This window comes from Streptomyces sp. 2A115, from assembly GCF_052245575.1.
GTDB lineage: Bacteria > Actinomycetota > Actinomycetes > Streptomycetales > Streptomycetaceae > Streptomyces.
In genome coordinates, this window is the sequence record NZ_JBQQCG010000041.1 from 1 (window position 1) to 55,318 (window position 55,318).

The following is a 55,318-nucleotide window of genomic DNA, read 5'->3' on the forward strand; positions in this document are numbered from 1 at the left end:
GGCGAAGGAACGGACCCCGGCGACAACCGCGAAGCTCAGCGAGATAAGGGACGCCCTCCGGCTCGGTGAACTCGGGTAGGCGGAGAGGCGCCACTCACCATCGAGATCACGATCTACGGCTGGAGTATTAGCCGGGTCCGACACGGATCCCGCTCTCGACCTCCGGCACGCTTCCTGCACGCAGGACGGCGACCAGTGAGCGGGAACGCGCCGCGCCGATATGCAGACGCTTACGGAGCGTCTCCGCAGAGATCGGCCGCCGGTGAGTCTGCCAGTGCCTGGCGTCTTCCGCTCGAGCGCGCTCGAGGAGGTCGTCATCGCCGTCGGCCCAGGGACAGGGTTCGGCTGCCAGCACGCTACGCAGCCACACTCCGGTGGAGCCCGAGCTGTCGCGCACCGCTGTCGGTGCGACGCCGGCGACAGCACGAATCCCATTGATCGCCTGTAGCAGGCCGGGGCCGACCTCGGCCCAACCGATCAGCAGCAGCGGGCCCACGGCGCGGCTGGTGCCGCGGTGCGCCGACGGGGTGGGAATTGCTGTGGCTGTCGTGCGTGCGGCCGCCGGTGCCGGACTCTCGGATGGCCGCATCCGGCGGCCGGGCTGTGTCAGGCGGACTCCGGCACCCGGCGCCGGCCGGCGACGACCACGAGGCCGCCGACGACCGCGAGGCCCATCAGGACGATGCCGAAGATGGTCGCCCCGGAGGTCAGCCCCACGGCGTCGCTGAGATAGCCCGCCGACACCGGCAGGATGCCCGCCGGCACGTAACCGCCCACGTTGAGCGCCGCGTTGGCCTCGGCCAGCCGCTGCGGCGGCACACTCGAGTTGAGCAGGGACAGGCCGCCGAGCTGGCCCATGCCCTGGCCGGCGCCGGCCAGCAGCGCGGAGGCGATGAGCACCAGGACCGACGACATGTGCACGGCGATGATGAGCGTCACCATGCCGAGGGTGGTGCTGACCGCTCCGGCGGTCAGGATGGTGCGCCGGCCCAGTTTCTGGACCGCGAACTGCACGCCGGTGGCGGCGAGGAACATGACGAACGCCATGGCTCCGGCGACGATCCGGCTGGTGGTGCCGAGCAGGCCGGACAGCAGCGAGGGGCCGAGCGAGAGCACGAACGAGGTCGCGGTGATACCGGGCGCGAACACGGCGATGCCCAGGACGAGTTGCCTGCCGGCGCTGTGCGGTACACCGGGCACGCGCACCCAGGCGCCTTTCGCGGCCTTCGCGGGACGCCGTACGGGCATGCGCAGCACCACGAGGACCGCGGTGGCCAGCAGGATGATCTCGACGACGAAGACGGTGACGGTCGGCGCGGGCACGCTCTCGGAGAGGATGCCCGCGAGCAGCGGGCCAAGGCCGGCTCCGAAGACCATCGCGCAGGAGGCGAGCAGCGCGGCGAGCCGCTTGTGGCCTGGGCCCGCCACGTCCGTCACGGCAGCCATCCCCGCGGAGACGACGGCGCCGACGGCGATACCGGTGAACAGCCGGGCCACGACGAGCGCGACCACGGACGAGGCGGTCGCGAAGATGACACAGGCGGCCACGGCGAGCGCGAGCGCGGGCAGCAGGACGGGCTTGCGCCCGAGCCGGTCGGACACGACCCCGGAGACGAGCAGGGAGCCGAGCAGCCCGGCGATGTAGCAGGCGAAGATCACGGTCAGGGTGCCTTTGGAGAACCCGATGTCGCTCTGCCACAGCACATACAAGGGGGTCGCCGCGTTGGACAGGATGAAGACCGCGGTCACCGGCCACGCGGCCAGCCACACCCACCAGGTGGGAGCCGCGGAGGCGCTCACCTCCGGCCGTTCACCCGCCGCGGGCGGCTGCTGTTCGTCCACCGCCTCCGCTGGCACCGTTCGACTCTCCGACATGGCCGCTCCCTCCCGGACGCTCAGTACGAGTTAAGTCGAACTTAGCAGGTAGTACGATCGAAGTCGTACATAGGATTTTGGGTTATGAGGAGCCGCTTATGTCTTCGACGGTGAGTCCAATGCCGGTGATCAAGGTACTGCCGGAGCCCGCGGGACTGCCCGAACCGCTGCCCGAGCCGGCGGTCGAGGACCTGCGCCTGGAGACGGTGCTGGGCGCGCTGAGCGATCCGCTGCGCCTGCGCATCGTGCGCAAACTCCTCCTGGAATCGGAGCAGTTCGACCACACCTGCGGCTGGTTCGGCCTCGACCGCCCCAAGTCCTCCCTCACCCACCACTTCAAGGCCCTGCGCGAGGCGGGCATCACCCGCCAGCGCCAGTACGGCCTGGAACGCCGCAGCCACGTCCGGGTCAACGACCTCAACGCCCGCTTCCCCGGCCTCCTGGACCTGGTGACGGCCTGGACTCCGGACTCACACTGAGCTGACGCGGACGGGTGCGGTCCGGCCGACCGTGAAGCTCTGGAACCGTCGCCAGCAGCAGCAAACCGTCCACCGACAACGGCCACAGGGACGCGCTCACCTCATCCGCACCGCCCTGCAGGGCGAACTCCCGCTGATGCACATACGAGGCATACGCCGCCACCCCCGCAACCACCAACGCACAACCCCGCCGCAACCACGCATCAAGATCAGACGACCCACTCCCCGCCACCCGGCGCGGCCCCCGGCCCGGGACGGACTCCACACCCGAGGCGTTCATCGCACCCCCGCCCCCCCCACACCGCAGGACGGAACCGCCCCTCCACCACCAGCCGCCCAACAAGAACCCGCTGGTCAGCCCCGCAACCATCTGTGAATAGTCCCCCGGGGGCTCGAACCTGCGCAGTGCGGATCGAACAGAGCGGTGCGCTCACCGCGTCAGCCCACCGCGCGTTCTCGGGAGATGTGCCGACGTCGTCACGACGAACGCACTCCGCAGTTCACAGTGGGCGTGGCACGACCAGCCCTTAACTGCGGCTCTGGCCAGGACTCGGACCCGAGGCCAAGCCGCTGCAGCAAGTCATACGTCGCCGCCGCAAGGTGTGCCCGCCAGGCGACAACAGCGCCGGGTAGCGCAGCAGCCTCGCCTCGCAAGTCGCCGCGATCGCCAGGGCTCAATCCATCGTCGCTGCCACTCCGGCTCCCCCGTACGAGTGCGGTCAACTGCCTCGAGCGTCTCGCGCCGACGCGAAGTTCTCTCCGCAGGGTCTCTGCCGACGCGGGACGGTGGTGCAGCTCCCGATGCCGGACATCAAGCATCCGAGCCCGCACCAGCAACGGATCCTCACCCCGCTGCCGCCGCTCGCCCTTCACACATCTGTGTCCGTCTCCCTGGTCCACCGTGTCATCCAGCCGGTCAACCGGCCGGTGCACCAAAAGCTCCACCGACAGCAGCAACGCCACCGGAGGCCACCCCGCGACCAGCACCGGCTTCCACTCCAGGGCCGGGGCCGCCGCGATGTTCGCCGCCAGCGAGACCGCGATCCCCAGCAGAAACGCCGACCACACGGCACCGCGCGCCCGGCGTGTGTCGGCCCCGGAGGGCTTCAGCAGGCCCACCGTGGCCAGCAGCAGGAGGCCGTCCACGGACAGCGGCCACAACGAAGCGCTGACCGTGTCGGCTCCGCCCTGCAGCGCGAACTCCCGCTGGTGCACATACGAGGCATACGCGGCGACCCCGGCCACGACGAGAGCACACAGAGGCCGGATCCACGCGTCCAGATCGAAACCCCGGCTCCCGGCCGCCCCCTCCCGAGGCTCGCTGACATCACTCATCGAACCCACCGCCCGGCACCCCGCGCCAGTGCACAACGCGTGCACACTTGCGCGGGAACTCCCGGGAACTCGCAGGTAGAAGCGGGATGTTTCCCTGACACGGCAAAGGGCCCCGACCAGTCGGATCTGCTCGCGTGCGCCTGGCACAGCGTTCACCTCAATCAGTCGCGTACGTTGTCCTTTCCGCTGTCTCTTGCGTTGTCTTCCGCGTTGTCATCTGCGTTGTCTTTTCGGCGAGGTACGACGACTCGATCGCGTCCAGGTTTCCGCGCAGTTCCTTCGGGGTGCCGGTCATGGTGACGCGGCCTCGGTTCAGGACGTACACGCGGTCCGCGATGTCCAGCACCTTGCGCACGTGCTGTTCGACCAGCAACGCTCCCAGGCCGCGGTCCGCCGCCTCGCGTACCGCGTGCAGGAGCCGGTCGACCACGAGCGGGGCGAGACCGAGCGAGAGTTCGTCCGCGAGGAGCAGCTTGGGGGCACGGCACAGTGCGCGTGCCAGCGACAGCATCTGCTGCTCGCCGCCCGACAGCATGCCCGCGCCGGTCTTCAGGCGTTTCTCGAGCTCGGGGAAGAGTTCCAGTGCCTGCTGTGTCGTCACCCGGCCGACCCGCAAGTTGTCCGCGGTGTCGAGCCGGGTGAAGACCGCCCGCTCGCCGACGTACGCCAGACCCTGGCGGGCGCGGCGGTGCAGCGGTGCGCGGCCGGGCTCGCCCAGCCAGCGCACCTCTCCGTGCATCGGGGCCAGGCTGCCCGAGAGCGCCCGGAGGGTCGTCGTCTTGCCCGCGCCGTTGGGTCCGAGCAGGGCGACGACCTCGCCGGCGCGGACCTCGATGCCGAGGTCGCGCACGACGGGTTGGCTGCCGTATCCGGCGGACAGAGCGCGGGTCGCGATCAGGGGCACATCGGTGTCGTGCACGGGCTCTCTCCTCAGCCGGACGACGTGGCCGTCAGCACCTTGCGGACATCGACGAAGGTCGCTCCGGGCTTGGCCCACTCGATCTTCCCGTCGCGGATGGTCAGTTCGGTGGCGGTGGTGTTGTGGATGCGGTCGAGGCCCTTGATCGGCAAGGCCGTCGACGTCTTCCAGGTCAGCGGCGGGGTCAGGCCGCCGGTGTCGATGCCCGTCGTGGTGTCGAGCTCGTCCACCAGCGCCTTGGAGGAGATCGTCGGGAGGTTCTTGACCGCCTCGGTGAAGACCTTGAACGCCACCCAGGCCGTGCCGTTGGCGCCGTTGCTGGTGTCGATTTCCTTGATGCCCTTGGTGGCTTCGAGGAAGTCCTTCCAGGCGGCGTCGGAGGTCGGCGGGTAGTAGCCGGTGATCGCGGAGCCCTCCAGCGGACTGCCGCTCCCGCCGGTGCTCTCGGCCAGCTGCGGGGTGAGGTTGCCGACGACACTGCCGAGCTTCGTCTTCGCGCCGGACTGCACGTACGACGTCACGAACAGGTCGGAGTGCGTACCCAGGATGACGTCCACACAGTCGCTGTCCCGGGTCGCGGCGGCGACCTGGGGGGCGAGGTCGGTGGCCGTGACCGGCACCTTGAGGTCCTTGGGCGCCGACCCGCCGGCGGAGATCACACCGAGGGCGAGGAACTTCGCGACGGTCTCGGCGGCCGCGACGTCGTACCGTACGCCGGAGATCTTCTTGCAGCCCTGATCCACCAGCTGCTTGCCGTGTGCCGCGAACACCACCGGGGTGCCGCCGTTGACCGGGAACGACAGCGGATTGGAGAACTCCGCCGCCGAGACACCGGTCCCGCCGATGTACGGGATGCCGGCCTTCTGCAGGATGGGCATGTAGCGGTCACCGGCGAGGCTGTACGACCCCACCACCGCGATCACCTTCTCGGCGACCGCCTGCTGGGCGCACTTCTCGGCCTCGTCGGGTTCGTTCTTCTCGTTGCAGGTCAGCACCTTCAGCGGGCCGCCCTTGATCCCGCCGTTGGCGTTGATCCACTTCTCGTACGCCTGGGCGGTGAGCCGGACTCCGGGCTGGGCGCTGCCCTGGGTGTCCTCCGGTGCCCAGACCATCACCTTGACCGGTGCGCCCTTCAGGGAGGTGGCCTCTGTTTTGGAACTGCCGGCCGTCTCTCCCCCACACCCTGCGGCGAGCAGGACTCCGGTCACCGCGAGACAGCTCGCTGTGGCGGTTCTGCGTCGGCGTGAGTCGTTCATGGTTCCTCCGCGGGGCTCGTCGTCGAGATGGCGAACAGCATGGGGTGTGTTTTCGAGTTAGTGAAGTACTCTCGGCACAATTATTTAAATGAATGTGCTTTCTAGCCCCTACCTCCAGGAGGTTCCCCGATGGACGACATCCTGCGGTTCGCGCTGCTCGGCCTGGGGCTGGGCGCGCTCTACGCGCTCACCGCGCACGGCATCGTGCTGGTCTACCGGGGCTCCGGCGTCCTGAACTTCGCGCACGGCGCGATCGGCATGGCCGGCGCCTACGTCCAGTGGGAGCTCGCCGCCCAGCACGGCGTGCCGTACTGGCCCGCCACCGCGTGCGGCGTACTCACCTCCGCGGTACTGGGTGTGCTCACCCACCTGCTGGTGCTCCGTCCGCTGCGCAGGGCGTCCTCGCTGGCGCGTCTGGTCGGCACCCTGGCGGTCTTCATCGTGCTCACCGCGCTCGCCGTCAAGCGCTACGGCGACAGCCTGCAGTTGGTGCCGGGCAAGCTGCCCACCAAGCTGGTGACGATCGCCGGGGCGACGGTCTCCGAGGACCGCGTCTGGCTGCTCGGAATCGCGGTCGTCGTGACCGTGCTCCTCCATCTCCTCTACAAGCGCACCCTGTTCGGCCTGGGCACCACCGCGGTCGCGGAGAACGAGGGCGCCGCCGCCTCGCTCGGCTGGTCCCCGGACCTGATCGCCACCGGCAACTGGGCGCTGGGTTCGGCGCTCGCGGGGCTGACGGGCATCCTGATCGTGCCGGTCATCGGTCTGTCGGTGACCGGGCTGACCACCCTCCTGCTGAGCGCGCTGGCCGCCGCCCTGGTCGGCAGGTTCTCGTCGTTCCCCGTCACCCTGGCGGGCGGTCTGGTCATCGGGATCGTGCAGTCCGAACTGACCCGCTTCGGCTCCGACGTCACCGGGCTCGCCGCGTCGGTCCCCTTCCTGTTCATCGCCCTGGTGCTGGTCGCACGCGGCCGGGCACTACCGCTGCGGGGCACGTTCCTGGACCGGCTGCCCGCGCTGGGCACCGGGAAGGTGCGCCTCGTACCGCTGGCTCTCGCCGTCGTGACCGGTCTGTCGCTGGTGAGCCTGGCGACGCCGCTGTGGGCCGACGCGATCACCACCACCCTGGTGCTGTCGCTGATCATCCTGTCGATCGTCGTGGTCACCGGTTACGCGGGGCAGGTCTCGCTCGCGGCCTACGCGCTGGCCGGAACCGGCGCCTTCATCGCCGGACACGCGGCGGCCGACTGGGGATGGCCGTTCGAACTCGCCCTGCTGGCCGGGGTGTTGGGAACGGTGCCGATCGGTTTGCTCTTCGCGCTTCCGGCGGTCCGCACCCGTGGGGTCAATCTCGCGATCATCACGCTCGGCCTCGGCACCACGCTGGAGGCGATGGTCTTCCAGAACACCGATCTGTCGACGACCCCCGGCAGCGACGGCATCGCGGTGGGCAAGCAGACACTCTTCGGGATCAGCATCTCCGGAGTCGACCATCCGCAGCGGTACGCCGCTGTGGTGCTCGTAATGTTCCTCGCCGCCGCCCTCGTGGTCGCCAACGTGCGGCGCAGCCGAACCGGCCGCCGGCTGATCGCCGTACGGGCGAACGAGCGTGCCGCCGCCGCCCTCGGCATCGACGTCCGCGCGGCCAAGCTCTACGCCTTCGGCCTGTCGGCGGCCATCGCCGCACTCGCCGGAGTGCTCACCGGCTTCCGCTCGACCTCGGTCGTCCTGTCCGACTTCGCCAGCTTCGACTCCATCACCGCGCTCGGCCTCGCGGTCATCGGCGGTGTCGGATTCCTCGTCGGCCCGCTGTTCGCCGCCACCTTCGCCGCGGGCACGGTGGGTGCCCGGTTCGGGGACCTGGTGCTTCCCGGGCTGAGCGAGTGGATGCCGCTGATCGGCGGGATCATCCTGGTGCTGACACTGGTGGGCAACCAGGACGGCATAGGGAAGGGGCTCGGCAGGCAGTCGGCGGTCAGCCGACGCAGGCTGTTCCCGAAGCGCGGCTCGTCCGAGCGGCGGGCCGTAGACGGGGCCTTGCGGGAGGGCTTGCGGGAAGAGGAAACAGCAGCAGCGGACGTCCCTCGCGCCGCCCCGCTCCCCCTCCACGTGCGAGACCTCATCGTCCGCTACGGCGGTGTCGTCGCCGTCGACGGGCTCTCGCTGGACGTCGAGCCGGGCCGGGTCGTGGGCCTCATCGGTCCCAACGGCGCCGGCAAGACCTCCGCCATCGACGCGGTCACCGGCTTCACCCGGGCCGCATCGGGCAGTGTCCGCCTCGGCGACCGGGATGCGACCCGGCTGCCGGTCCACCGGCGGGCCGCCGCCGGGCTGAGCCGGTCCTTCCAGTCGCTGGAGTTGTTCGAGGACATGACCGTCCTGGACAACCTGTACGCGGCCTGCGACCGGCCCGGCCGGTGGGCGTACCTCACGGACCTGATCCGTCCCGGCAGCCGCCCACTCCCCGCCCATGTGCTCGTCGCCGTACGGGAGTTCGGTCTCCAGGACAGTCTGGACCGGCCGGTGGACGACCTGTCGTACGGACAGCGGCGGCTGCTGGCCATCGCCCGCGCGGTGGCGGCCTCGCCGTCCGTGCTGCTCCTCGACGAACCGGCCGCGGGTCTGTCGGACGACGAGACACGGGAACTGGCCCACTTGGTACGGCGGCTCGCCGAGGACTGGGGCATGGGCGTGCTGCTCGTCGAGCACGACGTCGACATGGTCATGAGCGTCTGCGACCAGGTCGTCGTCCTGGACTTCGGAAGCCTCATCTGCGCCGGTACGCCGGAGGAGGTGCGCCGCGATCCGGCGGTGCGGGCGGCCTACCTGGGCGACCTGGAGCCGGAGACGCTGTCCTGAGAGCGGTTCACGCGTCCCGGAGGTCGGCCACGTACGGCTGATGGGACAGCAGCCCGCCGTCCACGCGCAGGGTGTGCCCGGTGATGAAGGCCGACTCGTCGGACGCGAGGAAGACGACCGCGGAGGCGACGTCCTCCGGCCGCCCGAGGCGCGGCGTGAGGTGATGGCGGAGCATCGCCTCCCGGATCGCCCCGTGCGCCGAACCGGAGCTCGCCGGCGTGACGATGAACCCCGGCGCGATGGCGTTGCAGCGCACGCCCTGCTTGCCGTACTGGGTGGCGACGTACTGCGTGAGATTGATGAGGGCGGCCTTCGAGGCGCCGTACGCCGGGTTGCGCAGGTCGCCCGCGAGGCCGGACCCGGACGAGGTGTTGATGATCGAGCCGCCGCCTCGGGCGATCAGGTGCGGGACCGCGGCCTGGATGGCGACCATGGTCCCGCGGAGATTGATGCGCATCGTGTCGTCCCAGACCGCGGGATCGGCCTCCACGACGGCGAGGTCCTGACGGGCGGCCAGGTGCGTGGCCGCCGCGTTGTTGTGCAGGACGTCGAGGCCGCCGTACGTCTCGACCGCCGCGGCCACCATGGCCCGTACGCTCTCGATGTCGCCGAGGTCGACCGGGACCGCCGCCGCGGAGCCTCCGGCAGCACGGATCTCCTCCGTAACCGCCTTGGCGCCGTCGAGGTTCAGGTCAGCGACCACCGTGTGCGCGCCCTCTGCCGCCAGGCGGCGTGCAGTGGCCGCGCCGATGCCGGACGCGGCCCCGGTGACGACGGCGATCTTGTCTACGAGTCGCGCCATGGCCGAACCGCCTTTTCTATTCGGTGAGTTGCTCGGTGAGTTGACTGCCGACGACCGACACGAACGAGACGCATTCGCCGGGTCCGCCGCCGAGGTTGTGGGTGAGGGCGAGCGAGCGTCCTTCGGCCACGGACTTCACCGTCCGCTCGGCCGGTGCCTCGCCGCGCAGTTGCAGCCACGCCTCGAACATCATGCGCAGGCCCGAGGCGCCGATGGGGTGGCCGAAGGCCTTCAGGCCGCCGTCCGGGTTGACCGGCAGCGAGCCGTCCAGGTCGAACGCCCCGCTGGTGACGTCCTTCCAGGCCTGCCCCCGCTCGGAGAAGCCCAGGTCCTCCATCAGCACCAGCTCCGTGGGCGTGAAGCAGTCGTGGACCTCGGCGAGCGCGAGCTCGGCGCGCGGGTCGGTGATGCCCGCCTGCCGGTAGGCCTCCTGCGCGGACGCGACGACCTCGGGGAAGGTGGTGAAGTCGTACTCCGGGTCGTGGAGGCCGTCCGCCGGGCCGGCGACGAAGGACAGGGCCTTCACGAAGATCGGCTTGTCGGTGTACCGGTAGGCGTCCTCGGCTCGTACGACGATCGCCGCCGCCGAACCGTCCGAGACGCCCGAGCAGTCGAACACGCCGAGCATGCCCGCGACGATCGGTGCCGACCGGATGCGCTCCAGCGGCACCTCCTTGCGGAACTGGGCGCGCGGGTTGCGGGCCCCGTTGACGTGGTTCTTCCAGGCGATGCGGGTGATGACGTCCTTCATCTCCTCCGCTGCCAGGCCGTACTTGGCGGCGTATGCGGGGGCGAGAAGGGAGAAGTTGGCCGGGGCGGTGATCTCCCCGCGGCTGTCGTCGCCCGCGCCCGGAATGGCGGTACCGGACAGCCCGGACATGCCGGAGTCCTTGAGCTTCTCCACGCCGACGGCCATCGCCACGTCGTACGCGCCCGAGGCGACCGCGTAACAGGCGTTGCGCAAGGCCTCGGAGCCGGTGGCGCACATGTTCTCGACACGGGTGACCGGCTTGTTCGGCAGGTGGAGCGCCCGGCTCAGGGTCAGCCCGGACACGCCGGAGGCCTGGGTGCCGAACCAGTACGCGTCGATGTCGTCGAGAGTGATGCCGGCCGAGGTGACCGCCTCACCCACGGCGTCGATCAGCAGGTCGTCCGCCGAGCGGGTCCAGTGCTCGCCGAAGGGCGTGCAGCCCATGCCGACGATCGCGACCCGGTCCCGGATTCCGTGCGAGCCCATCAGTGTGTCCCCTCGGTCTCGCCCGTGCGCACCGGCCGGGCCTTCCAGAAGTAGTTGTGCACGCCCGACACCGTGACCGTGCGCCGGAACGTCATCTCCACCCGGGCGCCGATGACCGCGTCGGCCTCGGTCGCGTCGGTCAACTGACAGCGGAACCGGCCGCCGCCGTCGTAGTCGACGACCACGACGAGCATCGGCGGACTCGGCGTGTGGGCCAGGCGGTCGACGGTGAACGTGGCGACCGTGCCACGCACGTGCGCCATCGTTTCGTCGGTCATGGCGTCGACGCTCCGGCACGACACGCACACCCGGTCCGGCGGCAGATGCCGCGTCCCGCACTTCTCGCAACGGGAGGCGACGAAGCCGTACTTCCAGCCCGTGCGGCGGTGTGCGGGCGGGGCGTAAGGCGGCTCCGGGTCCGGCCGACGGGGTGGTTCCCGGTCGAGTAGACCGCGCCAGGACAGGTACGTGGCGTACGGCATCGGGGCGCTGCCCGCGGCGATCTGCGCGGCGACCGGGCGGGCCGCGCGGTGTGCGGGGAGCGCGTCGGTAGTGCGCAGCAGGAGAACTCCGGCGCCGTCGCCGAGCACCATGAGGGCGATGATCTCTCCCGGTCGGGCCCGGTCGAGGACATCGGCGAGGAGCAGGCCGGGCTGAGCGGTGCCGGCGTTGCCGATCGCTCCGGCCAGGTCCGCGGTCACCGCCTCGGGACGTACACCGGCTGTACGCCGTACCGCCGCGCACGCGCGCGCGTACAGGCCCGCGACCACGAAGTGGTCGATCGATCCGATGTCGACTGCCGCATGGTCGAGGGCCGCTGTGAGCGCCTTGTCCGCGAGCGACACGTAGATCTCCTCGGCGAAGCGCTCCTCCCAGACGCGGGAGGAGGCGGCGCCGGGCAGGCGCCAGCGGTCGAGGATCTCGTCGCTGACCGTGTCGTGGGCGAGCAACTCCGCGATGACCGGGGCGCCGTTGCGGTGTCCGCCGAAGACGAACGCCGCCGCGCCGTCGCCGCCCGCGACCTCATCGCTGCCACCGGGCAGGCCGGTGCGCAGGTCGGACAGGACAGTCAGCGTCGGGATCGGGGAGCGGGCCGCGGTCAGCAGCGCGCCGAGGCCCGAGCGGACCGAACCGGCCATGTCGGCGGCGAGCACATGCTCGTCGAGGCCGAGCGCGGCGTGGACGGCGGTGGCGTTCGTCTTGTCGAGGTAGGCGGGTGCCGCGGTGGCGAGGAAGAGCTGGCCGACGCGGGGGCGCAGGCCGTCGCGGGCCAGGGCGCCGCGGGCCGCCTCGACGGCCATGGACGTGGTGTCCTCGTCGTAGCCCGCGACCGCGCGGGTTCCCTTGCCTGCCTTGCCGCCCAGGGCGGCTGCGACATCCTTCCGCGCGAGGCGGTGGTACGGCACATAGGCGCCGTATGCGATCAGTCCGGCCATGTCAGCGTCCTCCATGAGCGTGGGTTGCGTCCGTCGGCCGTTCGAAGACCGCGGCCAGGCCCTGGCCCCCGCCGAGGCACATGGTCTCCAGGCCGTAGCGGGCCTGGCGGCGGTCCAGTTCGCGCAGCAGGGTGGCGAGGATGCGGCCGCCGGTCGCGCCGACGGGGTGGCCCAGCGAGATGCCGGAGCCGTTGACGTTGAACCGCTCGAAGTCGGTCTCGGTCAGGCCCCATTCGCGGGTGCAGGCCAGCACCTGGGCGGCGAAGGCCTCGTTGAGTTCGATCAGGTCGATGTCGGCGAGCTTCAGTCCGGCTCGCTCCAGGGCCCTGGCGGTGGCGGGTACCGGCCCGATGCCCATCGTCTCGGGTGGTACGCCCACGACGGCCCAGGAGACCAGGCGGCCCAGCGGGCGCAGGCCGAGCTCGGCGGCGCGCTCGGGGTGGGTCACGATGCAGAGGGCGGCGCCGTCGTTCTGGCCGCTGGCGTTGCCGGCCGTGACGGTGGCCTCCGGGTCCTGGCGGCCGAGCACCGGACGCAGCTTCGTGAGCTTCTCCAACGACGAGTCGGGGCGCGGGTGTTCATCGGTGTCGACGACCGTCTGTCCCTTCCGGGTGCGTACGGTGACCGGCACGATCTCGTCGGCGAACCGGCCATCCCGCTGGGCCGCGACGGCCTTCTCGTGCGAACGCAGGGCGAGTCGGTCCTGCTCCTCGCGGGGGATGGCGTACTCGCGGCGCAGGTTCTCGGCGGTCTCCAGCATGCCGCCCGGGACCGGGTGGTTGTTGCCGCCCGACATGACCCGGCCGCGGGCCAGCCGGTCGTGCAGCGTGGTGCCCGCGCCGCGTACACCCCAGCGGACGTCGGTGGTGTAGAACTCGGCCTGGCTCATCGACTCGACGCCACCGGCCAGTACGAGGTCGCTCGCACCGGTCTGCACCTGCATCGCGGCGGTGATGATCGCCTGGAGTCCGGAGCCGCAGCGGCGGTCGATCTGGAGTCCCGGGACCTCCACCGGCAGACCGGCGTCCAGGGCGGCTACCCGGCCGATGGCAGGTGCCTCTCCGTTGGGATAGCACTGGCCCAGCAGGACGTCGTCGACGGCGCCAGGGGGTATGCCGGTGCGTTCCAGTACGGCGCGTACGACCGTGGCGGCCAGCTCGGTCGCCGTCACCTCGCGGAAGACGCCGCCGTAGCCGCCGACGGGGGTACGCAGGGGTTCGCAGATCACCGCGTCACGCAGGAGGGCGGGCATCAGCACTGCCTTTCATGAGTGGTCACATGTACCGGCCGCCGGTCACCTCGACCACGGCTCCGGTGACGTAGCTCGCCAGGTCGGAGGCGAGGAACAGGACGACCTGGGCGACCTCGGCGGGCTCGCCGGCACGCCCCAGGGGGATCTCCGCGAGCTTCGCGTCCCAGGCGGCCTTGGGCATCGCCTCGGTCATGGCGGTGCGGATCAGGCCGGGCTGCACGGCGTTGACGCGGATGCCCGCCTTCGCGAGCTCCTTGGCGGAGGCCTTGGTGAGGCCGACGAGTCCGGCCTTGGCCGCGCTGTAGTTGGTCTGGCCGAAGTTGCCGACCTTGCCGGCGATGGAGGAGATGTTGACGATGCTGCCGCCGTGGCCGTGCGCGCGCATCGCCTCGGCGGCGTACCGGGTGCCGTTCCAGGCGCCGGTCAGGTGCACGTCGACAACCGCGCGGAAGTCGCGCAGGGCCATCTTGCGCAGGGTCGCGTCCCGGGTGATCCCGGCGTTGTTGACCATGACGCCGACCGGTCCGAAGGTGTCGGCGCAGTGGGCGACGAGGGCGGCGACCTCGTCCTCGTCGGTGACGTCGCAGCGCAGCGAGGTGGCGGTCACGCCGTTCTTGGCCAGGCGTTCGGCGGCTTCCGCCGCGGCGTCCTCGTTGATGTCGCCGAGGACGACGGACGCGCCCTCACCGCCGAGGACGCCGGCGATCTCGAAGCCGATGCCCTGTGCGCCGCCGGTGATCACCGCGTTGCGGCCGTCCAGCAGTCCCATGTCAGCCCGCCCTGGCTCGACGCTATTCCTCTCAAATAGATAACCTATTATGCTGAAACAATCAATACAGCGATGTGCTGGGGCCAGCGGGGCCGGACGAGGAGAGAAGCCAGGTGGACATCAGCTATCCCCCGGAGACCGAGACGTTCCGCACCGAGGTCAGGGCGTTCCTCGCCGAGACGCTGCCGTCGGACTGGAAGGGCATCGGCGCCCTCGACGAGGAGCCGGCGTGGGCCTTCGCCCGCGACTGGCGCCGTCGGCTCGCCGAGCGCCGGTACCTCTCCCTCACCTGGCCCGAGCAGTACGGCGGCCGGAGCCTGTCCAAGCTCCACCAGGTCGTCCTGATGGAGGAACTCGCCCTGGCTGGTGTGCCGTTCGGGCTGCCGCAGGACACTTTCGGCGTGAAGATGCTGGCGAACACGCTGCTGCGCTGGGGCACGGAAGAGCAGAAGAGCCACTTCCTCCCCCGCATCCTCAGCGGCGAGGACACCTGGTGCCAGGGCTACTCGGAGCCGGACGCGGGTTCGGACCTCGCCTCCTTGAGAACACGCGCGGTGCGCGACGGCGAGGAATGGGTGATCGACGGCCAGAAGGTGTGGACCTCGGGCGCTCATCACAGCGACTGGATCTTCGTCCTGGCCCGCACCAACCCCGACGCTCCCAAACACCGAGGCATCTCGTTCCTGCTCGTCCCGCTCGACCAGCCCGGCGTCGAGGTGCGGCCGTTCCGCATGATGAGCGGACAGCTGCACTTCAACGAGGTCTTCTTCAACGGCGCCCGCACCCGCGCCGATCTCGTCGTGGGCGGCGTCGACAACGGCTGGACGGTCGCCCAGAGCCTGCTGGGCGTGGAGCGCGGGGAGGAGGCTGCGACGAACCCCATCCTCTTCAAGGCGGAGGTCGAACGTCTCGTCGAGCTGGCACGTCTGTACGGCAAGGACCAGGACCCCGTCATCCGGCAGCGGATCGCCTGGTGCTGGTCCAAGGTCGAGATCATGCGCTACCTCGGCTACCGCATCCTCACCGGCTGGCTCAAGGGCGCCGACCCGGGCCCCGAGACCTCGATCGCTAAGCTGTACTGGAGCGAGTACCACACCGAGGTCACCGACCTGGCGATGGACATCATGGGCCTGCACTGCCAGGTACCGGTCGGCCGTCCGCCCCTGCGCACCTACCGCACCGACGACCCCGGCGCGGCGAACTCGTCGGCGTCCTGGTCGACGACGTACCTCATCGCCCGCTCGGGCACGATCTACGCGGGCACATCACAGGTGCAGCGGAACATCCTCGCGGAGAAAGTGCTGGGCCTGCCGCGTGAGCCGAGGGCCACGGCGGGTTAGGGCCTGCACGTCCCCGGCGAGGCGGGGCGAAGCGTCACGCTCGTTGGGTGCCCGGGCCGGGTGGGTCTGTCGTCGGAATCGTGGGCCAGAGCGATGGAGGGCGGTCGGTGATGCCGCAGGACGAGGCCGTGATCGGCTGTACGGGGAAGGTGCTCGTCGGAACCCGCGGGTCCGTGGGCCCCGGCGAGATCCTGGTGCCGGTCAGAGGCGGCTCCGAGACCTTTCTCGCCTGGTCGGAGGATCCACTGCCCAGGGGGCGACGGTGCTCCTGAACGGCCCGGACTCCTCCGACGGCCGCCGCCCCGAGGAGGGCAACGCGGGCGGCCTGATCCAGCTGCACTCGGGCAAGGACAAGAAGACCGACGACGGCCCGGTGGACGTCGGCTGGTCGGCTAGTCGGCGCTCTCGAAGGTCTTGAGCTCGGGGACCGGAAGTGGGCCGGTCCCCGGGCGCCAGCCCGCGTCGAGTTTGCGCAGGCCCACGCCGTCAGGTGCCCAGATGTGGCAACTGTTCAGCACTCCGGCGGTGGCCCGCGGGTTGTGGGTCGGATCGCCGCCGGCGCGACGCGACGCTCCCGACGAGATGGCGGCCTGTACGACCGCGGGGCCAAGAGCACGGGCCAGCTCGTACAGGTGCGTACAGCCGGACACCCCGCGGAACCGCCCCTGGATCGCCCGGTTGTATCCGGCGGCGATGCTCATCCCGACCAGGCCCTCGAAGACCGGGGCGATCAGCGGGCACTCGGCGTGCGGGAAGGCCCCCATGTCCGCCTCGGCGGCCACGACGACCATGTCGGCGAGACGGATCCGCACCACGAGCACCATCCGGTGTACGACCCCTCTCGGCGGCTCCTCCCAAGGCCGTTCGTCGCGCAGTTCCGCCTCCACCGAGATCTCGTCGCCGGGCTCCTCGTACGCGGAGACGGTGATCGTACGGCGGTGCAGCGGGAGTTCGGAGCGGGTCACGACGTCGCCTCCTCGAGCGTGGACGTGGCCTCGCCCAGACCCGCGAACTCCGGCGGCCGACGTTCGATGAAGCTGCGCACGCCCTCGCGGTAGTCCGGGGCGCGTTTCGCGGTGGCCAGGAGGGCGGCCGCCTGATCGCGGCTCTCGGTGAAGGTCCTCGCCTGGTCGTCGGCGAGCTGCCGCTTGATGAGGGACATCGCGTACGGGCTGGCCGACCGGGCCAGTTCGGTCGCGTACGCGAGCGCCGCCGGGAGCAGGTCCTCCGGCTCGACCAGGCGGTTGACCAGACCCATCGCCAGGGCCTCCGTCCCGGTGACCCGGCGCGAGGACAGCAGCAGATCGGCGGCGTTGCCGTAGCCGACCAACCGGGGCAGGATCCAGGACACGCCGTCCTCGGCCACCAGCCCGCGCGCACTGAAGGCGGCGGCGAACTTGGCGTGCGGCACGGCGAACCTGACGTCGCACATCAGCGCCTGGTTGAACCCGATGCCCGCACAGGCGCCGTTGACGGCCGCCACCACGGGCTTCGGGAAGGACATGGGGCGGGTGCGCGGGGGCAGCTGGTCCGTCGGCCACGGGCGGGCGCCCGACGACGCCCCGTCCAGCACACTCATGTCCATCCCCGGGCAGAAGCTGCGCCCCGCGCCGGTGAGCACCACGGCCCGTACCCGTGGATCCTTCTCCGCCCGGTCGAACAGCTCGTTGTAGAGCAGCTCCATCTCCAGCGTCCAGGCGTTGTGCCGCTCAGGCCGGTTCAGGGTGAACAGCATGACCCCGTCGTCGGTGAGCTCGGTGAGGATCACCGGGGTCGGGTTCTCGGTCATCGAGGTCACTCCCACGGGGTCCGTTGGCCAGGCTTGGCTTTATAGCTAGATGAATCATCTATATACCCAACAGCCGTCCGGGCGCCAGATCACGTCACGCAAAGAGAAGATCACCCACACCTTGACCTGGTACCCTCGATGCACTAAGACGATTCATTTAACTATACGAGGAGCCCACCGTGGCCGAGGCAGCCCGCACCGCAGAAACGGCGGCCGTGCCCGTCCCCGCCCGCAGCCGCGTCGGACGCCAGGTGCGGGTGCCGAAGACCGCCGAGCTGGTCGCCGCACACCTGCGCCGACAGATCGTACGGGGCGAGCTGAAGCCCGGCGACGCGCTGCCGCCGGAGTCGGGGCTGATGGAGCAGTTCGGCATCTCGCGGCCCACCCTGCGCGAGGCGTTCCGTGTACTGGAGTCGGAGTCCCTGATCACGGTGCGCCGCGGAGCCCACGGCGGCGCCCGGGTGAGCGCGCCGGACTCGGATGTCGCCGCCCGCTTCGCCGGCCTGATCCTCGAGTACCGCGGGGCCACCCTGGGCGACATCTACCGGGCTGCGGCCCTCATCGAGCCGCCCTGCGCCCGCCAGCTCGCCACCAAGCACACGGCGGGCGACATCAAGCAGCTGCGCGACGCGGTGGCGGCCGAGAAGGCCGTCCTGGACGACCCGCTCGCCCTGGTCGACGCGCAGGACGCCTTCCACGCCCTGCTGGTCGAACTCACCGGCAACCAGACCCTGATCCTGCTGTGCGGCATGCTGCGCAACATCATCGACCGGGCCAACGCCTCCTACACCGCGGGCGCGGCCGATGCCGAGGCTCAGAAGACGCAGGCCCTCAAGGGGCACCGGGCGCATGTGCGGATGGTCGGCCTGATCGAGTCCGGCAAGGCCGACGAGGCCGAGAAGCTGTGGCAGCGGCACATCTCCAGCGCCGACGACGTCGTGAACGCCGCGGGACCCAAGACGGTGCTCGAGCTCCTCGACTGACTGGCACCCCCGCGGCGAGCCAACCCTCACTCCCCCCTTGCGCTCAATAAACAGTTAGATAATTATAGAAGGCGTACTGAATAGATCCTGGGGTCCGGAGGCGACGGCCATGGCCGAACAGCGCAAGCGCATCTTCGACTGCGACCAGCACATGTACGAGGAGCGGGACTCCTTCACCCGCTACCTTCCGAAGGAGTTCCTCGGTGCGGCGGTCGCACCGGTGACCCTGCCGGACGGGCGGGAGGTGATCCTCGCCGGGGACCGGATCGTCGTATGTCTGGAGCCGGAGTTCGGGCAGGTCTACCGTCCCGGCTCGCTGAAGGAGATGCTCAAGGCGATGGCCTCGGGCAATCCTGAGGAGACGTACCAGTTCGAGCCGATGCACGAGTCGTACCAGAACCGCGAGGCCCGGCTGCGGGTCATGGACGAGCAGGGACTGGATCAGACGATCATTTATCCGGGCGGCTGGGCACTGGTCGCCGAGGAGTACGTGAAGGGCGTCGAGCCGCTCTACGCCAACTACCACTCCTTCAACCGGTACATGAAGGAGGTCTGGGGCTTCAACCACCAGGGCCGCATCTACGCCCCCGCCCTGCTCTCGCTGCGCGATCTGCCCAGCGCGGTCAAGGAGTTGGAGTACGTCCTGGAGCAGGGCGCCCGCTTCCTCCTGCTGCCCACCGGACCGGTCTACGGCCGCTCGCCGGGTGACCCGTACTTCGACCCGTTCTGGAAGCTGGTCAACGAGGCCAAGGCCAGCGTCTGCTACCACATCAGCGAGTTCTACTACAATTCGCAGGTGGCACCCTCCTGGGGCTACGACCCCCACCCCATCCACTTCCGGATGTCGGCCTGGCAGTGGCAGAACACCTACGGCCAGCGCCCCATCGAGGAGACGCTGTCCGCGCTGATCTTCGACAACCTCTTCGGCCGTTTCCCCGACATCAACGTCCTGGTGTCCGAGTTCGGCTCCGAGTGGGTGCCGCACTTCGTGCGTCACATGGACAAGAGCCGGGGCATGGGCCGCAACGGACCCTGGATCGGCGGGCAGTTGGACGAGCGTCCCAGCCAGGTCTTCCGCAAGCACGTCCGCGTGGTGCCCTATCCCGAGGACGACATCGTGAACGTCGTCAAGCGCCTCGGCTACCACGAGTCCATTGTCATGGGCTCCGACTTCCCGCACGCCGAGGGCCTGGCCAACCCTGCCGACTTCCGCAAGCTCATCGCGGAGCTCGACGAGTCAGCCCAGGACGACATCATGTACAACAACGCCCAGCAGCTGATCAGCCGCTGAGCGTCGCGGGAGAGAAGCTTGGAGCCCGGTACCGGCATTCGGTACCGGGCTCAGTTCGTGGGATCAGTCCGTTGGCTCAGTTCGTGAGATCCGCTGCCAGGTTCGCGATGTTGGTGAGCAGTGCCGTGCCGCGACGGGAGTGGTCGTAGCCCGCGAGGGGGTAGCCGTTGCTCAGGCAGGCGAAGGACAGGCCGGTCTCCGGGTCCATGAAGCCGAGTTGGTAGGCGGCTCCGGCGCTGCCGAAGAGGGCGGGCGAGCCGGTGGACGGCAGGTTGCTGCCCGCGTCGGGTCCGGCCACGGTGACGAACAGGCCCATGCTGGTACGGCGGTTGGAGCCGCCCCCGTAGATCTGCTCCCCGTACGGATGGTCCGTCAGCCGGATCCGGGTGCCCTCCGCCACGGCCTCCGGCTTCCACAGGCCCGAGTGTTCCAGCGCCTGGAAGTACAGGGCGACGTCGGCGGCCGTGGCGACCAGCGCGTGGCTGGGCTCGCCGGCCGCGAGCACCCGCGGGTCGGACAGATACCAGGGGCCCCAGGGATCGGCCTCCTGGTCGTCGCTCGTGCGGTCGGTGGCGGTCATCGGGGCGACGGTGCCGGGCTGCCGGTCGACCGGCACGCCGAGCTCCATCGAGGACAGGCCGAGCGGCAGAGTGATCCGCTCGTGCAGGTAGTCGGCGAAGGCCAGGCTCGTACGCCGTTCGACGATCTCGGCGATCAGCCAGGCCGCAGAGGTGAGGTGGAACTGGAAGCGGCTGCCCGGCGGGTAGTCGAGCCTCCACCGGCCGAAGGCGGCCAGACGCTGTTCGCGGTCGAGCATCTTCGGGTGTCCGAGCGGTGCGAAGGGGAAGCCGGCGGTGTGGGTGAGCACCTGCTCGACCGTCACCGTCTCCTTCCCGTTCGGCGCGAACTCCGGGATGATCGCGGCGACTTGCTCGCCCAGGTCCAGGAGTCCCTCGCCGATCAGCTTCCACACGACGCCGGCGACGATCGAGCGCCCGACGGACTGCAGGACGTATCGCGTGTCCGGTTCGGTGTCTCCCCACGTCTCGAAGGCCACCAGCCGCCCGCCTCGGGCCACGGCTACCTGCGCGGAGGGCAGCGGTCCGTGCTCGACCTCCAGGCGGATCCGGCGCAGGAGTACGTCCAGCCGGTGCGGGTCGACACCGGCGGTCTCCGGGCTGGCGAAAGCGTGGTCAAGCGTCATGTGTTCCTCCCTGGCTCGGCTCGCGCAGGTGGCGGCGTACGACCTTGCCGTTCGCGTTGCGCGGCAGGGCGTCCACGAACCACCAGCGGACGGGGACCTTGAAACCGGACAGCCTGGCGCGGGTGTGGCTTCTGAGCGCTTCCGGCTGCGGCGGGGCTTCGGAATCGGCCGGTACGACGAAGGCGACGACGGTCTGGCCGAGCCGCTCGTCGGGAGCGCCGGTGACGGCGACGTCCGCCACGCCGGGATGAGCGGACAGGACCGTCTCCACCTCGAGCGGGTGGACGTTCTCGCCACCACGGATGATCATGTCGGTGCGCCGGCCGAGGAGGTAGAGATAGCCGTCCTCCGCCACGCGGCCCAGGTCGCCGCTGTGCAGCCAGCCTTCGGTGTCGATCCGGAAGAAGTGGTCGGCGCGGGCGTGGATCTCGCCGATGCCGTCCGGGTCGACGCCGTGGACCCTGATCTCGACACCGGGGGCGGGCCGCCCCACCGACCGCAGCAGCTCGGTGCGCCCGGCGATCGCCTCCCGGTGGTCCTCGGGGGTGAGCACGCTGATCGGTGAGCCCTCGGTCTGGCCGAACATGTTGAGCATGCGGACGCCGGGCATCGCCTCGTACGTCCGGCGCAGGGTGCCGGGGCGGACGGGTGCGCCGCCGTACTGGAGGGTCCGCAGCGTTTCGTGGCGGGCCTGTCCGGCCGCCAGCAGGGTCTCCAGCATCGCCGGGACCATGCTGGTGTGCGTGGTGCCGAGGTCCCGCAGCAGGGCCCAGCCCTCGACGGTGAAGCGGGGCAGTCCGGTGATCAGGGCGCCCGCGGCGAGCGCGACGGCGATATTGCCCAGGCCGGCGATGTGGTGGAAGGGAGCACTGCCGCCGTAGAAGCTGTCGGGGTCGAGCCCGCACAGCCGCCTGTTCACGCGGGCTCGGGCGGCCAGCCGCCGCTGGCTCATGGGGACCGGTTTGGGCAGGCCCGTCGTCCCGGAGGTGTGCAGGACGGCAGCGAGGTCGTCGGGCATGGCGGTCAAGGCCCGTGCAGTGGTGGGCAGTTCGGGCACGATGCCGAGGCGTCGGCCGGACAGCTCGGCGACCTGCCTGCCGAGATCGGAGAACTCCGCCTGCGCCAGCAGGACTTCAGCCCGCGTCTCCTTGACCACAGCGGCGATCTCGTACGCCGTCATGCGGACGCCGAGCGGTGCGAGCGGGTGCCCGGACCCGGCGCCGCCGATCACCAGGGCGAGGGCGTCGGCGGAGGTGGCGACCAGTGCGGGCACCGGTTCGCCGGGCTCCAGGCCGAGGGTGTCCAACCAGTCGGCCGCGCCGGCCGCACGGTCGAGGAGTTCGCGTCCGGTCCAGGTCAGGTCGCCGAACCGGACGGCGGGGCGGGCATGGTCGTAGGCGCGGCTCACCGTGGCGGTCCAGGTGGCTGTCGTCCCGGCGTCCTGTGCGGCGCCCACCGGATCAGGGCTCCAAGCGGGCCGCCGCGGTGCCGGTGACCACCTCGGCGCCGTCCTGGTTGACGGTGCGCAGGGCGAAGTGGGCGACCGGGCCAGTCGGCGTGTCCTCGATCGATTCGACCGTGGCCGTGGCCGTCAGGGTGTCGCCGGGCCATACCTGGGCCTTGAAGCGCACGCCGTATCGCAGCAGCGCCTCGGGGCCGACCCAGTCGGTCAGGACCCGGCCGGTCATGCCCATCGTCAACATGCCGTGGGCGAACACGCCGGGATATCCCGCGGCCTCGACGGCGAACTTGTCGTCCGTGTGCAGCGGGTTGAAGTCGCCGGCGGCGCCGGCGTACTGCACGATGCGGGTGCGCTTCAGGTCGTCGACGAGGACGCTCTCGCGGGTTTCGCCGAGCTTGATGTCGTCCGTGCTCAGGCTCATCGGGTGTCCTTCGGGGTTGCCGGGCCCTCGGGCACGACGGCGACGGTCTTGGCGCTGACGACCGGTCCGCCGTCGGCGTCCCGGTACTCGGTGATGCGCTCACTGAAGAGCAGACGGCCGGTGCGGCCCTGCTTCTCCCAGCTGCGTCCGGTGGCGGTGTGCGCGTAGAGGGTCTCGCCGGCGCGCACCGGGCGGTGGTACTCGAAGTGCTGCTCGGCGTGCAGCCCACCGCCGCCCTCAGCCATGACACCGGCGTCGCGTCCCGACCCGAACCACTCCTCGTCCGGCTTGGGCCGCAGGTGGTACTCCGGGTCGTAATGGGCGCTCGCCATCGTGAAGGTGGGCGGTGCGAGCGCGGACTCGCCCTCGTACGCCGGGTTCTCGTCGCCGATGGCGCGGGCGAACATCATGATGTGCCCGGCCTCGACGGGGAACGGCTGCCCTGTCATCGTCGTGCTCCTCGGTCGATACGGCGAATACGGTCGGTCCAGCGGGTCAGCAGGTCAGCAGGTCAGTACGGCAGGAACGCGTCGCGGGTGGCCTCGTCCGGGTCGAAGTCCGGCGGCAGTCCCTCGAACTTCGGCTCCCGCTTCTCCACGAAGCTCGCCACGCCCTCGCGGAAGTCCGGTGAGCCCGCGAAGAACTCCATGGCGGAGTAGGAGCGGGCGAGGGCGTCGGTGAAGGGGCGGTCGAGGTCGCCGTACACCTGGTGACGTACGACGGCCATGGCGCGCGGGGAGCAGTTGCGGGCGATGTCCCGGGCGTAGGCGCGGGCGGCGTCGAGCAGGTCCTCGGGTTCCACGACACGGCTGACGAGGCCGAGGTCCTTCGCCTCGTCGGCGTCGAAGACCCGGCCGGACAGCAGCAGGTCGAGCGCGTTCTCCAGACCGATGACGCGCGGCAGGACGTACGGCAGGTTGTACTCGCCGGCCAGTCCGCGGCGTGTGAAGGCGGTGGTGAAACGGGCCCCACGGGCGGCGAAGCGGACGTCGCAGATGAGCGCCTGGACCAGGCCGATGCCCGCGCAGGCGCCGTTGACGGCGGCGATCATCGGCTTCGGCATGTCGCGCCTGCTGTACATGGGGACGCGGGCGTGGAGGCCCAGGGACTGGCCCGGCTGCGAGTTCTGCTCCAGCCGCTGCATGTCCATCCCGGGGCAGAACGCCCTGCCCGCCCCGGTGATGATCAACACCCGGACGGCGGGGTCCTGCGCGGCCTCGTCCAGAAGCGCGAAGAAGCGGCGCTCCATGGGAATGCTCCACGCGTTCTTGCGCTCGGGCCGGTTGAGGGTGACGGTGGCGACGCCGTCCTCGTCGACCTCGTACAGCACCAGGTCCAGGTCCTCGGGAGACAGCACGGGTTCCTCGGGCATCAGATCACTCCTCGTCCAGCGGTTCGATCGGGTCGCCGACGCCCGGCCGCTCCCCGGAGATGGTCACCACCACCTGCCCCCGCGCGCAGATACGTCCGTCGGTCATCACGTCGACGTCGGCGAAGTGCAGCCTGCGCCCCCGTCGCACACAACGCGCGTACGCGACGGCCTCACGGCCGCGGGCGGGCGCGAGGTACTGCACCGACATCGACACCGTGCTGAGCAGACTCCCCTTCGTGAAGTCGTGCCCGGCGATCACGGCGCCGGCACCGGCGGTGTCGATGAGCGCCGAGATCACTCCGCCGTGGAAGACGTCTTCGTGGGCGGAGAGGGACTCGGCGTAGGGGAGCGCGATCTCGACCCCGTCCGGGTCCCAGCGCGTCACACGGATACGGCAGCGGCGGTTGAAGGCGACCCCGCGCTCCCAGCGTGCCCGGAACCACGTCCGGCGTTCGCGCTGTTCCTGTTCGGTGAGGGTCCTCGCCGCGACGGTCATCAGCACGCCCTCCGGTCTCGGCCTGTCAGCCGATCCATATAGTTACATGAATTGGATAGTTGAAGCAATTATGCGGGGCGCGATCCGGAGCCTAGATGTATTATTTATATAACTGATTCTGTGCCCATGAACAGAGGGAGACCTCGATGCCGTCGACCGCCCTGGCCGGGATCCGCGTCCTCGACCTGTCCCGCATCCTCGCCGCGCCGCTGGCCACCCAGATGCTGGCCGATCTGGGCGCCGAGGTCATCAAGGTCGAGCGGCCCGGGGCGGGCGACGACTCACGGACGTACGGCCCGCCCTTCGCGCCCGGCCCCAAGGGCGAGAGGACCGACACCGCTGCCTTCTACCTCTCCTGCAACCGCAACAAACAGTCGGTCACCGTCAACCACTCCACCGCCGAGGGGCAGGCACTGATCCGTGCCCTCGCCGCCCGGTCGGACGTGCTGGTCGAGAACTTCCGGGCGGGCACACTGGCGAAGTACGGGCTCGGCCAGGAGAGTCTGCGGGAGCTCAACCCACGGCTGGTCTACCTCTCCGTGACGGGCTTCGGACAGACCGGCCCCTATGCCTCGCGCCCCGGCTATGACGGCATCTTCCAGGCCATGTCCGGGATGATGAGCGTCTCCGGGCACCCCGAGGAGCCGATGAAGGTCGGGGTCAGCATGGTCGACATCCTCACGGGCCTGTACGCCTCCACGGCCGTGCTGGCGGCACTGCGGCACCGGGACGCCACCGGCGAGGGCCAGTTCATCGACCTGTCCCTGCTGGACTGCGGGCTGGCCTCGCTCTCGCACTTCGCGATGAACTACCTGGTCTCCGGCGAGGTCCCGCAACGGCGCGGCAACGGCGGTTACGGCGGGATCCCCTCGCAGGCCTTCCACTGCAAGGACAAGCCGATCTTCCTCGTCGCCGGCAACGACAAGCAGTTCGCCGCGTTCTGCGCGGCGGCCGACCGCACCGACCTTCTCCAGGACCCCCGGTTCGCCACGACCTCCGCCAGGATCACCCACCGCGAGGACATCCTGCCTGTGCTGGAGGCGATCCTGCGCACCCGGACCCGGGACGAGTGGCTCGCCGTGCTCGACGAACACGACGTCCCGGCAGGCCCGTTCAACGAGATGCCCGAAGTCTTCGCCGACCCGCAGATCCAGCACCGGGGGATGCTGGTCGACGTCGAGGACCCGGTGTCGGGACAGCTGCCGTTGCTCGCCAATCCCATCCGGTTCACGGCGACGCCGGTCGAGGGGTACACCCCGCCGCCGGCGCTGGGTGAGCACACCGCCGAAGTCCTGGGCAGGCTGGCCGGAGTGACGGAGGACCAGCTGACAGCACTGCGAGCGCGGGGAGTGGTATGACGACGGCCTCACCCGCAGTCGTATGACGACGGGCCTCACCCGATCAGGGTCCTGCCTCCCTCCAGCATCAGCGTCGCGCCCGTCAGATAGGCCATGTCGTCGCTGACGAGAGCGGCCACCGCCCGGCCGATGTCCGCCTCCGGGTCGCCGAGCCGGCCCAGCGGGATCTCCCTGGCCAGCTCCGCCGCCTTCTGCGGGTGCGCGGCGAGATAGTCCTCCGCCGCCGGGCTCAGTGCGGCCGGACAGATGACGTTCACCCGGATCCCGTACGCACCCCACTCCCGCGCGGCGACCCGCGTCAGCCCCCGGACGGCTTCCTTGGCCATCGCGTACGCCGCGAAGGTCGCCTCGCCCTGCACCGCGGCCGAGGAACCGAGGTTCACCACGCTGCCACGGCTCTCCCTGAGGTGCGGCAGGGCGGCCCGCATCGCGTGGAAGGCGGCCAACGGGCCGCTGCGGTAGGCCAGTTCGACATCCTCGTACGACGTCTTCTCCAGCCGGCCCTGGACCGAGGACTGCGCGTTGTTGACGAGCACGTCGAGGCCGCCGAACTCCCGCACCGTCTCGGCCACCATGTGGTCGACGTCGTCCCGCTCCCCCACGTCGCCGACCACGGTGTGCGCCCGCCCGCCGCGCTCGGTGATCGCGTGCGCGGTGTCCTTGAGCTTGCTCCCGGTACGGCCCGTGATCACCACGGCCGCTCCCTCGGCCGCCAGCGCGAGCGCGATGCCGCGGCCGACTCCCTGCCCTCCGCCCGTGACCAGAGCCGTCTTCCCGGCCAGCCGTGTGCCTCGCTCCATCAGGTCATCTCCTTCCAGAAGGCCGTCCAGGACGGGAAGGCCTCGGGAAGCGCCGGCTCTCCGGATCCCTCCCAGCCGTTGAAGCCCACCGCCTGGGGGCGCTCGGTCACGTCGGCCGCGTACCAGTGCTGTTCACGGCGCCGGGAGAAGTACCACTCGCCATCCACGCGCGCGTAGTCGTCCCAGTAGCAGATCGCCATCACGATCCATCGGTCCCCCACTTCGTGCTCGGCCCTGCAGTAGACCGCACCGGTGGCCGTGTCCCGTCCGGTGAGTTCGATCCGGTGGCCACAGATCTGGTGGACCGACCGGTTGAAGCCACGGACCAAGGGCTCGATGTGCTCGCGCAGGACCTGCCGTCCTCGGCCGCGGCGTCCCATGTCCACGTCCGGCCGGAAGCAGCCGACCCACGCGTCGAGGTCGCGGCCGTCCACGGCCAGCGCGTAGCGGATGGGCAGTTGCTGGATGGCCAGTTGCGACTCGATGCGGTCGACGCGTTCCTCGATGGGAGTCATGGCCGCGGCTCCTTCGGCAGACCGAGGACCTGCTCCCCGATGATGTTGCGCTGGATCTCGCTCGACCCGCCGTAGATCGTCTCGGCGAGCGAGAGCAGGAAGGAGCGCTGTCGGGTGTCCAGGCCGTAGTCCTCGCCGACGATCTGCCCGGCGGGGCCCGCCAACTCCATGGCCAGATGGCCGAGTTGCTGGTGCCGTGTCGAGGCGTAGAGCTTCGCGGTCGTGGCCTGCGCGCCCGGCGTGCGGCCCGCCGTCAGTTCGGCGATGGTCCGGAGGTTGGTGGTGCGCATGATCCGTACGGAGATCCAGGCGTCCACGATCCGGCGGCGCAGCGTGGGGTCGTCGAGCGCGCCCCGCTCGCGGGCCACGTCGATCAGCGCCTCTGCCTCCCGCTCGAAGGCGAGCTGCTGGGGCAGGAGCGTGGTGCCGCGCTCGATGCCGAGCGTCGCCATCGCCGTGCGCCAGCCCTGGCCGACCTCGCCCACGACCATGTCCGCGCCGGTACGGGCGTCCGAGAGGAACACCTCGGCGAACTCGTCCTGGCCGGCGAGGTTGCGGATGGGACGGATCTCCACGCCGGGCTGGTTCGTGGGTACGAGCAGCAGGGTCAGGCCCTTGTGCCGTACGGATGCCGGGTCGGTGCGGGTGAGCACGTAGAGCCAGTCGGCGTGGACGCCGAAGGACGTCCAGACCTTCTGTCCGCTGACCACCCACTCTCCCCCACTCTCGACTTCGCTCGAGCGGGAGGTGCCCCCATCGTCTCGTTCCGCCCGCGTTCGGACGGACGCCAGGTCGGAGCCGGCGCCGGGTTCGCTGAAGCCCTGGCCCCACAGTTCCTCGACGGCGAGGATCGGCGGCAGGAAGCGCTTCTTCTGCGTCTCGCTGCCCATCTTGAGGAGCATCGGTCCGAGCAGGTCGAGGGCGTTGACAGTGGCGCGGTAGGGGGCGTTCACGCGCGCGTACTCGTACTCGAAGACGATCTCCTCCAGGAGTCCGAGTCCCCTGCCCCCGTACTCCCGCGGCCAGCCGACGCCCAGCCAGTTCCCGGCGGACAGCTCACGGTCCCAGGCGAGGCGGACCTCCCACGCCTCGCCGTCGGTCGGGCCGCCCACGCCCCGGTGCTCGGCGAACTCCCCCACGAGGTGGTCCGCCAGCCAGTCCCGCACTTCGTCGCGGAAGTCGCGTACCGCGGGCCCGAAGTCCAGCTCCATGTCTGCTTCTCCCTGAGGTCTCAGATGCCGAGCCGGGTGGCGAGCAGCTCCCGGTGGTACGACGGAGTGCCGAGCAGCACCTCGGAGCTCTTGGCCCGTTTGAGATAGAGGTGCGCGGGGTGCTCCCAGGTGAAGCCGATTCCGCCGTGGACCTGGATGTTGTCGCCGGCGACCTTGGTGAACGCCTCCGAGCAGAAGGCCTGCGCGAGGGCCGCCGCGATGGCGATCTCCGTCTCGTCGACCGCGTCCAGGGCCCACAGTCCGCCGTACGCGGCCGAGCGTGCGGATTCGATCTCCACGAGCATGTCGGCGCACTTGTGTTTGATCCCCTGGAACGAGCCGATGGGCCGGCCGTACTGCTCGCGGATCTTCGCGTACTCCACGGCGGCGTCCAGGGCGGCCGTGGCTGCCCCGACCTGTTCGGCGGCCAGCAGGACGGAGGCTGTGGCGAGGGTGCGTTCGAGGGCCGGCCATGCCGCGCCCTCGACGCCCAGCAGACGGGCGGGGGCGTCCGCGAACTGCACCCGGGCCTGCTTGCGGGTCTGGTCGAGGGTGGGGAGGGGGGTGCGGGTGAGGCCCGGCGCGTCGGCGGTCTCGGCCATCTCACCTGTCTCGCCCGTCTCGACCGCGAAGAGGCTGATGCCGGAGGGGGTGCGGGCGGCGACCAGGAGCAGGTCGGCGAGATGTCCGTCGGGGACGTACGTCTTCGCGCCGGTCAGCTGCCACCCGTCCGCCGTGTCGTGTGCGGTGAGCCGGATGCCGGGCTCGTCCCAGCGGCCGCTGTCCTCGGTGAGTGCCAGCGTCGCCACCGTCTCGCCGGACGCGATACCCGGCAGCAGGTCGCGTCGCGCCTGCTCGTCGTCGCAGCGCAGCAGCGCCTCGGCGGCCAGAGCGACGGTGGCGAAGTACGGCCCGCACAGCAGCGCACGGCCCGCCTCCTCGAAGACGATACCGAGGTCGGCATAGCCGAAGCCCGAGCCGCCGTACTCCTCCGGTACTGCCAGCCCCTGCAGGCCTAGTTCGCCGGCCATCCGGCGCCAGACGACAGGGTCGTGGCCTTGCGGGTCGGCGGCCAGGCGGCGCACCTGAGCCTCGTCGGAGTACTTGGCGAGGAACGACCGTACGACCTTGCGCAGTTCGTCCTGTTCCTCGCTGAACGTGAGATCCATGCCGAGCTTCCCGTCCTCGGTGCCCGGGCTTGCCGCCCGCTTGCTGCTCGCCGCTCGATACAGTTAGATAATTATAGTATCCACACTGAATACACCAGGAGCGCGACGTGACCGATCTCTACGACCAGTTCACGAGCCTGACCTTCGAGCGGCCCGCGTCCGGCGTCCTGCGTATCGTGCTCGATGCCCCGAACCTCAACGCCGTGGATCCGCGGATGCACGGGGAGCTGGCCGACATCTGGCCGGTCGTCGACCGGGACGAACAGACCCGTGCCGTGCTGGTGCAGGGAGCGGGCAAGGCGTTCTCCGCCGGAGGGACCTTCGACTCCATCGAGGCCATGACCGAGGACTACGCGGTACGTGCCCGGGTGATGCGGGAGGCACGGGACATGGTCTACGGGGTGATCAACTGCTGCAAGCCCGTTGTGTCCGCGATCCACGGCCCAGCCGTCGGCGCGGGCCTGGTCATCGGCATGCTGGCGGACATCTCCATCGCCGGGCGCAAGGCGAAGATCGTCGACGGACACACCCGGCTCGGGGTCGCGGCCGGTGACCACGCGGCGATCTGCTGGCCGCTGCTGTGCGGCATGGCCAAGGCCAAGTACTACCTGCTGACCTGCGAGACGCTCACCGGCGAGGAGGCCGAGCGCATCGGCCTGGTGTCCAAGTGCGTGGACGACGCGGATGTCCATGCGGAAGGGCTGCGCGTGGCAACCGCCCTGGCCGCCGGGCCCGCCAGCGCCCTCAGCTGGACCAAGCGGTCCCTCAACCACTGGTACCGCACAGCCCAGCCGATCTTCGAGGCCTCGCTGGGGCTGGAGTTCTTCGGTTTCGGCGGACACGAGGTAGTCGAGGGGCTCGCCGCCCATCGCGAGAAGCGCGCACCGGACTTCGAGGGTGTGGCCGGCAAGTACCCGCTCGATCTCTGACCCACGAATGCATACGGATGCATACGGTGCATGAGGATGCTTGAGGAGCCCGCAATGACGTCGGAGCACACCACCACCGAGATCCCCCCGCTGGTCAAGGGGATGACGTACGAGGACATGCCGAAGGGCCAGATCTTCCGGACCGCCCGCCGCACCATCACCGAGACCGATCTCGTCAACTTCGTCACCTGGGGCGGCTTCAACGAGCCCCTCTTCTGGGACGCCTCGCACGCCGCGGACGGCGGCTACACCGGCCGGCTGGTCCCGGGCGCGCTGACGTACTGCATCGCGGAAGGACTCGTCCTGCAGACCAACGTGCTGCACGGCACGGGCCTCGCCTTCCTCCACATGGAACTGACCGTGCAGGGTCCGGTGTACGTCGGCGACACCCTGCACGCCGTCGTGGAGACCACGGACTCCCGCCCCTCCAGCAAGGCCGGCCGGGGCGTGGTGACCAGCCGGATCACCGTACGCAACCAGCGGGACGAGGAGGTGCTCGTCTACACCCCGGTCCGACTGATCCGCGGCAGGGACTACGAGGCTCCGGCGCCCTGAGCCCGGGGCGCGGCCGGCACCAGGCTCAGACCGGCCGCGCGGCCGCCGTCGGGCGCGGTGGCGTCGGCGAACGCGCCACGGTGCAGCCAGTCGGAAGGGATTGGGGGACGCGGCGGGGGCTCGTGGTTCGGAACCGCCATCGCGTACAGGCGGGTGTAGCGGAACTTGGTCTCCAGGTTGTCGAGGACCGACCAGTACTCGTAGCCGCACACGTCCACTCCGGCCGCGACGAGCCGCGCCAGCCAGGAGAGCCTGGCGCGCAGCAGGGCCCGGCGCCGGGCGTCGTCGCTGTGTCCCGTCTCGTCGACCAGGTCCAGGTCGCCCATGCCGTTGTCGACGACGGACAGCGGCGGCAGGAGTTCTCCGTACAGCTCGTACAGGTCGGCGACGGCGTCGGCGAGTCCTTCGGGGATGATCGGCCAGCCGTAGGCGGTCGTCTCCACGTCATCGAAGGGGACGATGGCAAAGCCGAGGCCCACGAGCAGGCGGTTCACGTCATTGAGGGCGCTCTGGCACTTCCCGGACGGCAGCACGCGGGGCAGGTTCTCCGGTGCGGTGACGCGGAACGGGGTGTGCCAGGAGAGGCCCAGCAGGTCCTGGGCGGTCGCGATGACCTCCAGGTCGCCGGGGCGGACACAGCCGGTGGCCTCGGCCGGTGAGACGTCGTCCTCGGTCACCATGTGCTCGCCGAGCAGCAGGGGGTCGAGGAAGAGGCGGTTGGTCCAGCTCTCCAGGCGCTCCAGGGCGAGACGGTCGTAGGGGTCGTCGGTGGCCGTGTAGCCGCCGACGAGGGTGATCGTGGTCCCGATCCTGCCGCGTACGTCGGCGGCCCTGAGGGCCTGGGTCGCGAGTCCGTTGGCGAGCAGGATGTGGTGGACCGTGGGCAGCCCCGCCAGACCGATGCCCCGGCCCGGTGGATACATTCCGGCCACATGGTCCGCGAGCGTCGGCCCGGCCAGGTCGGTGGAGGTGATCCAGCGTTCCACCCGGTCGCCGAAACGGCGGCCCAGCTCGGCGGCGTACGCGGCGAAGTGCTCGGCGCAGTCGCGGACGAGCCAGCCGCCGGCGGCGTCCAGCCACGGCGGCAGTGAGCGGTGGAGCAGGGTCAGGCTGGGCCGCAGGCCCTGCGCGAGCAGGGAATCGAGCGCGCGGTCGCAGCGGCCCAGGGCATCCGGGTCCCAGCTGCCGGGGCCGTCGGGCTGGAGCCGCGGCCATCCGGCGACCATGCGGTGCGTGTCCGCGGCGACGCCGGTCAGCTGCCGGATGTCGTCGGTCCACTGCCGGAAGTGCCCGCCCCGCTCCGGCAGGGGCGGCGGCGGGGCCGCGATGGTGTCCGCGGTGGCGACCCCCCAGTCGACACCGCGAAGGGATTCGTGCAGGAAACCATCGCTCATGGTTACCGTCCAGGCGGTCAATGGTTTAGCGCATTCAACTGAATGCCCGCCGACCGGACGCTAACAGGTCAAACAAACTACGACAATGTTTCGGCCAGATCTCCCGATACGGGATCAGGCCGTCCCCAGGATGAGGTCGGCCGCCCTCCAGGCCATGGCCATGATCGGCGCGTTCAGGTTGCCGGACACCATGGTCGGCATGACCGAGCAGTCGACGACCCGCAGGCCCTCGACACCGCGCACGCGCAGCCCGCCGTCGACGACGTCGTCCTCGGCCGGGCCCATGGCGCAGGTGCCGACGGCGTGATAGCCGCAGCGCCCGTGCTCGAGGCCGGCGTCGATGATCTCCTGGTCCTCCCGCACCGCGGGGCCAGGCAGCGTCTCGGCCGTGATCCGTCCGGCGATCGGCTCGGTCTCGAAGAGTTCTCGCATGCGGCGAAAGAGATCGGTTCCCACCCTGCGGTCGTGGTCGGAGCCGTAGTAGTTCGGCGTGATCGTGAGCGGGGCTTCGGGGTCGGCGGACGTGATGCGCAGGCTGCCCTCGGCGGTGGGGCGCAGGATGTAGCCGAGGCCCATCACCCCCGGCTCGCGCTCCACGCCGGTCTCCTTGCCGGGGACGTCCGGCTTCAGGGACACCGGCGCGATGAGCAACTGCGCGTCGGGGCGGGCGAGTTCGGGGCGGGTCTTGAGGAAGGCGATGACGTCGAAGGCGGGCGCGGCCAGCGGGCCGCGCCGGGTGGCCAGGTATTTCGCGCCCGACAGGGCCTGCCGCAGCGGGGTGCTCAGGGCCTTGTTGTAGCCGAGGTCGTCCTTCAGCCGGTACTGGACGACGAAGCAACGGTGCTCGCGCATCCGGCCGCCCACGTTCGGGCTGTCGGCCAGGACGTCGACGCCCGCCGACTTCAGTGTCTCGGCCGGGCCGATGCCGGAGAGCTGGAGGATCTTGGGCGTGGCGATGCTGCCGGCGGAGAGGATCACCTCACGCCTGGCTCTTGCATCGGCCTCCTGGCTCCCGCTGCGGGTACGGACGCCCACGGCCCTGCCCTTGTCCGTCAGAACTCGCGTCACGGTCGTGTCCACCGACACGGTGAGGTTCGGCCGGTCCGCGACGGGGTGCAGGAAGGCGCGGGCGGCGCTGAACCGCTGCCCCTTCTTGATGGTGGCCATGGCGTAGCCGATGCGTTCGTCGTCGCTCGCGTTGAGGTCGTCGATGCGGTGCCAGCCGAGTCCGGTTCCGGCGGCGATCGCCTCCTCGCACAGCGGTTCCGGCCGAGGCGCGGTCGAGATGTGCAACGGCCCGCCCGCGCCCCGGGCTTCGGAGGCGCCGAGCGCGTTGTCCTCGATTTCCTTGAAGATCGGCAGCATGGCGTCCCAGCCCCAGCCGGGGTTGCCGAGCCGCTCCAACTCGTCGTAGTCGGCGCGGTCACCGCGGTTGTAGACCATGCCGTTGACGGAGCTGGACCCGCCGAGGGTCCGGCCCCGGACCCAGTGCTCGACGCGCCCGGTCGGTCCCACCGGCTCGACCGGGTAGTGCCAGGCGAACCGTGGGTCTCCCAGCAGCTTGCCGAAACCCTTGGGCATCCTGATCAGCGGAGTGGAGTCCCTGCCGCCCGCCTCGATCAACAGCACGGTCGTCTTCGGGTTCTCGGAGAGACGGTTCGCGAGCACGCAGCCCGCGGAACCCGCGCCCACCACGATGTAGTCGAACGTCGTCATCCCTGGCGCTCCGATGCCGGTGCGGATGCCGGTGCCTGCTCCTGCTCCCCGAAGGGGCGGAACTCCTCATCCTGCCACCAGGGGTAGACGGGTGGCATGTCCTTGCTGACCCGGCCCGGGAATTCGGGCGGTCGCTTGGCGAGGAACGACTCGACGCCCTCCACCGGGTCCGGGCCGCCGCCGATCTGGCTCATGATCCGCGAGTCGAGCCGGTGCGCGGTCATCGGGTGGGGCTCGCCGAGCATGCGCCACATCATCTGGCGCGACAGGGCGACCGAGATCGCCGAGGTGTTCTCGGCGATCTCACGGGCGAGTTCGTACGCCGCCGGCAGCAGCTCCTCAGGCGGGTGGACGGAGCGGACCAGCCCGGCCGCCAGGGCCTCGTCGGGACCGAAGACCCGGCCGGTCGCCACCCATTCCATCGCCCGCTGCATGCCGACGGCCCGCGGCAGGAACCAGCTCGCCGCCGATTCCGGCACGATGCCCCGGCGCGCGAAGACGAAGCCGAACTTCGCCGAGGTCGACGCCAGCCGGATGTCCATCGGCAGCGTCATACTGGCCCCGACGCCCGCCGCCGGGCCGTTGATCGCCGCGATCACCGGCTTGGTGCTGGAGAAGATCCGCAGCGCGACCCGGCCGCCGGTGTCCCGGTGCCAGGCGCCCGTCTTACGGTGATCGAAGGAAGAGCCGCCGGAGCTGACATCGGCGCCCGCGCAGAAGCCCCGCCCGGCACCCGTCACCACGACCACGCGGATGTCGTCGGCGGCGTCGGCCGCGTCCAGGACGTCGAGCAGGTCGGCCATCATCCGGGGGTTGAAGGCGTTGAGTTTCTCGGGCCGGTTGAGCGTGACGGTGAGGATCCGGTCCGCCACCTCGGCCCGCACGGTCTCGTACTCCTGCTCCGGCATACGCGTCCTCCGTCACTCCGGCGAGCCGTTTCCAGAAAGCTTAATTAGTTATAGCATTCAACTCTACTGACTCGTTCGTTCATGACTGATGGCGGTGGAGATGACGGACCTCTTGGTGACGGCCGTCGGGCCGGTCCGGCTGATCGAGCTGAACCGGCCGGACCAGCTCAACTCGATGAGCGAGGAGCTGCACGCCGGTCTCGCGTCGGTCTGGGACACACTCGCAGACGATCCGGAGGCCCGGGTGGTCGTACTCACCGGCCGGGGACGGGCGTTCAGCGCCGGGGGCAACTTCGACATCATGACCCGGGTCCAGCGCGACCGCGCCTTCCGGCAGCAGAACGTCGACGAGGCCCGGCGGATCATCACCGGTATGGTCCGCTGCCCGCTGCCGGTGATCGCGGCGGTCAACGGGCCCGCCGTCGGCCTCGGCTGCAGCCTGGCCCTGCTCAGCGACCTCGTCCTGATCGCCGACGACGCCTACGTGGCCGACCCGCACGTCCAGGTCGGCCTCGTCGCGGGCGACGGCGGCGCTCTTGTCCTGCCCCTGCTCGTCGGCCTGACCCGCGCGAAGGAACTGCTGTTCCTCGGCGACCGGGTGAGCGCCGAGGACGCGGTCCGGCTGGGCATCGCCAACCGCGCCGTGCCGAAGGACAAGCTCCTCGACGAGGCCATGGACCTGGCCGGACGGCTGGCCGCACTGCCCGCGCAGGCACTGCGCGAGACCAAGCGGGCGGTGAACCTGCACCTTGAGCAGGCACTCGCGACGGTGCTGGAACCCGCCCTGCTCGCCGAACGGGACAGCATGCACGCACCGGACCACATCGCCGTCGTCGAGAAGATCATCGCGTCCCGCGGTCGTCGACGAGCCGGCGAGGAGGGCTGAGGTATGGACTTCGCGTTCAGCGAGGAGCAAGAGCAACTGGGGCGCACGGTACGGGCGTTCCTGGCGGACACCTCGCCCGAGACCGAGGTGCGACGCCTGATGGAGACGCCCGAGGGCTTCGACCGGGCGCTGTGGCGCCGGATGGGAACGGAGCTCGGTCTGCAGGGGCTGGCGGTCCCCGAGGAGTACGGCGGCGCCGGGTGCGGGCCGGTCGAAGTGGGCGTGGTCATGGAGGAGATGGGCCGCGCGCTGCTGTGCGCACCGTTCCTGTCCTCGGCCGTACTCGCCACGACCACGCTGCTGCGCTGCGCCGACGAGGACGCCCGCAAACGCCTGCTGCCGGGCCTGGCCTCCGGCGAATTCGTCGGGACACTGGCCCTGACCGAGGACTCGGCCCGTTGGGACGCGGAGGGTGTTCAGCTCACTGCCCGTGAAACCAAGGGGAGTTGGCGGCTGACGGGGCACAAGATGTTCGTCCTCGACGGCGCCACCGCCGATGTCGTCCTCACCGTCGCCCGCACCGGCGAGGGCATCGGCGTCTTCTGGGTGGACGGCGACGCGGGGGGCCTGACCCGCGAGCCGCTGCCCACCATGGACCCGACCCGCCGCCAGGCGCGCCTCGACTACCAGGACGTACCGGCGACCCGGCTGCGTACGCACGCCGACGGCTGGGACCTGGTGTCGGAGGTGCTCGACCGGGCCGCGGTAGCGCTGGCCGCCGAGCAGGTCGGGGTGGCTTCCCGCGCGCTCGACACGGCGGTGGAATACGCCAAGGTGCGGCACCAGTTCGGGCGGCCCATCGGCTCCTTCCAGGCCGTGAAGCATCTGCTCGCCGATGTCCTCCTCGAGGTGGAGTCGGCACGCGCCGCCGCGCACTACGCCCTGCTCGCCGCCGAGAACGAGGACGCGGAGCTGCCCGCCGTGGCGAGTCTGGCCAAGGCGTTCTGCTCCGAGGCCTGTGTGCAGGCAACGGCGGAGAACATCCAGGTGCACGGCGGTATCGGCTTCACCTGGGAGCATCCGGCCCACCTGTATCTGAAGCGGGCCAAGACGTCACAGCTGCTGTTCGGGGATCCGGCGTACCACCGGGAGCTGCTCGCACGGAGAATCGGCATGGAAACGGACAAGGGAGCGGCATGAAGGTCGACGGCAAGCTCAATGTGTGGGGCACCGCGGAAGTCGTGGAGGAGGCCCGGCACCACGAGAAGGCCGGCTACGACGGCCTGTGGGCGTCGGAGTCCAAGCACGATCCCTTTCTGCCGCTGGTGCTGGCGGCCGAACACACCGACCGCCTGGAGGTCGGCACAGCCATCGCGGTCGCCTTCGCCCGCTCCCCCATGCAGCTCGCGTACACCGCGCACGACCTGCAGACCTACGCCGACGGGCGGTTCTCGCTCGGCCTGGGCAGCCAGATCAAGCCGCACATCGAGCGGCGCTTCGACATGCCGTGGAGCCGGCCCGCGGCCCGGATGCGGGAGTACGTGAGCGCGCTGCACGCCATCTGGGCCGCCTGGAACGAGGGCGAGAAGCTCGACTTCCGCGGCGACTTCTACTCGCACACGCTGATGTCCCCCTTCTTCTCTCCCCCGCCCGCACCCGGCGGCGCGCCCAAGGTGTTCGTGGCCGCGGTCGGTGAGGCGATGACCCGGGTGGCGGGCGAGGTCGCCGACGGACTCCTCGCGCACGGCTTCACCACCGAGCGATACCTGCGAGAGGTGACCCTGCCGACCGTGGAGGCAGGACTGGCCGGCTCCGGCCGCACACGGGGCGACTTCTCCATCTCCCACCTGCTCCTGACCGCAACCGGCCGCACGGAGGAGGAGATGGCCCGCGCGATCGACGGCACCCGTGGCCAGATCGCCTTCTACGGCAGCACTCCCGCCTATCGAGGGGTGCTGGAACTGCACGGCTGGGGCGACCTCGGCGACGAGCTGCACGCGTTGTCGACGTCCCGGCGCGAGGACAAGTGGGAGGCGATGAGCGGGCTCGTCGACGACGAGGTACTGCACACCTTCGCGGTCGTGGCGGAGCCGGACCAGGTCGCGGGCGAGATCCGGCGCCGGTACGGGGCGCTGGTCGACCGGGTGTCCTTCTACACCGCGTACGAGATCGACGCCGAGGTATGGGAGCCCATCGTCGAGGAGCTCCACAGCAATTGACGTCGCGTCAGCCGAGCAGGTCCAGGACGGTCAACTGCGACTGATGGTCAGCCGAGCAGGTCCAGGACGGTGGTCATGGACCTGTTCTGCAGCAGATAGTCCTCTGCCTCCTGGAGGTGGAGGCGCCACAACTCCTCGGCGGCCTCGGCCCGGCGCGCGGCGACCAGCTCGACGAGCGCGCCGTGGGCGCGGAAGCCCCGCCGGTTGGCCCGTACGTTCTCGGGGCTGCCGGCGTCGAGGTCGACGTGGGACCAGTTCGCCTGGTCGATGATGTGCCGGACCATGCCGTTGAGGACGCTCAGCGTCTCGTTGCCCGCCAGTTCGACGACGAGGGCGTGGAACTCCATGTGCGCGCGGATGAAGGCCGACGGGTCGTCCATGAGCAGCTCGGCCTCGGCGACGGCGGCCCGCAACCGCTCCAGGTCCTCGTCCGTGCGCCCCTCGGCCAGCAGACCGGCGCACGGTGCCTCGATGACCGTACGGGCGTCGTAGACGTCCTTGAGGGTCGTGCCCCGGTACTCGAGGACCACGCCGGCGTAGCGTGCGGCCACCGTGCCTTCCGGGGTCTGCACCCGTGCCCCGCCCCGGGCACCCCGGCGCACACTGATCAGCGACTCCGACTCCAGTACCCGGAACGCCTCGCGCAGCGTCGGCCGGGAGACGGCGAACTCCCCCATCAGCGCCGTCTCGGCCGGCAGTGCCTGCCCCTCTGTCAGCTCGCCACGCACGATCTTGCGGCGCAGCTGTGCCGCCACCAGCTCGGCCATCTTGGGGACCCGGACGTGGACACCGTTGACACCGCCACCACCCCGCCGCCCCGCCGCACTCATCACCGGGCCCACCTCCGTCCGACCCACAGGTGCGGGATACAGCCCGAGCACCGGGTAGACAACCCACCATACTAGATAACTGATTGAACTAGGTTACCGAGTTCGTGGCAATGAGATGTTCAGCCAGGGCGAGCAGCAGATCGCGGCCGACCGACCGCTGCCGCATGTCCCCCATCACCAAGGGGACTTCCGGGTCCAGGTCCAGCGCTTCGCGAATCTCCCACTCGTCGCGTTCCTGGCGGCCGTGGAAGCAGTTGACGCCGATCACGAAGGGGATGCCGCGGCTCTCGAAGAAGTCGATGGACGCGAAGCTGGAGTCCAGCCGTCGGGTGTCGGCGATGACCACCGCACCGAGCGCGCCGTGCACGAGGTCGTTCCACATGAACCAGAAGCGCTCCTGGCCGGGCGTCCCGAAGAGGTAGACCACCAGCCGGGGGTTCATCATGATGCGGCCGAAGTCCATGGCCACCGTGGTGGTGGACTTCCGCTCGACGCCTTCGACATCGTCGACGCCCACGCTCGCGACGGTCAGATACTCCTCGGTGCGCAGCGGCGCCACCTCGCTCACCGCCCCGACCAGGGTCGTCTTGCCCACGCCGAAGCCACCGGCAACAAGGATCTTGACCGCGGCCGGTGCCGAGCCGTCGTAGGCCCGGCCCGCCGGGTCAGAGTCTGCGAAGGCCATCCCTCACCGCCCGAAGAAGTGTCATATCCAATGTGTTTCCTACTGCTACAGCGATCGGTGGACGGGTGGTCGCCCTGCCCAGCGCGACCAGGTCGTCGATCAGGATCTTCGTGACCGCCACGGGCAGGTTCAGTTCTGCGGCGATCTCGGCCACCGCCGCGGGTGTGCGGCACTGCTCAAGGATCGAGCGGTGCTCGGGTTGCAGGCCACGCAACCCGGCCCGGCCGGGCGCCGGTTCGACGGTCGTCACGAGGGTGATCAGAGTGAGGTCGTCGCGCGCGGGTGCCGTCCGGCCCTGGGTGATGGTGTAGGGCCGTACCGACAGCGCTTCAGCGTCCCCCGCTTCCAGGCCGTCCATCCAGTGGCTCACTCACGTACACCGCCCTCGTCGGCGGGCGCACCGAAGCGTGCCTCGGTACTCATACGCTGGCCCACTTGCTGCATGAGGGTGTGCATGGCCACGGCCATCAACTCGGCGTCCACTTCCTGGGATGCCACGACGGCCAGATGAGTGCCTCGGCCCGCGGCGGAGATGAACAGCCACAGGTCGGTCATCTCGACGATCACCTGATGCACCGAACCGCCATTGAACAGCTGCCCGACCCCTCGAGCCAGACTCTGCTGGCCGGTGGCCACGGCGGCGAGGCGCTCGGCGTCGCCGCGGGCGATGGTGCGGGACTGACTGACCACCAGCCCGTCGTCGGACAGCACGATGGCGTGGTGCGTGCCGGGAACCTGTTCGACCAGGCCGTCCAGCAACCAGTCGAGGTCCGGATGAGTGGCGGTCGTTCGCATTGTCATGGTCAGTCTTCCGTCGGGTTCCGTCTACGCTGCGGCAGCACGTCGGTGGGTTCGTGGTCGGTCGGGGGAGCATCGCGCCTGAGCATCCGGGACTGGCGTTGGAAGGCGCCGATCGTCGCGCCGGAGCGGGCGGGCGGGGACCGCCGGGCCGGTGCCTGCTCGTCGGTCGAAGGCGCCCGCGGGCCGGCGTTCGGGTCCCGCAGTTCGTCGGCGAGACTGGCCAGGCGCACCCGTTTGGGCAGTGGTTGCGCGTCCGGCGCGGCATTCACGCGCAGTGTGCCGTTCAACCGCGGTGCGCCCGCCATCTGCGGCACTCCGTGGGGACGCTGCGGCCGGGTCCACACATCACCGACGGGGACCGCGACTCCGGGCGGGCCGACGCGGCCGGTCACCAGCGTGTCCACGTCCGCGGCCGCCCCGTGCGCGTCCGCCACGGCCGCTTTGTGGGCCGGCGGCCAGGCGGCGTCGGCTCCCTCGGCCGTGGGCCCGGTCCCCCCGGGGGCGTCGACGACGAGTTCGTCGGGGATGAGGACGACCACCCGAGTGCCGCCGAACGAGGAGGGCCGCAGCTCCACCTGGATGCCGAGGCCGCGCGCCAGCCGGGCCACCACATAGAGGCCGAGCCTGACGTCGTCCGCCCGGGACATGACGTCCATGCGGGGCGGCTCGGTCATCAGCCGGTTGGCTTCGTCGTACTGCGCGTCGTCCATGCCCACGCCGCGGTCCTCGATCTCCACCGCGAGACCGCGCCCCACACGGGCGGCGTACACCTCCACCGGCGTCGGCGGCTTGGAGAAGCCCACCGCGTTCTCCATGAGTTCGGCCAACACGTGGATCACCAGACCGACCGCGCGCTCGGCCAGCCACACGCGCTCCTCGACGTCGATCTGGATCCGCCGGTAGTCCTGCACCTCGCTCTGTGCGGAGCGGAGCACATCCAGCAGCAGGACGGGCTTGCGCCAGCGTCGCTGCGGCTGGCCGCCCCCGAGGATCACCAGGTTCTCCTCGTAGCGCCGCAGCCTGGCGGTCAGATGGTCAAGGTCGAACAGTCCCTCCAGGACCTCGGGATCCTCGTGCCGACGCTCGAGCTCACTGAGCTTCTTCATCTGGAGTCCGATGAGCAGCTGGGTACGCCGGGCGATGCGCTGGAGGAGCTTCTCGAACCCGCGGAACTGCGACACCTGCGCCATCGTCGTGTCCAGCGCGCTGTGGCGCGCGAGGTTGAGCGCCTGGCCCAGCTGGCCCAGTTCGTCGTGGCCGTGCTGGATCGCGGGGAGTTCGGCGTCCAGGTCGACGACCTCTCCTCTGCGCAGGCGTTCGACCACGTCCGGCATGCGGGTCTGCAGGTCCAGGGCGGCGGCGCGCAGCGCGGAGATCCGCCGGCGCAGCGTCCGGGTGAGCAGTGCGGTGACCAGCATGACCACGACCACCGCCACCGCGCCCATCACGCTGGTGACGATCAGCCGCCGCACCATCGCGTCCAGCTCCTTCTCGGTGGCCGCCGTCAAGGTCACGGAGTAGGCGGCGTTGAGCTCCTGGAGCTGGGCGGCGACCGGCCCGACGCTGTCGCTCCACGTCTTGCCGAGATTCTCGGAGAACCTGTCCGGGTCGGCCTCGGAGGCGGAGCCGGACAGCACGTTCTGCTCGGCCGTCGTCTTCTGCTTCCAGGCGCCGCCCGCCATCAGCTTCCGGTAGAGCGCGGCCTGGTCGTCCGGGACGAGGGGCACGATCTTGTTGTCGTAGATGAATCGCTGGGAGCCGATCCATCCGGCGAGCTGCCCGCGTTCGGTGTCGGAGAGCCGTCCGGTCACCGAGCCGCGGGTGAACAGCGCGTTCTCGCGCGAGATCATCTCCATGCCCCAGACCGAGTCGATGGCCGGCCTGGCGAGATAGTCGATATTGGGCAGACCGACATGGCTCAGGGTGGTGAACAGGTTCAGCTGGCCGGAGATGAGGCTCGTATAGCGGTCGAACGTCTGCTGCTGCGAGGCGGTCCGCTGGTCCACCCCCGCCCGGTAGTCGGCCAGTTTCCGCAGGTTCCTGCCCACCTGGACGACGTTGCGACGAATGTCGTCCGGGGCGCTCCACTTGCTGTCGGGTAGTTCCTGGACGCTGGCGACGTCCGCGTCGGTACGGCTGCGATGCTCGCGCAACGCCTTCTGGTAGCCCTTGGGATCGGCGAGCGCCGCGCCGCTGAGCCGCCGTTCCTCCTGGAGGTCGAAGAAGGCGGCCATGATCGGACGTGCCGCCGCGTTGGAGGCCGCGTTGCGGTCCTTCTGATTCTGCCAGTCCGTGTAGAGCTGCGCGGAACTCGCCAGCCACAGGGCCACGAGTGTCACGCTGGGCACCAGAGCCAGGATGAGCAGGACCGTGCGGAGTGACGGCTGTCGCCGGGTTCCGCTGCTCCTTGGGTCTTGTCTCTTCGACGCACGCGCGTGCACTGCCACTGAGGTCCCCAGCGATGCTCCAAGTGACAGGCCGCTCCGTTGGGCCCGCACGATGACGCGCCGATGCTATCGCTGGATACCGCTATCTAAATACACTTAGTGCACTAAATTTTCACAGGCAACGGTTTGACCGATGCGATCAACTCTCCGGCACGAAACAAGGCAGCGTGATCTCGTCCGTCAAGGGCCGGAAGTCGACGCGTACGCGCAGGCCGATGACGACCGTGTCCGGATCGCCGGCGTCGACGTGGGAGAGCAGGGTGCCGCCGTCGTCGAGGTCGATCACGGCGAGCGCGAAGGGCGTGTCGAAGCCTGGGCCGGGTGCGCGGTGCACCACGGTCACCGAGTAGACGGTCCCCCGACCCGCGCTGGGCACGTACCGCCAGTCCGGCGCCATGCACCCCGGGCAGGCGGGCTCGGGAACGAAGAAGCGCAGGTCGCAGGTCGGGCAGTGCGGGACGACCAGGTCGCCGCCTCTGGCCGCATCCCAGAACGGCTCGGAGAGCGGGGTGGGGACGGGTACGGGCCGGCTCATCGGATCCTCCCCAGCACGCTCATCTCGTAGTGCTGTGCCCCGGATCCGGCGTTGCCGACGACCGCCAGTTCCGCGTCCTCGACCTGGTGCACGGCGGTGCCGCGCAACTGCCGTACGGCCTCGACGACTTTGAGCGTCATCTGCTGGGTCCCGTTCCACGCGTATGCCAGACAACCGCCGTCGGGATTGACGGGATGCTTGCCGCCCACGGCGATGGCACCGCTGGCGGCCAGTGGTCCGCCCTCGCCCTCCCCGCACAGGCCGAGTGCCTCCAACTGCCTGATGATCTCGAAGGAGTTGGGGTCGTAGAGCGAGAAGACGTCCACGTCGTGCGGACCGACGCCGGCCATGGCGTAGGCGCGGGTGGCGGCGTCCCGGCCGAGCTGCCCGACCTCTCGGTACAGCGCCGGGTTGGCGTACGCGGCCTGGTGGTACTCCATCCCGCCGCCGAGTACGGCGACCGGCGCATTCGGCAGATCCCGGGCCCGTTCGGCGGTGGTCACCACGAGGGCGGCGCCGCCCTCGCCGACGATGCAGCAGTCCAGCAGATGGAAGGGTGTGGCCACCATGCGGGAGGCGAGCACGTCGTCGGCCGTGTACGGGCCACGCCCGTACATCATCGCCTCCGGGTTGGTCGTGCCGTTGTTGCGGATGGTGGCGGCGACCTCCGCGAGCTGGCGGGAGGTCGTCCCGTACTCGTGCATGTGGCGTGCCGCCACCAGCGCGAACTGGGCGATGACATAGCTGCCCCACACATCGGCGAACTCCAGCGGCACACCCGCCCCGACGGGTCCCGCCCCGCGCGAGACCAGCTTGCAGCCACCGACCACGACGGTGTCCGCGAAACCGGCCTGCACGGCTGCCGCCGCCTTCAGCAGGCCCCGCGAGCCCGCGTTGTCGAGCATCGAGTCGCTGGTCCAGCGCAGGTCCCGGCCGAGCATGCGCGCCCAGGAGCTGCCCTCGCCGGGTACACCGCCCGGGCCGGGCCAGTCGACCTGGGCGCCGTCGACGTCCGCCGGGGTGAGCCCGGCGTCCGCGATCGCGCCGCGCACCGCTTCGAGGGCGAGGTCCATGGCGTCGCGGTCGGGCAGCATCAGCGCCTGCTCGGTGGCGTGCACGCCGACGACGACGGGCCGGCGGCTGTTCACAAGGTCACCGTCCCGCGCCGAGCGTGTCGCCGCCGGGATAGCCGCCGCCGCCGAAGCGCTCGTCCAGCGCCTCGTAGTCCTTGGCGTAGTCCTTGGTGCGGGGCAGTGCCTCGACGAACTCGACCGTCTTCGGCTTCTTGTACGAGGCGATCCGCGCCCGGCAGTGCTCGATGACGTCCGCTGCCGTGACCGGCTCGGCGTCCGGGCGGAGCACGACCACCGCCTTGACGTCCTGCGCCCAACGCTCGTTGGGCACGCCGATCACGGCGGCTTCCTTGACCGCGGGGTGGGACTCGACGCAGTTCTCGACCTCGGCCGGGAAGATGTTCTCGGCCGCCGACTTGAGCATGCGGGTCGTCGTCCCGAGGAAGCTGATCGTGCCGTCGGGCTCGCGCCGGCCGAGGTCGGTGGTGTGCCACCAGCCGTAACGGAAGCGTTCCTCGTTGATCTCCGGCCGGTTCCAGTAGCCGAGGTGCACGAGGTTGCCGCGGACGCAGATCTCCCCCGCCTCGCCGACCGCGCACTCCTGGCCGGTGCCGTCCAGGATGCGTACGGCGGTGAAGGGGCCTGGCCGTCCCGCGTTGCCGGCGCCCGTGCCGCCGTAGGCGCCGGTCACCGCGAAGCCGGTCACCTCGGTCTGCCCGTAGCCGCGGCCCTCGCCGCCGCCGTTGCGGGTGAAGCGGCTCTGGTCCGTGGGCACCGTGCCCTGCCACAGGGGCGCGGCGACACTGGCGCGCAGGTGGGAGAGGTCGTGACCGGCCTCGCGGTTCAACGCGACGAGCTGCGCGATGGTCGGGGGCATCAGATACGCGTGGGTGCATTGCTCCGCCGCGAGCAGCGGGAGCAGTTCCTCGGCGACGACGCGGCGGACGATCACGTTCTTGCCGCCGTGGACGAAGGCCGGGACGCCCCAGAACTGGTAGTTGCCGATGTGGAACATCGGTCCGGCGCCGAGGAAGGCGGTCTCCGTGCCGATGTCTCCCATCCACGCGGTGCTCGCGCCCATGGCCAGCAGGTTGCGGTGCGAGAGCATCGAGCCGCACTGCCGTCCGGAGATCGCCGCGGTGTAGATGACCAGGAGCGCGGAGTCGGGCTCGACGTCGGCGGCCGGGTCCTCGGGCGAACCGGAGGCCAGGAAGGACTCGTAGGAGTCCGGGCCCTCGGTGTCGTGGCGCAGCCACAACGCCCGGTGGTCGCTGCCGAGTTCGGCCCGCGCCTTGCCGACCGTGTCGCCGATCTCCTCGTCCTGCCAGACGACGACCTTGGGATCGAAGTCCTCGACGGCGAAGGCCATTTCGGGGGCCGCCCAGCGCCAGTACCCGGGGCAGACCATGGCGCCGATCTTCGCGGCGGCGCCGAGCAGCTCCCAGATCCGGAAGGAGTTCTGGCCCAGCCACAGGATGCGGTCGCCGGTGCCGACGCCCGCGTCCGCGAAGGCGCCCGCGAGTCGGTTGGTGCGGTCGTCCAACTGCGGCCAGGTCAGCCGGACCTCGCCGTCCACGAGGGCGACTCCGTCAGGGAAGGACCTTCGGTGCTCACGGATGATGTCGCCGAACGTCAGGCGGCGGGCGGAATGCATGCTGTTGGCTCCAAAGGCTTCGTGAGGTGGGGTGCCGTCAGACGCGGCCGATGCCCACGCCCTTGACGTTGATGAACTCGTCCAGACCGGCCTTGCCGCCTTCCCGCCCGAACCCGCTCATGCCGACACCACCGAACGGCGTGGCGGGCGAAGTGATCGGATTCGGCCCGGGGTTGACGTAGACCGTCCCGGCCTTCAGGCGCGGCACGAGGCGGTTGACGCGCGCGATGTCGCGGGACTGGATATAGGCGGACAGGCCGTAATCGGAGTCGTTGGCCAGGGCGACGGCCTCGTCCTCCGTGTCGAACGGGGTGATGGCCAGGACCGGGCCGAAAATCTCCTGCTGGGCGAGGTCGCTGCGGTTGTCGACGTCCGCGAAGACGGTCGGGGAGACGAAGTAGCCGTCGGAGTCGATGCGTTCGCCGCCGAACACGAGTCGGCCCGCACCGCCCTCGACCGCCTTGTCGATCATGCCCTGGACGCGGTCGCGCGCTGCTTCGCTGATGAGGGGTCCGATGTACGTCGTCGGGTCGAGCGGGTCGCCGACGGGCAGGTGGGCGACCACTCCGGCGACGCGCGCGACGACCTCGTCGTAGATCGGACGCTCGACCAGCAGCCGGGTGGGCAGCGCGCAGCCCTGGCCGGTGTTGCTCATGGCGAAGGCCGCGCAGTACGGCACCACGGTGTCCAGGTCGGTGTCCGCGAAGAGCAGGTTGGCGGACTTGCCGCCCAGCTCGAAGACGACGGGCTTGAGGCTCAGGGCCGCGTCCGCCATGATGCGGCGCGCGGTGGCGGGCCCGCCGGTGAAGGAGATCTTGTCGACGCCGGGGTGGGTGACCAGGGCCGATCCCGCGTCGCCGAGCCCGGTGACGACGTTGATGACGCCCTCCGGGATGCCCGCCTCGCGGGCCAGGTCGGCGAAGAGCAGCGCGGAGAACGGCGTGGACTCGGCCGGTTTGATGACCACGGTGTTCCCGGCGGCGAGTGACGGCGGGACCTTCATCGCGAGGGACAACGCGGGCGAGTTCCAGGTGATGATGTGGCCGATGACGCCGTACGGCTCGGCGATGGTGTACTCGACGTTCTCGTGCGGGCTGTAGGCCGCGCCGACCATGCCCTCGATCTTGTCGGCCCAGCCGGCGTAGTACTCGGTCCACTCGGCGACATGCGGTCCGACGTTCTCCGCCCAGCCGCCGATGCACACGCCGTTCTCCAGCGGACAGATGGCCGCGAAGTCGGCGATGTGGTCGCGGAGCAGCTGGGCGAAGCGGGTGAGCAGCCGTCGGCGCTCGGCGGGGCGCATGGTGCCCCACACTTCGAAGGCCTGGCGTGCGGCCGCCACTGCCCGGTCCACCTCGGCGGCCCCCGCGAGCGGGATGTGCGCCTGGACCAGGCCGGTCGCCGGGTTGCGGTGCTCGTAGACTCCGCCGCTCGTGTCGGTGACGTCCTTGCCGCCGATGACCAGCCGCGGCTGCGGCAGATCGTGTTCCGCTCTGTCCTGGTGCAGCTTCACATCGACCGTGACCACGGATGCCTCCTAGAAACCGTCTGGCGCCGTCCCGCGCGCATCCAGGTTAAATAGCTAACCTATTTAGCCAAGGTAGTCAATGCGTGGCACGCTCCTCGATTCGCCCGCTCGCACACCACAGACTCACCGGCTCACAGGCCGAGCGACCGCCCGATGATCTCCAGCATGATTTCCGACGTCCCGCCGAACACCCGCTGCACCCGGCTGTCCCGCCAGACGCGCGCGATCTCGTACTCGTTGACGTAGCCGTAGCCGCCGAAGAGCTGCATACAGCGGTCGATGACCTCCCAGCCGGTCTCCGAGGTCCAGTACTTGGCGGCCGCGGCCTCCTCGGGCGTCAGCTCGCCCTGAAAGAGGGCCATGATGCAGCCGTCGACGTAGACCCGGGCGGCGCTCAGCTTGGCCTTGATGTCGGCGAGCGCGAACCTGTTGGCCTGGAACTCCCCTATCGGCTGCCCGAAAGCCGTGCGGGTCTTGGCGTAGTCCAGTGCCAGCGCGTAGGCCCGCTCGGCCGCCGCCAACGAGGAGACGGCGATGGCGAGCCGCTCGGTCGGAAGGTTGCCCATCATGTGGTAGAAACCGCGCCCCTCCTGTCCGATGAGGTTCTCGGCGGGGACGCGGACCTCGTGGAAGAAGAGTTCGGCGGTGTCCTGGGCCTTCATCCCGACCTTGTCGAGCTTACGTCCGCGCTCGAAGCCCTCGGTGCCGCGCTCGACGACGATCAGGCTGATGCCCTTGTGCCCGGCCTCCGGGTCGGTCTTGCAGGCGACGATGACCAGGTCGGCCAGGATGCCGTTGGTGATGAAGGTCTTGGAGCCGTCGATCACCCACTTGTCGCCGTCCCGGCGGGCGGTGGTGCGGATGCCCTTGAGGTCTGAGCCGGCGGACGGCTCGGACAGCGCGAGCGCGCAGATCGTCTCGCCGCTGATCACTCCGGGCAGCCATCGGGCCTTCTGCTCCGGCGTGGTGAGACGCATCAGATAGGGCGGTATGACGTCGTTCTGCAGCCCGAGTCCGATGCCGACCGAGCTCGTGGCCGCCATTTCCTCCGCCATGATGGCGTTGTAGCGGAAGTCCCAGATTCCCTGGCCGCCGTACTCCTCGGGGAACTGCCAGCCGATGAGTCCGGCCTTGCCCGCGGCCGCCCACGCGGCGCGGCTCACCTGGCCGTCGCGTTCCCACTGCTCGGCGTACGGGGCGCATTCGCGCAGGTAGAAGGTGCGGGCGGTCTCGCGGAACAGCTCGTGCTCCTCGGTGAAGATCGTACGGCGCATGCTCGACTCCACTCACGCATCTCGCTTATTTAGCTGAAGTAGTTATACGATAGCGCTGTATCGGGATCTGGGCGAGGGAGGGCGCGTGAGCGTACGGGACAAGGTGGCGCTCGTCACCGGAGCGGGACGCGGCATCGGCGAGGCGATCGCCGACCGGCTCGCCGCCCACGGAGCCGCGGTGGCCGTCTGCGACCTGGACCCGGAGGCCGCCGGCAAGGTCGCCGCCCAGCTCGCGGAACGGTACGCGGTGCGGGCGACGGGGGTCGGCGCGGACATCTCCGACAGTGCGGCCGTACACACGGCCGTGGAGCGGGTGACCGCGGAACTCGGTCCGGTGGACATCCTGGTCAACAACGCGGCAATCGACGTCATCGGCCGCTTCGTCGACACGACCGAGGAGACCTGGGACCGGATCATCGCCGTCAACCTGCGCGGCACCATCACGATGACCCGGGCCACGCTGGACTCGATGATCGAGCGTGGCGGCGGCCGGGTCGTCCACATCGCCTCGGACGCCGGCCGGGTCGGCTCCTCCGGCGAGGTCGTGTACTCCGCGACGAAGGGCGGAGTCATCGCCTTCGGCAAGGCGCTGGCCCGCGAGGTCGCCCGGTACGGCATCACCGTGAACAGCGTCTGCCCGGGGCCGACCGACACCGCGCTGCTCGGGCAGGTCGCCGAGTACAGCCAGAAGATGTACGACGCGACCGTGCGGGCGATACCGCTGCGCCGCGTCGCCCAGCCCGCCGACATCGCCGGTGTGGTGGCCTTCCTCGCGTCCGACGACGCCGCCTACATGACCGGGCAGACGCTCTCGGTCAGCGGCGGCCTCACGATGGTCTGAGGTGAGCTGCGTGCTGCATGTCGAACTCCGGGACCGGATCGCCGTGTTGACCCTCGACCGGCCGGGGCAGCTCAACGCCATCGGCTCCGAGACCGTGGCGCGACTGAGACAAGCCCTCGCCGACATCCGCGACAACGACGACGTACGTGCCCTGGTCGTGACCGGCGCGGGACGGGCCTTCTCGGCCGGTGCCGACCTCGGTGAGATCGAGTCGTTCACGGCACCCGGGCAGTTCCGTGCTTTCGTGGGGCGCCTCACCGAGGCGTACGCGCTTCTGGAGGACTTCCCCAAGCCCTCGGTCGCGGCCATTCACGGGTTCGCTTTCGGCGGCGGTCTGGAGCTGGCCCTCGCCTGCGACCTGCGGGTGGCGGAGCGCGGCGCACGGCTCGGCCTGCCCGAGATGAAGCTCGGCGTGCTGCCGGGCGCGGGCGGCACCCAGCGGCTGCCGCGCCTCGTACCGCCGGCGATCGCGAAGCAGATGATCCTCACCGGCGAGCCGATCGGCGCGGAGCGGGCCCACGCGCTCGGGCTGGTCAACGAACTGGCCGAGCCCGGCGGCGCGCTCAAGGCCGCGGAGGAGTTGGCGGCGCGGCTTGCCGCCGGCGCTCCGCTGGCGCTCGCGGCGGGCAAGCGGCTCATCGACTACGGGCTCGGCATGGACCTGGAGGCGGCCATCGCGTACGAGCGCGAAACCGTCTCGGTGCTGTTCTGCACCGAGGACCGGGCCGAGGGACTCAAGGCCTTCCGGGAACGCCGACCGGGCGACTTCCGCGGCGTGTAGCAGGCGTACGGCAGGCGTGAAGCAGGCGTGTAGCAGGCGCCCCGACAGATCTGGAGGTGGACCGTGCGGCCACTCGAGGGCTATTCCGTCGTCGAGCTGGGCATGTGGGTGGCGGCACCGGCCGCGGCCACCATGCTCGCCGACTGGGGCGCGGACGTGGTGAAGGTGGAGGCGCCGACCGGCGACCCCAACCGCTACACGCTCAAGCACGTCGGCCAGGACATCGACAGCGCGCCCCCGTTCGAGACCGACAACCGCGGCAAGCGCGGGATCGTCCTCGACCTGCGCTCGGAGGAGGGCAAGGACGTACTGGAGCGGCTGCTGGAACGCGCCGACGTGTTCGTCACCAATCTCCGCCCGGGCGCTCTGGAGCGGCTGGGGCTGTCCCCGGACGCGCTGCGCACCCGCCATCCCCGCCTGGTCGTCGGCACGTTGACGGGCTACGGCTGGACGGGCGCCGAGCGCGACCGCGCCGGTTACGACGTCTCCGCGTTCTGGGCCCGGCCCGGCATCGCCGCCATGCTCAACCCGGCCGGAGAGCCGCCGCCCGGCATCCGGCCCGGCCTCGGCGACCGTACGGCCGCCGCCAACCTGGTGGCCGGCGTGCTGGCCGCGCTGCTGCGACGCGAACGCACCGGCGAGGGCGGCGTGGTGGACGTGTCCCTGCTCCGTTCCGGCACGTACGCCAACGGGAACGACCTCGCCCTGCAGAACTTCTTCGGCAAGCGTGGCCGTACCCGCCACCGTACCGAGCACGAGTCCCCGCTCTACAACTGCTACCGCGCCGCCGACGACCGCTGGTTCTGGCTGGTCGGCCTGGAGGGCAACCGGCACTGGCCCGGTGTCGTCAAGGCACTCGGCCGCGAGGACCTGGCGACGGACGAGCGGTTCGCGACCGGCAAGGCCCGGCGTAGCCACGTACGTGAGCTGATCGCCTTGTTCGACGAGGAGTTCGCCAAGCGGCCGCTGGACGACTGGGCGCAGCGGTTCGACGCCGAGGCCGTGTGGTGGGCGCCCGTGCAGACCCTGGCGGAGGTGTCGGCCGATCCGCAGGCGGAGGCGGTCGGGGCGTTCGTCGAACAGCCCGGTATGGGCGAGGCTCCGCCGCTGAGGACCGTGGCGACGCCCGTCAGCTTCTGGGGAGTCGACGAGAAACCGCGCGGCGGGGCGCCGACGCTGGGCGAGCACACCGACGAAGTACTCCGCGAACTCAACTGAACCCATACATCTGGAGGTACGGCGTGGGCATCCTCGACGACAAGGTCGCCATCGTCACCGGCGGTGGCAGAGGGCTGGGCCGGGCGCACTGCCTGGCGCTCGCTGAGGCCGGCGCGACCGTGGTGGTGAACGACCTCGGCTCCGGCATACACGGAGAACAGACCGGCGACTCCCCCGCCGACGAGGTCGTCGCCGAGATCACCAAGCTCGGCGGCCGGGCGATCGCCAACCACTCCTCGGTGACCGACTGGGCGGCGACCGAGACCATGGTCGCGGACACCGTCGCGGAGTTCGGCCGCCTCGACATCGTGGTGAACAACGCGGGGATCGTACGCGACCGCATGCTGTTCTCGATGACCGAGGCCGAGTTCGACACCGTCATCGCCGTCCATCTCAAGGGCACCTTCGCGTTGACCCGGCACGCGTGCGCGTACTGGCGCGAGGCGTCGAAGCGGGGCGAGCGGGTCGCGGGCCGGGTGATCAACACGACGTCCGGGACCGGACTGTTCGGCAATCAGGGGCAGTCCAACTACGGGGCCGCGAAGGCCGGGATAGCCGGGCTCACCGTCCTCACAGCCCTGGAGATGCGCCGGTACGGCGTCACCGCGAACGCCATCTCGCCGATCGCGGCCACGCGGATGACGGACGGACTGGCCGTCGGCGAGTCCCTCCAGGCCGTCGACGGCTTCGACCCGCGCGATCCCGCCAACGCCTCCGGTGTCGTCGTCTACCTGGCCTCCGACAGCGCGGCCTGGCTGACCGGCCAGGTCCTGCGCATCGAGGGCAACAGGCTGAACCGGCTGCAGGGCTGGACCGTCGCAGGCGTCCATCCCAGCCAGTCCGGACAGGCCCTCACCTACAACGAACTCATCGACGCCGTACCGCAGTTGTACGGCGTCGTTCCGGCGGGCCGGGCGACGGGAGTCGGCCAGTGAAGGGCCACGACGCAGCCGCCCTCGTCCTCCGCGCGACCCTCGGCCCGATGCTCTTCGCGCACGGCTGGAACAAGGTCGCAGGGCCGGGCGGACTCAAGGGCACGACGGGATGGTTCGAGGCACTCGGTCTGCAGCCCGCAGAGGCGCACGCCCGCATGGCGGCCGGGACCGAGATGGCGGCAGGCCTGGGCATCACCCTGGGCGCGGCCAACCCCCTCCCGGCGGCGGCCGTCGGCCTGATGACCGTGGCAGCTCGCACCGACCACCGCGGCAAGGGCTTCTTCGTCTTCAAGGGCGGCTGGGAGTACGTCGGTGTCGTGGGCGGCGCGGCCGTCGCGCTGGCCGCGCTGGGCAACGGCAAGTACTCGCTCGACGGGCTGATGCGACGCCAACGCGCAGGAGCGGGGCCCGCGTTGCTGGCCGCGGGAATCGGCACGGCGAGCGCGGCGGCGCTGCTCGCCGTGTGCTACCGGCCTGCCGAGAAGCCTGACGAGACAGATCAATGAGACCGATGAGGGCAACAAGGGAGAGTCGACATGGACGCGGCTGACTTCAGCGCGGTGCTGTCCGAGGTCCGGCGTTTCGTCCGGGAACGCGTCGTGCCGCTCGAGGCGGAGATCGACGAGAAGGACGAGATGCCCGCGGACATCCGCGAGGCGGCCAAGAAGATGGGCCTCTTCGGCTTCGCGCTGCCCGAGGAGTACGGCGGGCTGGGTCTGTCGATGTACGAGGAGGCCCAGCTGATGTTCGAGCTGGGCTACACGACCCCGTCGCTGCGTTCGATGTTCGGCACCAACAACGGCATCGCGGGTCATGTCCTCATGGTGGGCGGCACCGAGGAGCAGAAGGCGGAGTGGCTGCCGAGGATCGCCTCGGGTGACGTCCTGGCGTCGTTCGCGCTCACCGAGCCCGAGGCCGGCTCCGACCCGTCGACACTCACCACGCGCGCCCACCTGGACGGCGACACGTGGGTGATCAACGGCGCCAAGCGGTACATCACCAACGCCCCGCTCGCCGACGTCTTCATGGTCTTCGCCCGCACCGACCCCGACGCCCCGCGCACCCGAGGCATCTCCACCTTCCTGGTCCCGGCCGGCACCCCGGGCCTCACCGTGGCGCCCAAGGACCACAAGATGGGCCAGCTCGGCGCGTGGACCGCTGACGTGCACTTCGACGACGTACGCGTACCGGCCTCCGCCCTCGTCGGCGGCGAGGACGGCCTGAACCGGGGCTTCGCCACGGCCATGGGCTGCATCGCGCACGGCCGCGTGCACATCTCGGCGCTGTGCGTGGGCATGGCCCAGCGCCTGGTCGACGAGTCGGTCGAGTACGCCCGCACCCGCCGTCAGTCCGGCAAGCTCATCGGCTCCTTCCAGCTCGTCCAGGGCCTGATCGCCGACTCGATGACCGACTACTACGCCGGACGCGCCACGGTTCTGGAGGCCGCCCGCGCCTTCGACGCCGGCACCGACACCAAGATCGGCCCCTCCTGCACGAAGTACTTCGCCAGCGAGATGGTGTGGCGGGTCGCGGACCGCGCGGTACAGATCCACGGCGGCGCGGGCTATATGCGCGGGGTCGCCGTCGAGCGCTTCTACCGCGACGCCCGCCTTTTCCGCATCTACGAGGGCACCAGCCAGATCCAGCAAGTGATCATCGCCAAGGCGCTGCTCGGTGAGGCCGCTCGGGGCTGAACCCGCCCGACGAGGTGTGTCATTCTCGGCGCATGACCGACACCATGCCGAGCGACGAAGACGGCCTCGCGCTGAATCGTGCGCTGTGGGACCAGCGTGCCCGCATCCACGGTTCGACTCCCACGGACCGGTTCTACGACGTCGATTCCTTCCTCGCCGGGCGCCAGACGCTCTATGCCATCGAGCGTGAGCTTGCGGGTGACGTGACCGGGAAGGATCTGCTCCACCTGCAGTGCCACTTCGGAATGGACACACTGAACTGGGCTCGTCTGGGTGCCCGGGTCACCGGCGTCGACTTCTCATCGGCGGCGATCGACAGGGCTCGGCTGCTTGCCGAACGAGCCGGTCTCGAGGCCACCTTCGTCGAGGCCGACACCCAGCGGCTGCCTGCGCATCTGGCAGGCCGCTTCGACCTGGTCGTCGCCACGTACGGGGTGCTGTGCTGGGTCGCCGACGTCAAGGCCTGGATGCGAGGTGCGGCCATGGTGCTGAAGCCGGGCGGGAGCCTGGTGCTGGTGGACATGCATCCGGCGTTCCAGACGGTCGCCGCCCTCGATCCACTGGTCGTCGACTGGCCCTACGGCGGGGGCGAGCCGCAGCGCGAGACGGAAACCGGAACCTACGCCGATCCCGGCCTGACGACGCCGGCCCAGGAGACCGTCCAGTACCCGTACTCGATCGGTGAGATCGTCACCGCTGCCGCGGAAGCGGGCCTCGTCACGAAGCACCTGGGCGAACACATCGCCACCGAGATCGACCCCCGCGGCTTCCTCCGCCAGGGCGAAGACGGCCCGTACAGGCTCCCCTTCGGGCACTCCCACCTGCCGATCCTGTACTCGCTCCGC

The 55,318-nt window shown here is 70.3% G+C and carries 55 protein-coding genes (1 of these 55 cut by a window edge); 19 read left to right on the top strand and 36 right to left on the bottom strand.

Features of this window, described 5'->3' with window-relative positions:
* Positions 1 to 127: 127 nt before the first annotated feature.
* Positions 128 to 496 carry a hypothetical protein gene (locus tag ACTWQR_RS30480; RefSeq protein ID WP_443230417.1) on the bottom strand — a complete coding sequence of 123 codons (369 nt, stop codon included), beginning with the start codon at positions 494 to 496 and terminating at the stop codon, positions 128 to 130.
* A gap of 110 nt (positions 497 to 606) precedes the next feature.
* The gene (locus ACTWQR_RS30485; RefSeq protein WP_443230418.1) at positions 607 to 1,875 is read right to left on the bottom strand and encodes an MFS transporter; all 1,269 of its coding nucleotides are present in this window, start codon (positions 1,873 to 1,875) and stop codon (positions 607 to 609) included.
* A gap of 119 nt (positions 1,876 to 1,994) precedes the next feature.
* Here ACTWQR_RS30485 and ACTWQR_RS30490 point away from each other — a divergent pair, with 119 nt between their 5' ends.
* Positions 1,995 to 2,354: an ArsR/SmtB family transcription factor gene (locus ACTWQR_RS30490; RefSeq protein ID WP_443230419.1), complete on the top strand. Its 360-nt coding sequence runs from the start codon at positions 1,995 to 1,997 to the stop codon at positions 2,352 to 2,354.
* Here ACTWQR_RS30490 and ACTWQR_RS30495 read toward each other — a convergent pair.
* The 4 genes from ACTWQR_RS30495 to ACTWQR_RS30510 all read right to left on the bottom strand — a co-directional run bounded on the left by ACTWQR_RS30495 (position 2,293) and on the right by ACTWQR_RS30510 (position 5,864).
* Positions 2,293 to 2,724: a DUF2637 domain-containing protein gene (locus ACTWQR_RS30495; RefSeq protein ID WP_443230420.1), complete on the bottom strand. Its 432-nt coding sequence runs from the start codon at positions 2,722 to 2,724 to the stop codon at positions 2,293 to 2,295. The genes ACTWQR_RS30490 and ACTWQR_RS30495 overlap by 62 nt on opposite strands.
* Positions 2,725 to 2,831: 107 nt before the next feature.
* Positions 2,832 to 3,689 (bottom strand): DUF2637 domain-containing protein, encoded by an 858-nt coding sequence (locus tag ACTWQR_RS30500; RefSeq protein WP_443230421.1) that lies wholly within the window; start codon positions 3,687 to 3,689, stop codon positions 2,832 to 2,834.
* Positions 3,690 to 3,846: 157 nt separating this feature from the next.
* Positions 3,847 to 4,608: an ABC transporter ATP-binding protein gene (locus ACTWQR_RS30505; RefSeq protein WP_443230422.1), complete on the bottom strand. Its 762-nt coding sequence runs from the start codon at positions 4,606 to 4,608 to the stop codon at positions 3,847 to 3,849.
* A gap of 11 nt (positions 4,609 to 4,619) precedes the next feature.
* Positions 4,620 to 5,864, bottom strand: a complete 1,245-nt coding sequence (locus ACTWQR_RS30510; RefSeq protein WP_443230423.1) for an ABC transporter substrate-binding protein — start codon at positions 5,862 to 5,864, stop codon at positions 4,620 to 4,622.
* Positions 5,865 to 5,993: 129 nt separating this feature from the next.
* On the opposite strand from ACTWQR_RS30510, the gene ACTWQR_RS30515 reads away from it, so the two are divergent.
* The gene (locus ACTWQR_RS30515) at positions 5,994 to 8,723 is read left to right on the top strand and encodes an ABC transporter permease subunit (protein WP_443230424.1); all 2,730 of its coding nucleotides are present in this window, start codon (positions 5,994 to 5,996) and stop codon (positions 8,721 to 8,723) included.
* A gap of 7 nt (positions 8,724 to 8,730) precedes the next feature.
* Here ACTWQR_RS30515 and ACTWQR_RS30520 read toward each other — a convergent pair whose 3' ends face one another.
* Genes ACTWQR_RS30520 through fabG form a run of 5 tightly spaced genes read right to left on the bottom strand, consistent with a single transcriptional unit; the run spans position 8,731 to position 14,219 of the window.
* Positions 8,731 to 9,525 (bottom strand): SDR family NAD(P)-dependent oxidoreductase, encoded by a 795-nt coding sequence (locus ACTWQR_RS30520; protein WP_443230425.1) that lies wholly within the window; start codon positions 9,523 to 9,525, stop codon positions 8,731 to 8,733.
* Between the two features lie 16 nt (positions 9,526 to 9,541).
* Entirely contained in the window at positions 9,542 to 10,762 is a 1,221-nt protein-coding gene (locus ACTWQR_RS30525; protein WP_443230426.1) for an acetyl-CoA acetyltransferase, read from the bottom strand.
* The gene (locus ACTWQR_RS30530; protein ID WP_443230427.1) at positions 10,762 to 12,198 is read right to left on the bottom strand and encodes an OB-fold domain-containing protein; all 1,437 of its coding nucleotides are present in this window, start codon (positions 12,196 to 12,198) and stop codon (positions 10,762 to 10,764) included. The genes ACTWQR_RS30525 and ACTWQR_RS30530 overlap by 1 nt, the downstream gene beginning before the upstream one ends.
* Position 12,199: 1 nt before the next feature.
* On the bottom strand, positions 12,200 to 13,450 hold the full coding sequence (locus ACTWQR_RS30535; RefSeq protein ID WP_443230428.1) for an acetyl-CoA C-acetyltransferase: 1,251 nt from the start codon (positions 13,448 to 13,450) through the stop codon (positions 12,200 to 12,202).
* Positions 13,451 to 13,472: 22 nt separating this feature from the next.
* Entirely contained in the window at positions 13,473 to 14,219 is a 747-nt protein-coding gene (gene fabG / locus ACTWQR_RS30540) for a 3-oxoacyl-ACP reductase FabG (RefSeq protein WP_443230429.1), read from the bottom strand.
* A 113-nt stretch (positions 14,220 to 14,332) separates the two neighbouring features.
* On the opposite strand from fabG, the gene ACTWQR_RS30545 reads away from it, so the two are divergent.
* Both ACTWQR_RS30545 and ACTWQR_RS30550 read left to right on the top strand, forming a co-directional pair.
* Positions 14,333 to 15,559 (top strand): acyl-CoA dehydrogenase family protein, encoded by a 1,227-nt coding sequence (locus ACTWQR_RS30545; protein WP_443230430.1) that lies wholly within the window; start codon positions 14,333 to 14,335, stop codon positions 15,557 to 15,559.
* Between the two features lie 262 nt (positions 15,560 to 15,821).
* Positions 15,822 to 15,977 carry a hypothetical protein gene (locus tag ACTWQR_RS30550; RefSeq protein WP_443230431.1) on the top strand — a complete coding sequence of 52 codons (156 nt, stop codon included), beginning with the start codon at positions 15,822 to 15,824 and terminating at the stop codon, positions 15,975 to 15,977.
* On the opposite strand, the gene ACTWQR_RS30555 is transcribed toward ACTWQR_RS30550, so the two are convergent.
* Together ACTWQR_RS30555 and ACTWQR_RS30560 are read right to left on the bottom strand one after the other, a co-directional pair.
* Positions 15,952 to 16,524, bottom strand: a complete 573-nt coding sequence (locus tag ACTWQR_RS30555; RefSeq protein WP_443230432.1) for a DUF2889 domain-containing protein — start codon at positions 16,522 to 16,524, stop codon at positions 15,952 to 15,954. The genes ACTWQR_RS30550 and ACTWQR_RS30555 overlap by 26 nt on opposite strands.
* Positions 16,521 to 17,348, bottom strand: a complete 828-nt coding sequence (locus ACTWQR_RS30560; protein ID WP_443230433.1) for an enoyl-CoA hydratase-related protein — start codon at positions 17,346 to 17,348, stop codon at positions 16,521 to 16,523. Before ACTWQR_RS30560 ends, ACTWQR_RS30555 begins: the two co-directional genes overlap by 4 nt.
* A gap of 179 nt (positions 17,349 to 17,527) precedes the next feature.
* Here ACTWQR_RS30560 and ACTWQR_RS30565 point away from each other — a divergent pair, with 179 nt between their 5' ends.
* Both ACTWQR_RS30565 and ACTWQR_RS30570 read left to right on the top strand, forming a co-directional pair.
* Positions 17,528 to 18,331: a FadR/GntR family transcriptional regulator gene (locus ACTWQR_RS30565; protein ID WP_443230434.1), complete on the top strand. Its 804-nt coding sequence runs from the start codon at positions 17,528 to 17,530 to the stop codon at positions 18,329 to 18,331.
* 109 nt (positions 18,332 to 18,440) lie between these two features.
* Positions 18,441 to 19,622, top strand: coding sequence for an amidohydrolase family protein (locus tag ACTWQR_RS30570; RefSeq protein WP_443230435.1), 1,182 nt, complete (start codon positions 18,441 to 18,443; stop codon positions 19,620 to 19,622).
* A 76-nt stretch (positions 19,623 to 19,698) separates the two neighbouring features.
* On the opposite strand, the gene ACTWQR_RS30575 is transcribed toward ACTWQR_RS30570, so the two are convergent.
* The 6 genes from ACTWQR_RS30575 to ACTWQR_RS30600 form a co-directional block, all read right to left on the bottom strand.
* Complete coding sequence (locus tag ACTWQR_RS30575) at positions 19,699 to 20,826, bottom strand: serine hydrolase domain-containing protein (RefSeq protein WP_443230436.1); 1,128 nt, start codon at positions 20,824 to 20,826, stop codon at positions 19,699 to 19,701.
* Complete coding sequence (locus ACTWQR_RS30580) at positions 20,816 to 22,282, bottom strand: class I adenylate-forming enzyme family protein (protein ID WP_443230437.1); 1,467 nt, start codon at positions 22,280 to 22,282, stop codon at positions 20,816 to 20,818. The genes ACTWQR_RS30575 and ACTWQR_RS30580 overlap by 11 nt, the downstream gene beginning before the upstream one ends.
* Positions 22,283 to 22,286: 4 nt before the next feature.
* Positions 22,287 to 22,709, bottom strand: coding sequence for a MaoC/PaaZ C-terminal domain-containing protein (locus ACTWQR_RS30585; RefSeq protein ID WP_443230438.1), 423 nt, complete (start codon positions 22,707 to 22,709; stop codon positions 22,287 to 22,289).
* Positions 22,706 to 23,158 carry an FAS1-like dehydratase domain-containing protein gene (locus ACTWQR_RS30590; protein ID WP_443230439.1) on the bottom strand — a complete coding sequence of 151 codons (453 nt, stop codon included), beginning with the start codon at positions 23,156 to 23,158 and terminating at the stop codon, positions 22,706 to 22,708. Before ACTWQR_RS30590 ends, ACTWQR_RS30585 begins: the two co-directional genes overlap by 4 nt.
* 62 nt (positions 23,159 to 23,220) lie before the next feature.
* Positions 23,221 to 24,081 carry an enoyl-CoA hydratase-related protein gene (locus ACTWQR_RS30595; protein ID WP_443230440.1) on the bottom strand — a complete coding sequence of 287 codons (861 nt, stop codon included), beginning with the start codon at positions 24,079 to 24,081 and terminating at the stop codon, positions 23,221 to 23,223.
* A gap of 4 nt (positions 24,082 to 24,085) precedes the next feature.
* On the bottom strand, positions 24,086 to 24,577 hold the full coding sequence (locus ACTWQR_RS30600) for a PaaI family thioesterase (protein ID WP_443230441.1): 492 nt from the start codon (positions 24,575 to 24,577) through the stop codon (positions 24,086 to 24,088).
* A 146-nt stretch (positions 24,578 to 24,723) separates the two neighbouring features.
* Between ACTWQR_RS30600 and ACTWQR_RS30605 the strand changes: the two genes are divergently transcribed.
* Positions 24,724 to 25,935, top strand: coding sequence for a CaiB/BaiF CoA transferase family protein (locus ACTWQR_RS30605; RefSeq protein WP_443230442.1), 1,212 nt, complete (start codon positions 24,724 to 24,726; stop codon positions 25,933 to 25,935).
* Positions 25,936 to 25,970: 35 nt separating this feature from the next.
* Here ACTWQR_RS30605 and ACTWQR_RS30610 read toward each other — a convergent pair whose 3' ends face one another.
* The 4 genes from ACTWQR_RS30610 to ACTWQR_RS30625 are packed head-to-tail and all read right to left on the bottom strand — an operon-like array spanning position 25,971 to position 29,630.
* The gene (locus ACTWQR_RS30610) at positions 25,971 to 26,735 is read right to left on the bottom strand and encodes an SDR family NAD(P)-dependent oxidoreductase (RefSeq protein ID WP_443230443.1); all 765 of its coding nucleotides are present in this window, start codon (positions 26,733 to 26,735) and stop codon (positions 25,971 to 25,973) included.
* Complete coding sequence (locus tag ACTWQR_RS30615; RefSeq protein WP_443230444.1) at positions 26,735 to 27,250, bottom strand: nuclear transport factor 2 family protein; 516 nt, start codon at positions 27,248 to 27,250, stop codon at positions 26,735 to 26,737. The genes ACTWQR_RS30610 and ACTWQR_RS30615 overlap by 1 nt, the downstream gene beginning before the upstream one ends.
* On the bottom strand, positions 27,247 to 28,461 hold the full coding sequence (locus ACTWQR_RS30620; protein WP_443230445.1) for an acyl-CoA dehydrogenase family protein: 1,215 nt from the start codon (positions 28,459 to 28,461) through the stop codon (positions 27,247 to 27,249). The genes ACTWQR_RS30615 and ACTWQR_RS30620 overlap by 4 nt, the downstream gene beginning before the upstream one ends.
* Before the next feature lie 20 nt (positions 28,462 to 28,481).
* Positions 28,482 to 29,630 carry an acyl-CoA dehydrogenase family protein gene (locus tag ACTWQR_RS30625; RefSeq protein ID WP_443230446.1) on the bottom strand — a complete coding sequence of 383 codons (1,149 nt, stop codon included), beginning with the start codon at positions 29,628 to 29,630 and terminating at the stop codon, positions 28,482 to 28,484.
* Between the two features lie 107 nt (positions 29,631 to 29,737).
* Between ACTWQR_RS30625 and ACTWQR_RS30630 the strand changes: the two genes are divergently transcribed.
* Entirely contained in the window at positions 29,738 to 30,559 is an 822-nt protein-coding gene (locus ACTWQR_RS30630) for an enoyl-CoA hydratase/isomerase family protein (protein WP_443230447.1), read from the top strand.
* A gap of 54 nt (positions 30,560 to 30,613) precedes the next feature.
* Positions 30,614 to 31,114 carry a MaoC family dehydratase gene (locus ACTWQR_RS30635; protein WP_443230448.1) on the top strand — a complete coding sequence of 167 codons (501 nt, stop codon included), beginning with the start codon at positions 30,614 to 30,616 and terminating at the stop codon, positions 31,112 to 31,114.
* Here the strand turns inward: ACTWQR_RS30635 and ACTWQR_RS30640 are convergent.
* The 3 genes from ACTWQR_RS30640 to ACTWQR_RS30650 form a co-directional block, all read right to left on the bottom strand.
* Positions 31,093 to 32,508, bottom strand: a complete 1,416-nt coding sequence (locus ACTWQR_RS30640; RefSeq protein ID WP_443230449.1) for a glycoside hydrolase family 1 protein — start codon at positions 32,506 to 32,508, stop codon at positions 31,093 to 31,095. The genes ACTWQR_RS30635 and ACTWQR_RS30640 overlap by 22 nt on opposite strands.
* Positions 32,509 to 32,622: 114 nt before the next feature.
* Positions 32,623 to 34,224, bottom strand: a complete 1,602-nt coding sequence (locus ACTWQR_RS30645; protein ID WP_443230450.1) for a GMC family oxidoreductase — start codon at positions 34,222 to 34,224, stop codon at positions 32,623 to 32,625.
* Positions 34,221 to 35,132, bottom strand: a complete 912-nt coding sequence (locus ACTWQR_RS30650; protein WP_443230451.1) for a crotonase/enoyl-CoA hydratase family protein — start codon at positions 35,130 to 35,132, stop codon at positions 34,221 to 34,223. Before ACTWQR_RS30650 ends, ACTWQR_RS30645 begins: the two co-directional genes overlap by 4 nt.
* 100 nt (positions 35,133 to 35,232) lie before the next feature.
* Here ACTWQR_RS30650 and ACTWQR_RS30655 point away from each other — a divergent pair, with 100 nt between their 5' ends.
* The 3 genes from ACTWQR_RS30655 to ACTWQR_RS30665 are packed head-to-tail and all read left to right on the top strand — an operon-like array spanning position 35,233 to position 38,177.
* The gene (locus ACTWQR_RS30655; protein ID WP_443230452.1) at positions 35,233 to 36,018 is read left to right on the top strand and encodes an enoyl-CoA hydratase/isomerase family protein; all 786 of its coding nucleotides are present in this window, start codon (positions 35,233 to 35,235) and stop codon (positions 36,016 to 36,018) included.
* 3 nt (positions 36,019 to 36,021) lie between these two features.
* Entirely contained in the window at positions 36,022 to 37,158 is a 1,137-nt protein-coding gene (locus tag ACTWQR_RS30660; protein ID WP_443230453.1) for an acyl-CoA dehydrogenase family protein, read from the top strand.
* Positions 37,155 to 38,177, top strand: a complete 1,023-nt coding sequence (locus tag ACTWQR_RS30665) for a TIGR03617 family F420-dependent LLM class oxidoreductase (RefSeq protein WP_443230454.1) — start codon at positions 37,155 to 37,157, stop codon at positions 38,175 to 38,177. Before ACTWQR_RS30660 ends, ACTWQR_RS30665 begins: the two co-directional genes overlap by 4 nt.
* Before the next feature lie 47 nt (positions 38,178 to 38,224).
* On the opposite strand, the gene ACTWQR_RS30670 is transcribed toward ACTWQR_RS30665, so the two are convergent.
* The 10 genes from ACTWQR_RS30670 to ACTWQR_RS30715 all read right to left on the bottom strand — a co-directional run bounded on the left by ACTWQR_RS30670 (position 38,225) and on the right by ACTWQR_RS30715 (position 49,004).
* Positions 38,225 to 39,007: a FadR/GntR family transcriptional regulator gene (locus tag ACTWQR_RS30670; protein WP_443230455.1), complete on the bottom strand. Its 783-nt coding sequence runs from the start codon at positions 39,005 to 39,007 to the stop codon at positions 38,225 to 38,227.
* Between the two features lie 88 nt (positions 39,008 to 39,095).
* Entirely contained in the window at positions 39,096 to 39,692 is a 597-nt protein-coding gene (locus ACTWQR_RS30675) for a GTP-binding protein (RefSeq protein ID WP_443230456.1), read from the bottom strand.
* A complete protein-coding gene (locus tag ACTWQR_RS30680) occupies positions 39,673 to 40,041 on the bottom strand; it encodes a DUF742 domain-containing protein (RefSeq protein ID WP_443230501.1) in 369 nt (122 codons plus the stop codon). Before ACTWQR_RS30680 ends, ACTWQR_RS30675 begins: the two co-directional genes overlap by 20 nt.
* A gap of 17 nt (positions 40,042 to 40,058) precedes the next feature.
* Positions 40,059 to 40,487, bottom strand: a complete 429-nt coding sequence (locus ACTWQR_RS30685; protein WP_443230502.1) for a roadblock/LC7 domain-containing protein — start codon at positions 40,485 to 40,487, stop codon at positions 40,059 to 40,061.
* 8 nt (positions 40,488 to 40,495) lie between these two features.
* Positions 40,496 to 42,841, bottom strand: a complete 2,346-nt coding sequence (locus tag ACTWQR_RS30690) for a sensor histidine kinase (protein ID WP_443230457.1) — start codon at positions 42,839 to 42,841, stop codon at positions 40,496 to 40,498.
* A 238-nt stretch (positions 42,842 to 43,079) separates the two neighbouring features.
* Positions 43,080 to 43,475 carry a Zn-ribbon domain-containing OB-fold protein gene (locus ACTWQR_RS30695; RefSeq protein WP_443230458.1) on the bottom strand — a complete coding sequence of 132 codons (396 nt, stop codon included), beginning with the start codon at positions 43,473 to 43,475 and terminating at the stop codon, positions 43,080 to 43,082.
* Positions 43,472 to 44,623: a thiolase family protein gene (locus tag ACTWQR_RS30700; RefSeq protein ID WP_443230459.1), complete on the bottom strand. Its 1,152-nt coding sequence runs from the start codon at positions 44,621 to 44,623 to the stop codon at positions 43,472 to 43,474. The genes ACTWQR_RS30695 and ACTWQR_RS30700 overlap by 4 nt, the downstream gene beginning before the upstream one ends.
* Positions 44,624 to 44,627: 4 nt before the next feature.
* Complete coding sequence (locus ACTWQR_RS30705; RefSeq protein ID WP_443230460.1) at positions 44,628 to 46,202, bottom strand: AMP-binding protein; 1,575 nt, start codon at positions 46,200 to 46,202, stop codon at positions 44,628 to 44,630.
* Between the two features lie 37 nt (positions 46,203 to 46,239).
* Positions 46,240 to 47,730, bottom strand: a complete 1,491-nt coding sequence (locus tag ACTWQR_RS30710) for an aldehyde dehydrogenase family protein (RefSeq protein ID WP_443230461.1) — start codon at positions 47,728 to 47,730, stop codon at positions 46,240 to 46,242.
* Positions 47,731 to 47,861: 131 nt separating this feature from the next.
* Positions 47,862 to 49,004 carry an acyl-CoA dehydrogenase family protein gene (locus ACTWQR_RS30715; RefSeq protein ID WP_443230462.1) on the bottom strand — a complete coding sequence of 381 codons (1,143 nt, stop codon included), beginning with the start codon at positions 49,002 to 49,004 and terminating at the stop codon, positions 47,862 to 47,864.
* An 85-nt stretch (positions 49,005 to 49,089) separates the two neighbouring features.
* Here ACTWQR_RS30715 and ACTWQR_RS30720 point away from each other — a divergent pair, with 85 nt between their 5' ends.
* The 7 genes from ACTWQR_RS30720 to ACTWQR_RS30750 all read left to right on the top strand — a co-directional run.
* Entirely contained in the window at positions 49,090 to 49,845 is a 756-nt protein-coding gene (locus tag ACTWQR_RS30720; RefSeq protein WP_443230463.1) for an SDR family NAD(P)-dependent oxidoreductase, read from the top strand.
* A gap of 10 nt (positions 49,846 to 49,855) precedes the next feature.
* On the top strand, positions 49,856 to 50,626 hold the full coding sequence (locus ACTWQR_RS30725) for an enoyl-CoA hydratase/isomerase family protein (RefSeq protein ID WP_443230464.1): 771 nt from the start codon (positions 49,856 to 49,858) through the stop codon (positions 50,624 to 50,626).
* Between the two features lie 63 nt (positions 50,627 to 50,689).
* The gene (locus tag ACTWQR_RS30730) at positions 50,690 to 51,844 is read left to right on the top strand and encodes a CaiB/BaiF CoA transferase family protein (RefSeq protein ID WP_443230465.1); all 1,155 of its coding nucleotides are present in this window, start codon (positions 50,690 to 50,692) and stop codon (positions 51,842 to 51,844) included.
* A gap of 23 nt (positions 51,845 to 51,867) precedes the next feature.
* Positions 51,868 to 52,779, top strand: a complete 912-nt coding sequence (locus ACTWQR_RS30735) for an SDR family NAD(P)-dependent oxidoreductase (protein WP_443230466.1) — start codon at positions 51,868 to 51,870, stop codon at positions 52,777 to 52,779.
* Positions 52,776 to 53,285 carry a DoxX family protein gene (locus ACTWQR_RS30740; RefSeq protein WP_443230467.1) on the top strand — a complete coding sequence of 170 codons (510 nt, stop codon included), beginning with the start codon at positions 52,776 to 52,778 and terminating at the stop codon, positions 53,283 to 53,285. Before ACTWQR_RS30735 ends, ACTWQR_RS30740 begins: the two co-directional genes overlap by 4 nt.
* A 30-nt stretch (positions 53,286 to 53,315) precedes the next feature.
* The gene (locus tag ACTWQR_RS30745) at positions 53,316 to 54,473 is read left to right on the top strand and encodes an acyl-CoA dehydrogenase family protein (RefSeq protein ID WP_443230468.1); all 1,158 of its coding nucleotides are present in this window, start codon (positions 53,316 to 53,318) and stop codon (positions 54,471 to 54,473) included.
* 32 nt (positions 54,474 to 54,505) lie between these two features.
* Positions 54,506 to 55,318, top strand: the 5' portion of a protein-coding gene (locus ACTWQR_RS30750; RefSeq protein WP_443230469.1) for a class I SAM-dependent methyltransferase. Its footprint extends 78 nt past the window's final position; 813 of the gene's 891 nt are visible here — the first part of the coding sequence; it begins with the start codon at positions 54,506 to 54,508; the stop codon falls past the right edge of the window.

Bases quoted from the DNA above. Each gene is read 5' to 3' on its own strand.
- ACTWQR_RS30485 (WP_443230418.1), bottom strand. From the start codon at position 1,875: ATGTCGGAGAGTCGAACGGTGCCAGCGGAGGCGGTGGACGAACAGCAG.
- ACTWQR_RS30490 (WP_443230419.1), top strand. From the start codon at position 1,995: ATGCCGGTGATCAAGGTACTGCCGGAGCCCGCGGGACTGCCCGAACCG.
- ACTWQR_RS30495 (WP_443230420.1), bottom strand. From the start codon at position 2,724: ATGGTTGCGGGGCTGACCAGCGGGTTCTTGTTGGGCGGCTGGTGGTGG.
- ACTWQR_RS30500 (WP_443230421.1), bottom strand. From the start codon at position 3,689: ATGAGTGATGTCAGCGAGCCTCGGGAGGGGGCGGCCGGGAGCCGGGGT.
- ACTWQR_RS30510 (WP_443230423.1), bottom strand. From the start codon at position 5,864: ATGAACGACTCACGCCGACGCAGAACCGCCACAGCGAGCTGTCTCGCG.
- ACTWQR_RS30515 (WP_443230424.1), top strand. From the start codon at position 5,994: ATGGACGACATCCTGCGGTTCGCGCTGCTCGGCCTGGGGCTGGGCGCG.
- ACTWQR_RS30520 (WP_443230425.1), bottom strand. From the start codon at position 9,525: ATGGCGCGACTCGTAGACAAGATCGCCGTCGTCACCGGGGCCGCGTCC.
- ACTWQR_RS30525 (WP_443230426.1), bottom strand. From the start codon at position 10,762: ATGGGCTCGCACGGAATCCGGGACCGGGTCGCGATCGTCGGCATGGGC.
- ACTWQR_RS30530 (WP_443230427.1), bottom strand. From the start codon at position 12,198: ATGGCCGGACTGATCGCATACGGCGCCTATGTGCCGTACCACCGCCTC.
- ACTWQR_RS30535 (WP_443230428.1), bottom strand. From the start codon at position 13,450: ATGCCCGCCCTCCTGCGTGACGCGGTGATCTGCGAACCCCTGCGTACC.
- fabG (WP_443230429.1), bottom strand. From the start codon at position 14,219: ATGGGACTGCTGGACGGCCGCAACGCGGTGATCACCGGCGGCGCACAG.
- ACTWQR_RS30560 (WP_443230433.1), bottom strand. From the start codon at position 17,348: ATGACCGAGAACCCGACCCCGGTGATCCTCACCGAGCTCACCGACGAC.
- ACTWQR_RS30570 (WP_443230435.1), top strand. From the start codon at position 18,441: ATGGCCGAACAGCGCAAGCGCATCTTCGACTGCGACCAGCACATGTAC.
- ACTWQR_RS30575 (WP_443230436.1), bottom strand. From the start codon at position 20,826: ATGACGCTTGACCACGCTTTCGCCAGCCCGGAGACCGCCGGTGTCGAC.
- ACTWQR_RS30585 (WP_443230438.1), bottom strand. From the start codon at position 22,709: ATGAGCCTGAGCACGGACGACATCAAGCTCGGCGAAACCCGCGAGAGC.
- ACTWQR_RS30590 (WP_443230439.1), bottom strand. From the start codon at position 23,158: ATGACAGGGCAGCCGTTCCCCGTCGAGGCCGGGCACATCATGATGTTC.
- ACTWQR_RS30595 (WP_443230440.1), bottom strand. From the start codon at position 24,081: ATGCCCGAGGAACCCGTGCTGTCTCCCGAGGACCTGGACCTGGTGCTG.
- ACTWQR_RS30600 (WP_443230441.1), bottom strand. From the start codon at position 24,577: ATGACCGTCGCGGCGAGGACCCTCACCGAACAGGAACAGCGCGAACGC.
- ACTWQR_RS30605 (WP_443230442.1), top strand. From the start codon at position 24,724: ATGCCGTCGACCGCCCTGGCCGGGATCCGCGTCCTCGACCTGTCCCGC.
- ACTWQR_RS30610 (WP_443230443.1), bottom strand. From the start codon at position 26,735: ATGGAGCGAGGCACACGGCTGGCCGGGAAGACGGCTCTGGTCACGGGC.
- ACTWQR_RS30615 (WP_443230444.1), bottom strand. From the start codon at position 27,250: ATGACTCCCATCGAGGAACGCGTCGACCGCATCGAGTCGCAACTGGCC.
- ACTWQR_RS30620 (WP_443230445.1), bottom strand. From the start codon at position 28,461: ATGGAGCTGGACTTCGGGCCCGCGGTACGCGACTTCCGCGACGAAGTG.
- ACTWQR_RS30625 (WP_443230446.1), bottom strand. From the start codon at position 29,630: ATGGATCTCACGTTCAGCGAGGAACAGGACGAACTGCGCAAGGTCGTA.
- ACTWQR_RS30635 (WP_443230448.1), top strand. From the start codon at position 30,614: ATGACGTCGGAGCACACCACCACCGAGATCCCCCCGCTGGTCAAGGGG.
- ACTWQR_RS30640 (WP_443230449.1), bottom strand. From the start codon at position 32,508: ATGAGCGATGGTTTCCTGCACGAATCCCTTCGCGGTGTCGACTGGGGG.
- ACTWQR_RS30645 (WP_443230450.1), bottom strand. From the start codon at position 34,224: ATGACGACGTTCGACTACATCGTGGTGGGCGCGGGTTCCGCGGGCTGC.
- ACTWQR_RS30650 (WP_443230451.1), bottom strand. From the start codon at position 35,132: ATGCCGGAGCAGGAGTACGAGACCGTGCGGGCCGAGGTGGCGGACCGG.
- ACTWQR_RS30655 (WP_443230452.1), top strand. From the start codon at position 35,233: ATGACGGACCTCTTGGTGACGGCCGTCGGGCCGGTCCGGCTGATCGAG.
- ACTWQR_RS30660 (WP_443230453.1), top strand. From the start codon at position 36,022: ATGGACTTCGCGTTCAGCGAGGAGCAAGAGCAACTGGGGCGCACGGTA.
- ACTWQR_RS30665 (WP_443230454.1), top strand. From the start codon at position 37,155: ATGAAGGTCGACGGCAAGCTCAATGTGTGGGGCACCGCGGAAGTCGTG.
- ACTWQR_RS30670 (WP_443230455.1), bottom strand. From the start codon at position 39,007: ATGAGTGCGGCGGGGCGGCGGGGTGGTGGCGGTGTCAACGGTGTCCAC.
- ACTWQR_RS30675 (WP_443230456.1), bottom strand. From the start codon at position 39,692: ATGGCCTTCGCAGACTCTGACCCGGCGGGCCGGGCCTACGACGGCTCG.
- ACTWQR_RS30685 (WP_443230502.1), bottom strand. From the start codon at position 40,487: ATGCGAACGACCGCCACTCATCCGGACCTCGACTGGTTGCTGGACGGC.
- ACTWQR_RS30695 (WP_443230458.1), bottom strand. From the start codon at position 43,475: ATGAGCCGGCCCGTACCCGTCCCCACCCCGCTCTCCGAGCCGTTCTGG.
- ACTWQR_RS30705 (WP_443230460.1), bottom strand. From the start codon at position 46,202: ATGCATTCCGCCCGCCGCCTGACGTTCGGCGACATCATCCGTGAGCAC.
- ACTWQR_RS30715 (WP_443230462.1), bottom strand. From the start codon at position 49,004: ATGCGCCGTACGATCTTCACCGAGGAGCACGAGCTGTTCCGCGAGACC.
- ACTWQR_RS30745 (WP_443230468.1), top strand. From the start codon at position 53,316: ATGGACGCGGCTGACTTCAGCGCGGTGCTGTCCGAGGTCCGGCGTTTC.